Origin of the sequence: Viridibacillus arvi (assembly GCF_001274945.1) — a bacterium.
GTDB classification, from domain to species: Bacteria; Bacillota; Bacilli; order Bacillales_A; family Planococcaceae; genus Viridibacillus; species Viridibacillus arvi.
Map to the genome: position 1 here is coordinate 1,410,633 of NZ_LILB01000001.1, position 57,671 is coordinate 1,468,303.

Consider the following 57,671-nt stretch of genomic DNA (forward strand, 5'->3'; position numbering starts at 1 on the left):
TTCAACTCGTACTTTTGCCATAAAAAAACCCCCGTAAAAGTTAGAATGGTGTCTAACTTTTACGGGGCAGTTCAGATCAGATCAGTTCCCTGAATGCTTTTTTGTGCTTTTCTACTAAAGCCACCTCTAATTGTCAATTGTTATCAAACTACTAATTTTTTCAATTCTAAGGAAATTACATTGATAGGCTAGTTTTTGTCTGATTTGGGCACTCTCACAAGCAAAAAGTATCACCGTCACATATACAACCGCCAATAATTTTCCGCTAGTCCAAAAAACATTCTATTATTGATCATTTTCTAATTAACGTCTTTGTTAGCATTAAAACATTGTATTAGTATTTTTAAGGAAAGGCTCTCATGAGAAATTTTCTTTTGCTATTGAAATCCACTACAAAAAAATAGTGCCAATTTCTCTTTAAAAGAAATTGGCACTTCGTTTATTCGCTATTCGTTATCGTGCCTCTTTTGGCGGTTGGCACACGTCACATTTACGTTGGTTATTATTTTTAAATTTCTTAAATGTTTTTTCAAAGTTGCTATCACATGCACATTTAAATAGTAACTTTTGAGAAAAACCATGATATTCTGTAGTTAATAACTTACTATCTGAATTTTTCTCAACAAATTCTTTAATTTTACCAATTGTCCATTGTTTATTCATTCTCTTACACCTCCATATTTTATCGCTATGCGGAGGCTATTTTTGGCATCCGTTCAATTATAAGTAACATTAGTAATTACCCTAAGCTACTCATTATAACACGAGCTGGCACCCAATTACAGATGGAACGTATCTTATTAAACTAAAAAAGAAAATTAGCCTAAAAAAACAAAAAAACTAATTTTCTTTTCTATAAAATCGTTCACCTGTTTCTGCATTATAATATACTCTTATTTTTTCACCTGTTACAGGGTCAAGATTCACCTCATTCGTTACTTCAAAACCTTTAGGAACTTTATTTCCATGATTGCGTTTATATCGTTTATCATATATAAAGTAACCAAGTAAGATACAAACGAAAACAATACTAAATTGAAATATCAAATATATACCTATTCCAAAAAACGTCGTCATTATAGCTTTTCCACAACAACTGCCGTACCGTATGCAACAATTTCACTCATGTTTTTACCCATTTCACCAGAATCATATCGCATCATAATAATAGCATTCGCTCCCATTTGGTTGGCATTTATTATCATACGGTCTATAGCTTCTTTTCTAGAATCTTCAAGCATGGCAGTATATTGCTTGATTTCTCCTCCTACTAATCCTTTTAAGCCCGCCATAATATCGCCGCCAAGCCCCCTACTTCTTACAATTAGACCAAATACTGAACCTTTTACTTCGACAACTTTATACCCTTCAATGTGTTCTGTTGTTACTACTAGCACATTCATCATCTCCTATGTTTTATTCAATTTCCTTATTCACCTAAACTGCCCTTAGCTGAATAAAAAATAAGAGCTGTCTAATCAGCTCATTCATCTTCAAGTAAAATGCTCGATTGCTAAAGAATTTCTAGAATTTTAACATGAAACTACTTTTTGGATCTGGTCATGAATATTTACCTTACTTAACCCACCGTGGTAACAAACCACTGATTCAATTTCGAGATCTAAGTATTTCTTCAAAGAGAGTCGTGCTTCTTTTATATCCAGAACAGTCGGGACATGAATTCCCTTAATTATTCCGTTTTCACTGTACATCGAGTCTCCGGCAATCAGTGTTTTACTTTGTTTCAAATATAGGCTGATGTGGCCAGGAGTATGCCCTGGAGTATGGATGATACGAATTCCACCACAATACGGCAATTCTTGACCGTCTTTCAAGGTTTCGTCCACTTTGCCCTTAGGGGGGGTTTCTAGGTGCCCGTCTTTCAAAAGAGATAATTCCCCTTGAATATAAGGCTTATCCAAATCGTGAGCATAAACTTTAATTTTACTTCCACACTCCTGTAATATCTCAGGAATACTACCTATATGATCTATATCCTGATGCGTCAATATTATGACTTTTAGTTTTTCGAACGACACTCCTACCTTTTCCATTGCCACGCGTATATCTTCAATTTGTCCGGGGAAATCCAGTATCTATTAAAACAGCCATTTCTTCATCCCATAAAAGAATTGGATGAATAATAATCCCATTAAATTCAAGATGAAGCATTTCTACCCCTTTATAAATCCCCATAGTTTAGTCCCCTCTATAATTAGATTTCGTTTATGTATAAAAAGATTTGGTTACACAAGAAATTTGAAATAATAAAGCTAATTTTGTACGTATAACACTATTATTACTTAGTATCAATAATTATTCATTATCACAATAGCCTACAAGTTAGTTGAATTAAGCGAACATAATATTAATTTCAACTTCCTTCTCAAAAATCCCTGCTGATCTTCAACTATATAGAGAAGAATGTATTTATTATTTTTCCCTATACCAAATCACTGGTATAAAACACTCAGTACTAAAATTTTCTTTTTTATTTCATCTCTTAATTCAATAGGTTGAACTACTTTTGCATTCTTTCCCATTTGTATAAAATAATCTGCCAAAAAGTCAATTTCTGTCTTACTTATTGAACCCCTAATAACTCCATGACCTTTACTGTCTATTGATATTCGATGATATGGTGAAACATTAGATTTATATTTCCCTACTCCTTCTGGCGTTAATTCGACAATAAGCTCATACTCTTTTTTTGTTGATAAAATGCTAATAATATCATTTAAGTTGGTTTCATTTAGATTCATCTTTTCACTTCTGGCACTAAGTCTGATCTCTGATATTCGATCACTTCGAAAAAGTCTAAATTCCTTCCTAAGATAACAATACGAAGGGCAATACCATCTTCCATATTGAGAAAACAATCCAATTGGTTGAATTTCTCTATTAACCCCCAAGTAAGAAATCCAAAGCGGCTCATTTCCTATTGCTGCCATAAATAGCTCTTTTAGAAGGGGGCTTTCTTTAGTCTGATTATCTATTTTGAAATCTATCTTATCTTTGATTAAATCAATTTCATCTTTCATCTTCCCGTTTAAGTTTAAGTAGAATTTTTTTATGATTGAATTATATTCCGATTCAAAAGGGAGGCTTATAAAATGTTTTAAAGATAATAGAGCAAAAAAGATAGAGAACGTTTCATCTTTTGTAAAAGATACAGCAAGTAGATTTTTTTCTTCCAAAACTTGATATCCACCATTAGGTCCTACCTCTGAAATTAATGGAACCCCTAAAATACTTAGTTCTTCTAAATCTCTAAGAATCGTTCTTCTTGAAACATTAAATTCTTTTGCTAAATCATCTACCTTAAACTTTTTAACTCGATTAATATACAACCTTAATTCATTTAATCTAGTCGCTTTACTCAAAATTTTCCCCTTTTACTAATTGTGTCATCATTTGTCACTATTACATTATATACTGAGGATAGTTTCAAATTGATAAAACTTTCATTATTTAATTAGGAGGGATTTAGAATGAATCAATCTGAGAAAAAAGAAATTTTATTTGTAGTGTTGGAGGAATTTGCTGATTGGGAAATGTCTTATGTAGCAGCTTTTTTAAATAATACAGACAAGTACATCACTAAAATAGTTAGTGTAAGTGAAGGTGTTATAAAGTCAATTGGTGGAATACGTGTACTTCCTGATTACACCTTTAGAAATATACCTGAAATCTTTTATGGTTTAATACTGATTGGGGGAAACTCCTGGCGTAAGCCTTTAAACAATAATGTCATTCCAATAATGGAGAAGGCACTTTCTATGGATATTCCAATAGGGGCAATATGTGATGCAACAGTATTTATGGGCGCCAATGGATGGTTAAATGACATAAAGCATACAAGTAATGATCTTAAAGATTTGAAAACTTATGCAAAAGATAACTACCGAAATGAAATAAATTATGTACTAGAGCAAGCAGTTTCTGATGGGAAAATTGTGACCGCAAATGGAACAGCTTCATTAGAATTTGCAAAAGAAATTCTTGAATTATTAGAAGCATATCCTAAGGAGTATATTAATCAGCTTTATAACTTTCATAAATTAGGTTATTATGAGGCGGCAAAGGCAAATTCTTAAATCCAGATATGCGTAATGCACATAATCCTTAAGATAGGAATTTATGTGCATTTTCCCTTTACAGGATATACTCTTAAGCACCTTTAGCTTTCTATTTCTTACTCCTTCGGCATCTTGCTCATATCCATATACAACACATTCCAGCGGTGACCATCTAAATCAGCAAAACCGCAGCCGTACATCCAACCTTGGTTCTCTGAGGGCTCACCAAAGATTGTACCTCCAGCCTTTACTGCCCTTCTTGCTATTTCATCTACTTCTTCTTTGCTCTCTGCATCAATGGAAAATAATACTTCAGTAGCTTGTTTTGCATCGACTATTTCATGTTTGGTAAAATTTTCGAAAGTGGAAACAGGGAAAAGCATTACGGTAGCATTATTATCTCCGATGACTAATTGAACTTGATCGCTGTTGCCAAGTGGTGTATTAGTCGAAAATCCAAGTTTGCTATAAAACTCTTTTGATTTATTTGTATCTTTAACTGGCAAGTTGATCCAAAATTGTTTTGTCATAGTTATTTCTCCATTTCTAATTTAATTTTACTCTCCCATATATTCTTCAGTAAGGTATAAAACACCTTCTTCCAAATTGAAGTAAACAACAGTCAATGTTTGTTTTTTAATTCAATTGAAATGATAGTAATTTCTCATTTTTGGAAAATGAATAATGACTCTTGTGTACATGCCTTCTTGAGATTGAACAGAAATATCATGACCTAATTTCAAGGCCATTTGTTTCGCCAAGTATAGGCCCATTCCAGTAGATTTCGTATGGGTTCTTCCGTTTGTACCTGAACGTATTATGAAAAATATACATCCATACAAGCATTCACAGGCATGAAAATGTTTATAGTCAGCTCATTAGCATTAGTCCTCTTAGCAGCTTCAGGAAGTATTATTTATTTCAAACAAATCTCAGAAGCACATGCGGATCAAAACCGTTATGAGATTTTACGTAAAATCGGAGTAAGTAAAAAAGAAGTACGATCAACAATAGCAAAACAAACGCTATTTGTATTTATCCTTCCTTTACTGATTGGCATACTTAATGCAGGTATGCTACTTCTATCAATAGTTGTAGCATATGACATGGACCTAATTGAAAATATTCTTTATTTCCTATATGCGGTCGCTGCCTATGGCGTAATCTACCTGATTTATTACGTATTAACTATCACGTCTTATAATCAAATTGTAAACAAATAAAACAAAAGGGTTATTACAGAATGTCAGTGAAAAATGACTTTCTGGATAACCCTTTTTTGATTAAAGCAAAATTGTAGGCAAACCGCGTCTTCTATTGAGTTTTATCCGCCTTCAGTAATTTCCCCCCAAATTGAAGTAGGAGTACCTTTCGGATTTGTAGTTATTGTTCCATAACCCACAAATCAATATACAAAATAGAACTAATAAAAGAGGAATACTTATATCCAATTTCATCACACCATAAATTATATTTAGGATTTAGTTTGTCTTGTTCAGTTACAATAATTCCTTATTAAACTATACTGCCCCTTTAGTTGAATAAAAAAAGAGCTGTCTGAACAGCTCAAAGATTTTCTACTAAAGTACCCCGTTAACTTAATAGCAAATGTTTACAACCCGCTATTTCTCCCAAAGCTCGATCAGTCGACCTTCAGGATCTTTAATCCAAATAAACTTTCCAAATTCACTAATCTCTTCTTTCTTCTCAAGAGGTACACCAATATTTTCAAGATGCTTAATAGTCTCGTTTAGATCATGTACTTGGAAATTTAACATCACTTGTTGTTCTGTTGGAAAATAACTGTCATTCTCGGTAAAGAAAGAAAAGATAGTCTCATTTCCTAATTGGGGTTTAATCACAGTCCCATTCCAATCTTCTATTTCAATCTTCAACACTTCACTGTACCATTTTTTTATAACATCGAGATTCTTAGTTCTCCAAAAAACTCCTCCGAAACCTTTTATCATCGTAACTAACTCCTGTCTGTCTTTAAGATTTTAGAATTTCAATTATTGTTAAGTTACTTCTTCAACTAAACTGCTGCTTTAGAAAAAACATCCCTTATGTCTATAATTCTATTATGTTGGCAATAATCCCTTTAATAATACTATTTTAGGGGGAATGGAATTGTTACTTTCAAAAGTATGGGCTTTGTTTGAAGCTGATAAACGAATAGAGGGCTTTTCTCCGTAAACGTTTAAGGCCTACCAGTTACAGTCTTTGCTACTAATTGCCGGGCAAGCATTTAAAACGAAAAGACCAAATATTATTACATATATTCAATTTCGAAATATGTGTTAAAATCATTCATAAATTTGTTATTTATAGTTTTCGAGGTAATTTCCTTTTTCAAAAAGTTCTTTAGAACTTAGGGCAGTCCATTCTTCTGGTGTTACATTAGGGTTCAAATCAAGATATGATTTGACCATTTTATACCCCTCACTGTAACCATAATATAAAGGAAGGCCATTTCCACCAAGAATAATTTCAAGTGACCGATTCAAGTCATTCTTTTGGAGATCTAATGCAATTTTTGACCAATAAATTTTGTTGTAAGTCAAATCAACTGGAATAGAAACAATTTCGGGATAAACTGATTTTTCAAACTTAACCGCCTTTCCTTCAAATATTAGATTATCCAATACAGAAAAAGGTACATCTTTACGTAAGTATTTCTCAGTCCAAACACTATGATGATATTCGTGAGCTACTCCAGCCCTTAAAACAGTATCATTAAAATATTTATTGTATAGGACTATTATTTTACCTGCCCCCACGGTTACCATGGATGCGTTTACATTAGTGGAAGGAAAAACACATACTGTTGTTTCATTTTCGGATGTAATAAGATCAGAAGATTTTAAAAGAGCTTCTTTTATAATTTTTTCTGTTTCTTCCCTATCAATTTTTTCGCTTAATTTTTGATTTTCTGATAAGCGATTCGGATCTACATTTATAACTGGATCAGCCATATAAGGATATTCACCATTCTCAAAACAATCACTATATACTGGTTTAATTACCTCTTCATTATAAATTTCCAATTGTGAATGTTTTGGGTTACTTTCAACTTTATCTATATAGTTTTGATAAAGTTTATAGGCATTGACTATTTTATACTTTTGATTTGTTTGAGGGTGTTCGAATGATAAAACTATACTATCAATATCTTGTTTTTCATTGGAATCAGAGAGTTCGCTTTTCGATTTTCCTGTTTGTGTACAGGAAGTAAGCGTTAGAAACGTAATTATTAAAACAAATACTGCAACTATTTTTAGATAATTCACCAATTAACCCCACTCTCCAGTTAAAATTTCTTAAGTAACTAAACTGCCCCTTTAGTTGAATAAGAAAAAAGAGCCGTCTGAATAGCTCAATAATCTTCCACTAAAGTACTCGATATTTATGAGAAATCTTCAATAACTTCTACTACTTCAATTATTCCGTTAATCAAAAGCTCTGGCAGTTCGTTTTTCACATTACCATTCCAATATTCTATAGCTTGTTCAATTTTCCGAGAAAAAGGGACCCCATCCACCTTTGGTAAAAGGTTTCCATCTCCCTCAAAAGAATTCCCAATCACTCGAAGTTTAACAATCTGCAAAACCTTCCGATTGTAAGAATCAAATAACGATTTCCATTTCAAGACGTCTTCATAGCTTTTCGCAGCATATAAGCAGGACAACCTTGAAGGATATTCAGGATGTTCTTGTAGTCTAACCATTTCTACTATAGCTTCTCTAATAGCTCTGGTTGTTTGATCAACATAATTTAAAGCTACTTGAGCATTTTCTTTATTCAAGTTCAAGCCTTCATTTGTATAATGATCCTGAAAAATTCGAATGAAGTCTTCACCTTTAGAATTCAATTGTTCTTTTTCAAAAAAGAAGTGAAATAAGGTATTCTTTTGGTTCTTGTTGAAGTTGATTATCTGTCCTTGACTCATTTTTTTCTAGTAACGATATGATAAACATAAAATTCTTTATTTTCCATATTTCACCTCACGCTAAACTTAATCATAATGTCTATACTTTGAATATTCGATTACACTTGTCGACAGAGAAAAATTTGTTTAATTCATTCATCAGTGAATTAGTCCCAAATGCTTTTTTGAATTAATTATTTTCAACTCCAAATACTCCTTAACGAAAAACTACTGCCCTTTGTTTAACTAATCGACTTTTGAAATATCCTTTCTTTTCTGTAATAGCCAAATTACAGTACTTTTTCTTCTACGAAACTGCATCATTAGTACATTAAGTTCAACAAAAAAGTGCGTAATCCTGCTTGGATTAACGCACTCGTTAGTTCAATAATATATTGTTGAGTCGAACAAACTGTCAGATAAAAAAGTTACCCTTTAGCAACTTAGGAGTAGAAATCCATTATTTATATTTAGTAAGCCAGTCAATTAATTGGTCATAGTTACTTGAGAACTTTGCGTTGTCTTTAGTATTAGACTGTTCAAGGTGAATTAAAATATCTCCTTCTTCTAATAGAAATGCAACTGCGATAGTGTTCTCTAATATATTCTTAGAGAAAAATTTGTCTTTCCACAATTTTTGTACAGAAAAATGTTCTGGAGTATAACCTTTACGATTAACTAACAACTTATACTTTTTTCCTTGTCTAATAAATGAATAGCACGTTTCTTCAAATGAATTAAACCATGTGTTTACATCAGCAAGGGTTATGTAACCTGTCAAATTTGTAATAATAATATCTTCAGAAATGGATGTACTTATATTTTTTACATTCAATAAAAAAACAGCTCCTTCCTGTCATTATAAATCAATAATGGTAGTAGGTGTAAATTTGTTATATAAAAAGTTAAAAGAGCCGTCCGAACAGCTCAACAACCTTCTACTAAGGTAATCAGTTAGTAAAAGAGCGTTCCTTCATCTCTCAGAAACGCACTCAGTTCAATCTAACCTAAATAAACAATTTCACCATTTTCTTTTTTTGCACGAATTGTAATTTTACCCGCACATTGCTCTGGGTTTTTGTATCCATTTTCGACTTCTTCAAATAGTGTAGATAATAGAGTTTCTAATTCACCTAGTGTTGTATCTTTAGAAAGTTTATGTACGCTCATTAGTTCTACACCTTTAAAAGCGTCTTTTGCACCTTGAACTTCAACTTTTCCAAATGCTTTTACTTCCATTTCAATTTTCATCTTTTCACCTCTTATCACATTACTTTTATACGGTCAATTTTTTAATACCCAGATTTTGAACTCTTCACTTTGTTCTTGTAAATTCCAACCTGATTTATAATAATATTCATTAAAATTGGACTCAGTCGGACATAGTGCAACTATAGGTAAATCATTTATCGTATTTAACATCTTTTTTAACAAACCTTGACCACGGTAAACCTCGCTTATCGCAAATTGATACAAAGAAATTTTGTCTTGTGTTTTTTTTCGGTAAAACCTAAATGCTCCTACTACTTGACCTTCTACTGTTGCCACTATCATTTGCTTTCTTCTTATGGCTGCTTTAATTCCAAGAGGACATAAAAACTCTTCAGAATAAACTGCACTGTTATTACGATCTAAATTTTCTTTGAAGAAATACACAACTTCAGATATATGAGTTGGATTCGCTAAAGCTATTTGCATTTTCCTCCCCCTTAAAAATAACGTTTTCTATGCCATAAGTGATTTATATATATCCCCTATAATTCCTTCCATTTGATGAACACCTAATTCTGCATTCGTCATGATAACTGCCCCTTTTTCGATGTGCGAAAATGCTACCATCATACATTGAAAGCCTACTCCCCAACCGAGTGATGTAATTTCTAATTCTCTTTCAGAGCCTTCAAGAAACACACCTAATCCAGTCCAACTCTTACCTTTTTGAGGTGTTATCATTTCTTTTGCTAATCTTTCTGAAATGCCAATTTTACTTTCCCCTTTTAGAGCATCCAGTAGCTCAAGAACTAATCGAGCTAAATCTAAAGAAGTTGTCCATAATCCAGAAGCTGCTTGGTAAGGATATATAGGATACTTTCCATCTACTAATTCACCGTTTTTATTATGACCACAAGAGAATTCTTTTTTATCCATCTCTAACATTGTTGTTGTATTTAAATGGCTATTTTTCATTCTTAAGGGCTTAAATATTAACTCATTCACCACTTGATAAAATGGCTTTTCAGTAACATCTTCAATTAGTTGTTGAACAACACAAAAACCTGCATCTGAATAGTGAAATTCACTCTCTGGTTCACATTGTACTTTAATTGGAGCTTTACAATAAGGAGTTTTCCCCTCTAATATATCAACCATCGAAGGAACCCCTATTTTTGAATTTAGTTCAGAAAAACTACCTTCAGGATCCTTAATTCCAGATTGATGACTAAGTAAGTTTCTCAAAGTAACGCTTCTATTTTTAGTGAATTCATTTTCTGGTACTTTCCACGATACAAGTCTTGTATTTATATCCTCATCTAAATCAAGTAGTCCTTCCTCAATTAGCTTTATAGCAATCATTCCTGTTAAGAACTTGCTAATAGAACACGAACTAAAAATAGAATTTTCATTTACTTTTCTATCGCAATCTACCTCTAGTAAACCGTAATTTTCTGTTCCGCTAATTTGACCGTTCTCAAGTAAGGTAATACTTATACCTGGAACATTATAATGTTTCATTTGTTCTTCGATATTGATATTCTTTAATTTCATTTTTATCCCCCTAAAAAAGTGTTACCAATAAAATTGTAACACGAATACACGTTCCATTGTATGTAATTGGAAAAATTTAATTAACATGCTGCTTTAGTTCAATAAGATCAATGTGCTTCCTAAGAAACCCTGTCCTTTTCGTTGAATAAAAAAAAGCTGTCTGAACAGCTTAAAGATCTTCTACTGGTGCACCCAATAGTTTAAGTACATTATTTCACAAACTCAGTCGATATTGCATACATAACTCCGTTCATTCATTACAAGAATACTGCTATGTTTAATCCATAGCAAAATAAGCTGTCTAAATAACAGCTTATCTTCTGCTATTGCACCAGTTACTCAATTTATTCAGAAGTTATTTATTGGGTATATTATCAATCGCTTGAATAGCTAGTTCCAACGCTTTAATTCTTCTTTCTAAAAGCGTTCTTTGGGAACTACCAGCCTTTGACTTACCATAACTATTCTCAATTGTTGGTAATAAACCAGTAAGAACATTTTGAGCTTCTGCTAAATCTTCCTGGATGTAAGAATGGGGTCTTTGATTCCAAACGTTTTCTAGCATTGCTAAGCCGATGGAAACAGCTTTGAGTCGTTTCTTGACTAAGGTAGTATTTACGCCTTTCTGAGTCATCTGGGACAAGGCATTTTCGAGTTTACTGATAGTAGATTGTAAAGATTTTATTGATTCTAATTTAACTACATTTGATACGTTTTCCATAAAAGTACTACCCTTTCTTCGTTTCTGAAATATTTGGCTGGATATTTGATAAAATCGTTAAGAACTTGATTTCACTCGCAATATTTTAACATAAATAACTAACTCTCTTTGAGAGAAATTCTCAACAATCTGGCTCGTTGTTGAACTCAAGTTAAATAACACTCTTCAACTGTCCTGCTCCGTTAGTTCAATAAGAAAAAGGCTCTACTCCTTATTGAAGTAAAGCGCCCCGTTATTTTAAGTGCCTTATCTCACAAACTCTATATATCCTTTCAGATATTATAGGAATGCTGCCCCGTTATTTTAAATGCATTCATTCGCAACTTTCATAAATATCAAAAAAATCACCTCAAAGAATAACTAAAGAGGTGATTTCTATCAAACTTTATTATTAACTATTAATCTTTTTTACAATGCTACAGCTGTTACGACAAAAAAACAGAGTTAATCTACGAAATGTGTAGATTCTACTCTGTTTTTTGTTTTGATATTTATAAATCGAATATTTAACTAAAGTACACAATAGTTGAAGAATGAAATTAAAACCTTTCCCCAGATGATCCGTTCTCAAATTCAAATATAGCTGTTGATGCAAAATTTAGACTCTTAGCGAGCCACGGAAGCCCCTTGCAGCATAGTAGGATTCTGCTCCATTATGGTACACAAAGACAGTGTCGTAGCGATGATCACAAAAGATTGCCCCGCCGAGTTTTCTAATATTAGCAGGTGTTTGCACCCAGCTCGACGTTTTCAAATCAAAATTTTCAAGTTTCTGCAGTTCTCGGTATTTCTCTTCCGTTAAAAGTTCAATGCCCATGGCAGTTGCCATATCAATAGCGTTATTTTCTGGTTTGTGGTTTTTCCTTGACTCCAGTGCTTCACGGTCGTAACAAACACTTCTGCGACCTTTAGGACTTTCTGCTGAACAATCATAAAAAATGTATTCGCCCGTCTTGTTATCATGGCTTACAACATCTGGTTCACCGCCAGTAACTTCCATTTCATTGAGCGACCATAGTTTTTCAGTAGTAGCTTCGAGCTTAGCTTGTACTTTAGCCCATTCAAGACCTTTATGGCGGTTCATGTTTTTCTCAAAACGGGCTTTCAAAGTTCTAAGTAGTTCCTCACTGTGTTCTAGTGACAACTCCTTATTTCTCTTTGTCATATTAGTTCCCCCTTATTGTTTTTATTCATTATGGTTTAAGTACTAAACTATTGCATTAAAAAAAGCGTCGCCTATACAGTTCATTAATCTTAATCGTTTTATTAAAGAATCAATTTAATAATATAATTTCTTTTTTACTATAAATTGAGGACTGGTAATTAATTTTGCTTTTGCAATTCCTTTTTTAAATCTTACATTGTTTAACCAATCAATAATTGCATTAGCATCATAATTTGGATGAATTCTCTCTCCATTTTCTAATGCCCAATATTCTGTATTCTTTTCCTCGTCAAAAATCCAATTTAGAAAGTCCTCCTGAATACTGTTCATCTTCCTACCTACTTTTGTTGAACAAGAAATGTATTGAATAAACTCTTCACTAAAGTCAATTTTTATAATCATAAGAGTTTAACTCCTTAAAATCGTTTTGAAATTAAGGCTATTATAGCATTTTATTGAACTAAACTGCCCCGTTAGTTCAATAAAGAAAAAAGAACTCCGTAGGCAACTCTACAATTTTTAATTAACGCGCCCCGTTAGTTTATCCAAATTAAAAATAATTTGTAACTTGTTAATATTAGATATGAATGTCTAATAGGTTATTTTTATGTCTGATAGAAGAATATTTGAAGTTGAAAAATGGGTTATAACAACAAATTTTTTACTAACAGTTTGAATGCTTTTGGCATTGTCAGAAGCATTCCAGGTCAGTCCAAGGAGGGTTAAGTACGATTCTATACAAACATTGCTGCTATATCATTACTGGAATGCTACTCTATTAGTACGTACTTAAACAGGCTTAAAAATACCTTTTATAGACTCAAACTTCACCAAATAAGTCTTACGAACGGTGATAGTTTACCTTCATTTTCTTCGGAAATTAATTTTGATAAATCTTCTTTGAGCATTTGCATCCGTTCATTACCTATATTTTCACTCCAGCGTCCCTCAATCTCCGATAGTATCTTTTCTTTTGCCTTCACTACTAACCAACCTCGTTCAGTCAAAACAATAATTTTCCCTCTTTTATCAGTGGGATGACTTTGACGCATAACATAACCATTTTTCTCTAGATAATCCACCATTTTACTTACAGCCTGCTTGGTAATTCCTAAATACTCAGATAGTTCTACACCTGTAGCTCCATTAGGAATGATACATTTAAACATAAAACCATGTACTGGTCTGAAATCTCCAAATCCTGATTCACTTAATCTTTCATGTAGTTCATTAATCGATGCACTAAAGGATAATGACAAAAGTGTTGTAAGATCGAATTTATTAAATAATTGATGATTCATACATGAAAACTCCTTAAATATAGTAAATTTAGTTGACTTTATTTAAATACCATTGTACTATGCACTATATAGTCAATCAAGTTGACTACATTATTTTTGCAAAAAAAATAACTAGTAATCCACAAAAAACAAATTCTCTAAGGAGGTTCTATATGATTAATATTGTTAAAATTCGAGCGAGTGTATTTATTCCAATGTCTTGGACTGAACCTAAGAAGGATATTCAGACAGGAAAAGTAATCCAGTTCGAAGGTGACTCACGTGAATTTACACCATATGCAGTAAACACTATGCGTTCCAGAATCGAACAAGAAGTAGTTGTAGATTTTTATAAGAAGGAAATTTTCTCTTATGCGAACACTGGTATAACAACAGAAAAAGTTATAAATCCAGATAATTCTATTAATCAAAGAACAGGGAAAGCTAGTACAGAAAGTATTGTGTGCACTAATGTTGTATGGGGTTCTGATGATGTTGAATTTCAAATGAGTGCAAGTGCTAGCAATCCATTGAATATATATGCTCCTCCTGTCGACTACCTATTGACTGTACAAGTCAAAAAAGATGGTAGGATCGAAATTCAAGGAGAACATGATGGATTCCCTTGTTATGAATTTTATAAGCAAGTCAATTTTGGTCCATTTGAAGAAATTTATACGCATGATTTTAGAAAAACTGGTGATACTCCTGAAGCTATGGCTGGAGAAATGGAGTATAGTTTTAAAAAGATATTATAAAATAGGAAAACATACGTTAAGAACTTTAAACACGTAGCATTCCACTACGGATGAGCAACGTAAGAGGAAGCAACAGGAGGAAAAAAGAATGACAACCGTTTTATTCGTAAAAGCAAACAATCGTCCAGCAAATCAAGCTGTTAGTGTGAAATTATATGAGGCTTTTTTAGCGAGCTATAAAGAATCTCATCCAAATGAGACAGTGGTAGAACTTGATTTATACAATGAAGAATTGCCATATGTAGGAGTAGATATGATTAACGGCACATTTAAGGCTGGAAGAGGACTGGAATTAACTGAAAAGGAAGCAACAGCAGTAGCTGTTGCTGATAAATATTTAGACCAATTCCTTGCAGCTGATAAAGTTGTATTTGGTTTCCCTTTATGGAACTTAACAATTCCTGCTGTACTACACACATATATTGATTACTTAAATCGCGCAGGCAAAACATTTAAATATACGCCAGAAGGACCCGTAGGACTTCTTAGTGATAAGAAAATTGCATTATTAAATGCAAGTGGCGGCGTGTATTCTAATGGAGCAGCTGCTGAACTAGAAATGGCTGTTAAATATGTAGCAAGTATGATGGGCTTTTTCGGTGTAAGAGATATAGAGAAAGTAGTGATTGAAGGTCACAACCAATTCCCAGATAAAGCAGAAGAAATTATTGCCGCAGGTCTTGAAAAAGCTGCTAAAGTAGCAAGTACGTTCTAAATAACTAGTCACATAACGTTAAATATAGCAGTACCACCACTTTTATAGCGGTGGTACTGTTTTTTTATTTGCTTATCTCGCTATTTTCGGGAAGTAACAGCCCTATTATGAGATACTGATTTCCAATGAAAAGAACACTTGGTCTATCCATTTGACTCCAACAGAGTAATTTAATATAGCTTAAATAAAGAAATAAGGCTGCCCTTAAAAGTCGATTTTCTTCGACTTTTAGGACAGCCCCTTTTCACAATGTTAAATTACAAAATAGTCACAATAGACAAGATGAATTATCATCGTTATTTTCTAGTGAAATTTCTCAACTGAAAATGTTATACCTAATTATTATCAATAACATAGATTAAGTATACAAAATTGTCTTCTACTTTATATGCTAATGTCATCATGTAGATTCCTTTATCCTCTTTTGAAATATCTATCATTAGCTTATCGGGATTTTGCTCCCACTCACTGACATCAATCTCTGTTTCTTTAAAGGTTTTAGTGTTTCTAACCCCAACTAAATGCGGTTTGACTTTCTTTCCATCTATTCCTGAAACAAGATTATCTAGTTCAATTACCGATCCTTTTACTTCTCCTACTTCAACATATTGCGGATCAGCTATTAAGTCTTCTAATTTAGTTAAACCTTTTAATGGAGAGAAATCTGTTATTTCATTTCCTTCAATATTTAGCGTTACTAAGTTTTTAGCATGTTCTAAACCTTCAAGAGATCTTGCTCTTCTTGATTCACTTGTTAATGTTGTCAGTTTATACATATCACCAAGTGTAATATCTCCAGTTAATCCTAATGTTTTCTTGATAGAATCACTTAAATGTTTATCTTTTATAGTAATCACTTGAGTTAAGTCTATTTCAACTAATCCTTTTTTAGCAGCTTTTAATGAAGCTATTGCTTCATCTACTTCTTGTTGAGTTGATTTTTTATTTGCTAAAACCTCTTCTGCTTTAGTTAGCGTAGAATTTAGAAGTTCCATACTTTCAGAGGTATAATCCTCTTTATTAATTTCTTTTGCTTCTTCAATTGCTTTTTCTAGATTTTTCGTGAATAGTCTTTCTGCATTTGCGAAATGTAATTTAGCATCTCCCCAAGTAGCATGGTCAGATCCGTTTCCATTTCCACCGTCATTAACTACTAATTTTAATTCTTTAGCGCTGCTAACATTCAATTCAATGAACTTTTGAGGATCTCTAGAATTCATCAAGCCACTGTCGAATTGTTTTTCACCATCTACAAATACTTGGAACACAACAGAACCGACAGAACCAAACATTTTACGGTCTACACCTACAAATGAAGTGAAGTAATCCGCATCTTTGTCTGTTAAATCATAGACGATTGTTGAATTAGAATGTGCGCCAATACCTTTCTCGTACGCTTTCACACTGCCATCTTCTCCAGTTAATCGTAACGTATTGTTACTGATCGAAATATCTTTCCTTGGAGCTGTGTAGCTGTTTTGAGTAGATTTCCAATCGAAATTTGAAAGGTAATGATAATCTTCCATATTCACTACAGAGATTGTTCTTTTCTTTGTGATTTCATAGCCGTCACTATCAGTTACAGTATAAGTTAGCTCATACTTACCTGCTCGATCAAAGTTAACAAGATCTGTTCCTGTAACCTTTACTTTATTTGTTAAATCTCCATCCTCAGGATCAATTGCTGAATATGATGAGTTAATGTCAATAGATTCTCCAACTTTAGTTGCCGTGGATTTAGGAATCGTCAGTGTCGGTTTACTAGAATTTTGCGTGAACTTAGCATTCGCCCATACTGTATGGTCAGAACTATTACCATTATTTTTGGCATCTGTTGTCACTAGTTTTATCTCTTTTGCACCAGTAATAGGGACCTTTACAAATTCATGTTCCGTATCTGCTTTGAAAATATCACTATCAAATTTCTTCTCGCCATCAACCCATACTTCAAAAGTTGCTGATGAAGGTTTCCCTTTCATCGCTTGGTCAATTCCGATATAGCTTTCGAAGAAATCAAAGCCTTTGCCCTCGATGTCATAAACCACTTCTGAATTAGCATGTGCGCCGATTCCTTTAGAATAGGTAGCATCTAAACCTTGTCTAACTAGAGTAATTGCTCCACCAGCAGGCGCTAAATCTTTCTTTAGTCCTCCCCATGCAATGTTAGCTGATTTAGCAACCATATCAGAGATGAATGTGAAATCACTTGCCACAGTAATTTTTGTTGTTTTTGTTTCTGTAGCCCCAGCATTTTTTACTTCATAAACAATTTCATATTTCCCTTTTTTTGTTACATCGACATTATTAGATTTTACAACTACATCTTTTGTTATATCATCACCTTGATATGTAGCCGCTTTTACATAATCCATTGGATCAAATTCTTGTCGTAACTTTAGAGTTACATGTTCCTCAGCTGACAGAGTTGGCTGATACGCCTTCACCTCTACTGGTTTTAAACTATTTAGTTTCTTATCATAGCCAATAATTTTGTAAGAATAGTTTTTATCCATGTCTAATTTCTGGTCTACAAATTGATCAGTACTAGTAAATCCAACTAATTCGCCGTCTCTATAAATTTCATAACCCAAGAAATCGTTCTTATATTTCTTATCCATTTTTAAACTTAACGTTTTTGATTTAGCAGAAGCATTAGAAGTAATACTAATCTTAACAGAAGCATTTTTGTCTTCTATCCCTTTTCCTTCATACCCTACTACAGAGTCATTTAAATACCATGATTTTTTTGGTTTCTTATACTTGGCAGTTTTCTCTCTTGTTTCTTCATTAACGACAAATCCATGTCTAGCAAAATGTTCACTTAAATCCAACTTCAATACTTCAGAAGAAAATTCAACCAAATATTGTTGTTTAGAGATTTCTCCATCTGTAAGCTTTACATCTCTTTCTCGATATAGTCTATTTAATTTACCCCAATATCCAGGACTATACATTTCTAATTGCCAATACACACCTAACTTCTCGAAAAGTCCTTGGTCATTATAATCTTTTAAGTTTTCTTTTATTACGTTTTTATAAATGTTAGCTTCATATGGTATTCTATTGTCTAACTTACCGTAATAGCCAGACATGTATTGTGGTAACATATTGTTCGTTGTTTCCCCATATAATCTAGCATTTACATCCATTCTATGACCTATTTCATGTGTTAACCCCCATGATGGACCTCTCACTTCGAACGGAATTAAGTGGTTAGCCATAACGTCATCTTGCACACCGATGTGGTCAGTATATGCATACATATAACCAAAAGGTTGTGCAAGTCGTACATTATCTCTAATTAACTTAGGGTCATGACTTTCATCGCTTGCATCCAATCCGTAATATCTAAATATTTCTTCCATATGAGTATTATAAGATTCAATAGTTTCTAATGGGCTATAACCTTGTTCAATATACGTTTTGTAAGCGCCTGTTGCTGTTCCTGTCCAAACAATATGATCACTCACAAATTCGAAAACATCTAGAACTTCTCTGTCTTCAACTTTCGGATGTTTCACAATATCTTCATCCATTTTCTTCTTATATTCTTTTAAGAATGATTTGAATTCTTCTACGTTCGTATTTTTCGTTGCGAAAGGAATTTTTTCCGCGCCTTCAAATCGAATTTTTGGAGCATTCGCTTGTTGTTCTTTTGTATAGGGATTATTAATGTAAATACTTCCACCAGGTGTTACATCATTTTTATACCAGCTATCTTTATTAACTTGAGGTACGGTTATCTCATTTTTACCAGGTACTAGAACGACATCTCTTCTCCAATTCGCAAAAGAACCTTCTTGTTGAGCAATCGATAGTTTAGGCAATGGTGCACTTGCATCTGCATCAACATATACAGTAATTTTATCTCCCGGTTGAGCAGCGAAGCCCGTAGGCTGTAGATTGTTACCAAAACCAAATTTCAGGTTTTGATTTGCATGTTTTACCATATCCCCACGTTGTTCTGCTTCAACGATAGTTCCTTTAACTTGTACTTCACCTTTTACAATAGATTTAGCTAAATCTAATCGTTCTTTTAGAATAGAATATAACGGGTGAGCTTTCGCTTCATTTTCTAATGCATTGACTTTATCTACACTATTGAATTCTGGCACTACCTTACTCATTGTTCCATCAGTGAAGATGCTATTTACCTTATCTTCAATGGCATCTTCTGTATAGAAAGCTAATTCTGATAAAGTTGCCCAGTTTTGATTTGATTTCTTGAACTTAAATTTTACTCTTTTAAATTTAGTAGCGTCGAATTTAGCTTCAACTAAACCTTCTACCATATTATGTTTACCTGTTGTTACTAGTTGATATGTATCTCCTTTAGACGTTTGAGAAGCATAAATTTCAAATTCTTCCGCGAATCCCTTGCGGTCAGATTTTCTTGCTCCATACATGATTCTATTTAATTCCACTGATTTTTTAAATTCTACTTCTACTTCATTTGTGAAGTCATTTGAATTACTTTTATTCGTTTCCCAATAAGTATCTAGGTTGCCATCGGCGGCATTCCCGATTACTTGACTAAGATACTGACCAGCATTATTTCGGATACTCTTAATATTTTCAATATCCATTCTAAATAACTTAGAATATTCCTCATTAGAATAATACTCAAAAGGTTTTGTTTTAGCTTTAGTTGCTTCTATGTTTGATTCATTTATTATTATTAATGCATCCTCTATATCTTCTTTAAATTCATCATATAAAGGGTGTGATTGAATATTTTTTTCTAGTGCTTCTAACTTGTCTACTGTATTAAACTCATCAGATACTTTATTGTGGTTTTCATCAGTAAATAGTTTTTTCATATTATCTTTTACTTGGTCTTCTTGATAAAAACTAAATTCTGCTGCACTTGCCCAATCTTGATTGGCCTTTTTGAACACAAATTTGATTCTTTTGAATTCAGTTGGTTTAAATTGAATTTCAACAACATCTCCGGTTGAACCTTTATATTGTCCAGGTGATACTAAAGTATAATCATCGCCTTCATCTGAAATAGAGCTATAAATTTCAAACTCTTCAGCGAATCCTTTACCCTTTGCGCTGGATTGTCTAGCGGCATACACGATTCTATTTAATTCAGTCGATTCGTCTAAATTGAATACTACCTCGTTAGTAAACTGCGTAGTATTCGGTCTACCAGTTTCCCAATGTGTATTCATATCTCCATCTATTGCTTTATTAATAGGAGAGCCTGAATAATTCCCACCGTTGTTTGTTATCGATTTAATGTTTGTATTATCCATTTTAAAGACTTCGTTATATTCACTTAAATTACTATTTCCATATAAATCGAATTTACTAACTGTAGCATTTTTCGCCTCATTGATCTTGCTTTCTATTGCCGTTTTATTAGCGTTCGTAATAGGCGCTGCAAAAACATTCATGGCACTCCCAGAATAACTTGCTAACAACGCAGTTGATGTTGCAATCGCAATTAATTTGGACATTTTCTTCGACATATGCTTTCTCCTCCAGATGAATAAAACCCTAAGAAGTTCATTAAAAAAAGCTACTCTTTAGAGAGTAGCTAACTTTTGATACCGTCTAGATAAAAATGATTAAGACATTTTTATTAAACCCAACATAACAAAAAGTATAATGCACTCCTTGGCAACTGGCTGGCATAGTTATTTTCAACCTTAGCCCCTCTAGCTTTGCGTCCCTAAATTTCTATAGGTTTGCCTATTCAGTTTTTATATACCTAAAGTACCATGATAGATTATCTAACATCATGAATCATATGTATTGTTTTGCATTAAATAAGTTCCATTTTATTTTTCTTATAATAGTTATTAAAACCTAAAACTTATCACCTATTTATTGGATTGATAATTAAAATATCATTTTTCATTTCGTAAAAGTCTCATGACTAGAACTTAACTGAAACAGTCTTTTTTCTTATTTAGTAAAAATGTATTACGCTAAATATTTTAACTTTAAATTTACTAACTATTCTACTATACATTCGTTACCGTATAAGAAGAAGCTCCTAAACGATTCATTATCATCTAGTAGTTATGAGTATGAAGCTTAAACCGTTTAAATTGCTAGTTTTCTTATAAATTCTTTAAATATCAATTGAGGTAGATCCTTAATAAATAAAAATCGCTCAATTATTTTTCACCAAAATCAAAAACACCACTTCTAATGAAGTGGTGTTTTTGACATTATTCAGTTTTTGCATCGTTCACTTGATCAAATTGAATGCCGGTAATATGTACATTTACCTCTTGCGTTGCAAGTGATGTCATATTAAAGATAGCTTCACGAATCTGGGTTTGAACTTGCTGCGCTACTTTCGCAACAGATGCACCATATTGCACGAAGCAATATACATCTACGATTAAGCCCGCTTCAGTCCATTCGGTTTTAATACCTTTCCCATGAACCTTTTTACCGAATTTTTCTACTACGCCTGTAGCGAAGTTTCCTCTTGTACCAGAAACACCTTCCACTTCTGTAGTAGCAATTCCTGCAATAACTTCAATAACTTCAGGCGCTACTTCAATCTTACCTAGCTCTTCCTTACCAGCAGGAGTGCTTTGAGGTAATGATTGTATAACTTTTTCAGCCATAGAATTCGCCCCTTTCTTATGAATTCATGACGTCATTTTCTTCAAGGAATTTCGTATTGAAATCACCTTTTTTGAATACCTCATGATCCATTAATTTAGCGTGGAAAGGAATTGTTGTTTGAATGCCTGGTCCTTCAACAATGAATTCACCTAATGCGCGTTTCATCTTAGCAATTGCTTCTTCACGTGTATCTGCATGTACAATCAATTTTGCAACCATTGAATCGTAGAACGGAGGAATACTATATCCTGGATACATAGCCGAGTCGATACGGACACCGTAACCACCTGGAGCTATATAATCTTCTACTTTACCCGGTGAAGGCATAAAGTTTTTAGATGGATTTTCAGCATTGATACGACATTCCATCGCCCAACCATTCACTTTCACATCTTCTTGTTTATACACTAATTTCTCGCCAGAAGCAATCTTAAGCTGTTGTTGAACAAGATCAATACCTGTAACCATTTCAGTTATTGTGTGCTCTACTTGAATACGTGTATTCATTTCCATGAAATAAAACTTGTCTTCATGGTGGTCATAGATGAATTCTACCGTACCAGCACCGCGGTATCCACAAGCTAACGCAGCTTTAACTGCAGCTTCACCCATCTCAGCACGACGTTCCTCAGAAAGTGCAGGAGACGGAGCTTCTTCAACAAGTTTTTGCATACGACGTTGAACTGTACAATCACGTTCACCTAGGTGAATTGTATTGCCATAGTTGTCCGCTAGTATTTGGATTTCACAGTGACGGAAATCCTCGATGAATTTTTCTAAATAAACGCCAGGGTTACCGAATGCTGCAGCCGCTTCTTTTTGAGTGATTTGAACACCTTTAATCAATTCTTCCTCAGTGCGTGCTACACGGATTCCTTTACCACCACCACCGGCAGTTGCTTTAATGATTACTGGATAACCAATACCTTTCGCAACTTCTGCTGCTTCAGCTGCATCTGCAACTATACCAACTGAACCTGGAACTGTAGGTACTCCCGCTTTAATCATTGAATTTTTTGCTATATCTTTAATACCCATCATTTTGATGGCATCTGAAGTTGGTCCAATGAAAGTTATACCAGCATCTTCACATGCTTCTGCAAAGCTAGCATTCTCTGCTAAGAAGCCATATCCTGGGTGTATTCCATCACAGCCAGTTTTTTGAGCAACACTTAGTATACTACTAATTTTCAAGTAACTATCACTAGATAGTTTTGGTCCGATGCAATATGCTTCGTCAGCTAATTGAACGTGAAGTGCATCACGATCTGCTTCTGAATACACCGCTACAGACTGAATATCTAATTCTTTACAAGCGCGAATAATACGTACCGCGATTTCTCCACGGTTTGCTATTAATACTTTTTTCATTTAAATAGGCCTCCCTTAGTTCTCTTTTACTAGGAACAGAGGTTGACCGTATTCAACTAAATCGCCATCTTTAACAAGAATTTCAACGATTTCGCCACTAACTTCTGCTTCGATTTCATTAAATAATTTCATTGCTTCAACGATACATACTACTGCTTCTTCGCCTACTTTATCTCCAACTTTTACGAAAGCTGGTGATTCAGGGTTTGGAGCTTGATAGAAAGTTCCTACCATTGGAGAAGTGATTTTATATAATGATGCATCAACTGCTGGCGCTGCTTGTACTGCTTCAGCTACTGCAGGTGCTGCTACTGGTGCTGCTGGAGCCGCAACTGGTGCTGGCGCTGCAACTGGAGCTACTTTAACTACTGGCGCTTCAGTTACAACTGCCACACCACTATGTTTTTTAAGTTTAACTTTTGTATCTGCTACCTCATAAACGAACTCGTCGATTGAAGATGAGTCTACTAATTTAATAATTTCTCGAATTTCCTGAATTTTCAACATAAATTACTCCCCTTTTGTGAAATATAATACACTACTTATTCTATCGTGTTTTGGGGTTTTTTTAAATAGATAATTGAAAATAGGAATTATTCAAGACAATATCGTTATTTTTTCGTTAAAAAGACTCAGATTTAAAATCCACTACTATTTTACCAGCTGTAGGTACCTCTTTTTTAACCGTGTATACGATTTCATCAGCTTTTGATTTTGATAATTCAGCTGACTGTACTGTTACACGAATTTGATCATTTTCAGCTCGTACAAATGCATCTGAATAACCTAAAGTTTTAATGAGCAATTCTAACATCGCTTCATTAGATTCCTTCTTTACAATAACATCCATGTCGTTAAATGCTTCATTCTTTTCTTCAGCAGTATACTTTTCCGAAGCTATTTTTTGCGTAAGAGTTGCTTTCAATTGACTACGTTCATTTAGTAGCTCCATACGCATTTCTTCAAATAAGTCACTTTGTGCTGTAACAGGTGTTTTATCATTGCCTGTTAGTTTAGCAATATCATCAACTGCTGTACCTTTTAAAGTATCATCTGAGAAGATTTTAAGACCATTAAATGGTTGTGCTGGGTTCATAAGATAGTACACTGAAATAACTGCTGCTAAACTCAATAATGTTAAAAACCAAACTGCTCTCTTTTTTACTCTCATTTTATTTCCCCTCTCTTTTCCATAGGCATTACAACAATTCTGTGTGCCGGAATTTCCAGCACTTTTGTCAGCGTAGTTACTAATTCATTCTTTACCGCGATGTCATTCGCTCCTTCCGCAACTACTAATACTCCAGTTACTTGCCCACTTTCTTGTCCAGTTGTATTAGACCAGCTGAAATAATTCTCTAAGGATGAAGATTCTTTTTTTACATCTTGTGCCGTTTGTCCACCTGAATAAAAATAGAGCTCAACTTTCCCAACTTTATCAATCCTAGATAAAATGACTGCTAGTTGTTCCGCTTCATTAGTAGATACATTTTCTCCTTTAGACGATGTTTTCATAGGATTTTCATTATTGTATGAAAACATGGCCACAATAATGATGACAATTGCCATCAATATTCCTACATAGTAAATTGACGTTTTTTTCATATTCTGCACCGCCCGAGCTAGTCATCCCCCTCTTCACGTCTTTCCTGTTATCTACATCATTGTATGAAGCATAACTCTAATCTATGAGATACTAATGCCAAAAATTAAAAACAAACTTTAAAATCCATATTGCAACGATTATTTTCAATAGAATAACCCACTCTTCTGGGTCTTCCAGTAGTAAACTTACAATTTTTCCAACGAATATAATGACGACTAAACCAAGTAAAAATGCTTCCACAACCCCAATCCTATCCTTCTTGTATTTGTAGTTTCAGAAGTATAACAGCTAATATCGCTGTGAAAAAGAAAGCAAATGCGATAATAAAAGATACTGCACATAAAACAAATAGTGTTTTGCCTATATCATCTAAAAAACTCGCAATATCTTTATCAGAAAAAGGTTCCATCAATGCGGCCAGGAAACGAAAACTTAATCCTGTCATTAAAATTTTTAATGTCGGGATAATAGCAGCAGTAAATATACCTATCATTAAGCCTGTACTTGTTACCGTTGCAGTAGTTGATGAATATTTTCTAAATGTACTTAAACTCTCAGTTATAAAAGAACCTATAAACGGAATGTTTTGCTGGATCATCTTTTTCAATGGTCCGAGTGCAGCTCCGGTAAAAGATACTGACACAACACTATTCATTACTAGAAACATCGAATAGCACATTACTGTAGCAGAAACGACACTTAATACAAGTACGCGTATAAAGTCAGCCATTCGTGCAAAAGATATTTCTGGCATGAAACGGGATAGAAAGTCAAAAATCAAAGATGCCGTCAACAGAGGGATTAGCCACCTCCCCGTTAAAAACACAGCAAATTGAATGAGTAGTAATAGCATAGGATGCCACGCCATTAATGACATAGCGCCTGCTGAAATAGCCATTGCAGACATTAATATTGGATAAAGGGCACTAAAGAATGCAATCATATTCTCAGATAATGCCTGCATCATAGTAAATGATTGATAAACTGGCTTTAATGTCGTAGTAAGTATAGCGATAAAAAAGAAAACCCTTGTCCACTCTTTAAATTGAGGCATTATAAAGTTTAATATTAAAAAGAGTAGTGCATAAAAAAGTAATGAAACGAGTGTAAATAATGTGTCCTTGAAGGGGGCGACCAATATATCCTGTAACCAGTCCAATCTTGCCCTCCTATCTTTTTTTGACGTTTATCCAAAAATTTCTTCTTCTATTAAATTGAGTTTGTCCATAAAAATGACAACCATCATCTACTATGGTTCTATCAAACGTTGCCAAATTGAAAATAATTCAATCATCTCTTTTAGCCAAAGAGATAAAATAACAAGCTTTACCGCTGTATGTGATAAAAAGGCAAGTGCTTCATAATCCTGATCGTTTAAATGTTGTGACATGGCTGTTGAAACGAAATATATAAATGCACTGCCTAGAATGAGCGATAAATAAGGGATTTCAATTGGAAATGCATGCAATAACCTTTGAAGAAACGGGATGAATAAACGCATTATTAAAAAGCTCATTAATAAGAAAAAAAACACCGTATAAAAGACACGATGCAGAGCAGGAATTGCCATTTGAATAAACATTAAAAGAATAAGCATAATCACAGCGTAAAATAATATCGTCATAAGTTCAGGTAGCCGTTAACCATTGGAAGAAGGTGAGAATTTCATCAAAGAACAAACGTAAAAAATGAAGCAATTCCGCTGCGATATACATATAGGCTAGAAAATAAAGAAAAAAAGAAAATTCCTTCTTACCGGTTTGTTCAAAGAAGATATGTAAAAGCGCAATCACAAGTCCAATACCGGCGATGCGTAGAATGTCTTGAAGTTCCGTAGCTGCCCCTCCTCTTGTATAATCTAATCTATGCAAAGTTAGAGTGAGTTATGATTTCCAATCATACAAACATCGGATTGAACAAAAAAATCGACCCCTATAGCATAAGCTATAGGGGTCGATTATAAAGAATGAATTAATTATCCACGAGAAACGTAAGTGCCTTCTTCAGTGTTAATAACTAATTTGTCACCAACATTAACAAAGAATGGTACTTGTACAACTAATCCAGTTTGAACTGTTGCTGGTTTAGAGCCACCTGAAGCAGTATCACCTTTAATACCTGGTTCAGTATCAATTACTTCTAGAAGAACTGTATTTGGAAGATCAACACCAAGGATTTCTCCTTCGTAAGACATAATTGAAACTTCCATATTCTCTAATAAGAATTTCAATTCGTCTTTAAGTTGGCTTTCATTTATTTCAATTTGGTCATAAGTTTCAGTGTTCATGAACACATGATTATCACCTGAAGCATATAGATATTGCATTTTGTTATTGTCAATTTGAGCTTTTTCTACTTTTTCACCTGCACGGAAAGTTTTTTCCATTACTGAACCGTTACGTAGGTTACGAAGTTTTGATCGTACAAAAGCTGCCCCTTTACCTGGTTTTACGTGTTGGAAATCAAGTACACGGAAAAGTCCACCGTCTACTACGATTGTTAGGCCTGTACGAAAATCGTTTACTGAAATCATGAATGTTCCTCCAATATTACTTTATAAAATGATTAGTTCTTTTGTGGAATGAGTTAGTTTTTCATTACCTGTCTCTGTGATTAATGTATCGTCCTCAATACGGACACCACCGATACCTGGTAGATAAATACCAGGTTCACATGTCACGACCATACCTGGTTCTAATACAATAGGTGAACGGAACGATAATCCAGGACCTTCATGTACTTCTAAACCAATTCCATGACCTGTTGAATGGCCAAATGCCTCACCATATCCATGTGCTTTAATATAATCACGTGTTACTGCATCAGCTTCAATACCTGTCATACCTGGTTTAAACTGCTCTAATCCAAGTAATTCAGCATTTAATACAATGTTGTAAATTTCCTTCAATTGATCTGAAGGCTCACCAACTGCAACTGTACGTGTTGTATCAGAGATATAGCCATTATAGAGCGCACCAAAATCTAAAGTGACAAAATCACCATTTTCTATTATTTTATCAGTTGCAACGCCATGTGGCAATGCCGAGCGTACACCTGATGCAACAATTATATCAAAAGAAGATGAAGTTGCTCCTTGTTTTCGCATGAAGAATTCCAATTCATTTGATACTTCTAATTCTGTTTTGCCAGCTTTAATAAATGTTAGTATATGCTCGAATGCCGCATCCGCTATTTCACAAGCGACCTTAATAATATTAATCTCTTGTTCCGTCTTAATCAAGCGGATTTTTTCTACTAAACCTGAAACTCCTACTAAATCGGTTTTTAAATGTTTCGAATATACTTCAAAGGTGCTATAACTAACGTCTTCTTTCTCAAATGCTAATGTTTTGATACCCATCTGTTGTACTTGAGTAGCAATTTCTTCAATGATTGTAGCTTGGTGTTGTACAATTCGATAATCTTGTACTTGTTTCGCAGCTTGTTCAGTGTATCGGAAATCTGTAATAAAAACTGCATCATTTTGTGAAACAATAGCTACCCCTGATGTTCCAGTAAAATCAGTCATATAACGACGATTATAATCATTTGTAATAAGTATCGCATCAAGCCCTTGTTCTTGTAATGCTGCTCTTAATTTTTTTAGTTTTTCCATTATAGTCAATTCCCCCTGTTATTGTTCTAAAAACATGCGTAATGCAAGTTGGTATCCCTTTGTCCCCAATCCAGAAATTTGTCCCAAACACTCTGGTGCTAAATAAGAATGGTGACGGAATTCTTCACGTTTATGTATATTCGAGATATGCACCTCAATGACAGGTACATTTACAGAAGCGATAGCATCACGTATCGCAACACTTGTATGTGTATATGCACCTGGATTAAAGACAATGCCAGCAATTTCATCGTCTTCAGCGTCATGAATCCAGTCGATCAACTGGCCTTCATGATTGGACTGCTTTAACTCAATTGTGGCACCAAACTCACCCGCTAGCTTTTGAAGGGCTTTATCTATATCTAGAAGAGTTTCCGAGCCATATATTCCTGGCTCTCTCTTACCTAATCGATTTAAATTAGGCCCATTTAAACATAAGTACTTCATATCTCTCCCCCTCCCATTTTGATGAATTTATTTTACCACATCAGTATTATAAGGTATTTTACTTCGGGTGTCTAAACTTTCTGCTTTTTTATGGAACATTGCGGTTTCTACTATAAAACGTAAATGCATAGCAATTATGACGAAGATAGGAATCGATACTTTTTTTAACTCTACCGTACCAAACATCCACCACTGTAATCCGAACAGCAGAATAATACTCAATCCCATCGCGGCTATATCCGCACGAATAGCAATACAAAGTTCACTTAAATAAAAAATCACTATGGCAAAAACAAACAACACAATTGCTAATGTCGTCCATTTAAATAATGGTGTATGTCCACTAAACAAATGCCAATGCTTAGACCAACCGATTGGACTCCAATGAATGATTGAAAATAGTTGTAGTAATCGTAGACAAACAGTAAATGACACTGCACTTACAATAGATGTCCAAAACAAGACATGAATTTTCAAAACACAACACTCCTTTTTTACAAGCATTGCCTCATTTTCAAAAGCTATTCTTTTCCTAGAGCTTTTTTATAATTTTTAGTACAATAAGAACAGTTGAATATACAAAAAGAGAGCGGTGTGGCAAGTGAAGGATCAACCTCAGACTCCTGTTTACGGGGGACAAGCATTAATTGAGGGCGTAATGATGGGCGGTAAAGAACATACTGTATCCGCAATTCGCCGTAATGATGACTCAATAGAGTATTTCTATGTTAAAAAAGAAAAAAAGCCAGCGCTTCAAAGGTTGAAAAAGATTCCATTTATTAGAGGAATAGTTGCTATTATTGAATCAGCTGCAAACGGCTCCAAGCATTTGCAATTTGCAGGTGATCGCTATGATGTCAATCCAGGCGAAGAAGTTGAAGAATCTGCTGAAGAGGGTTCGAAGCTCCAAATGATTTTAGGAGTAGCCGCAATTGGCGTACTTTCATTCCTTTTCGGTAAATTTATTTTCACATTGATTCCTGTATTCTTGGCACAACTTTTCCATACATGGTTTCCTGGAAAAGTCGCACAAATTTTGTTAGAGAGTGGTTTCAAACTAGTATTACTACTCAGTTATATTTATTTTGTATCACTGACTCCACTTATTAAACGTGTTTTCCAGTACCACGGCTCTGAACATAAGGTCATAAACTGTTATGAAAACGGTCTCCCTTTAACAGTAGAAAATGTACAAGATCAATCACGTTTACACTACAGATGTGGTAGTAGTTTTATGTTATTTACAGTTATCGTAGGTATGTTCATCTACTTCCTAGTACCAACAGATCCGTTCTGGCTACGTATTGTGGATCGAATCTTATTAATCCCAGTTGTACTTGGAGTGGCTTTTGAAGTATTACAATGGACTAATGCTTGTCGGAATATACCAGTACTGCGCTATTTAGGTTATCCTGGTTTATGGCTTCAATTACTTACAACAAAAGAACCCAAAGACGATCAAGTAGAAGTTGCTATTGCTTCATTTAATAAATTATTAGAAATCGAGAAAGACCCTAAAAATATCAAATTAAACTAACAGAAACGTAGAAGGGCTCAGTGAGCACTCCTACGTTTTTCTTATTGTTGATAAATTGACATTTTACACAAATATGTTTAATTGGTATATTTTAATAAAGGAGGTTCTTTCTATTGAAGAAAAGACTTTTTGTTATTTCTGCTGTTTTTATATTTATTAGTAGTCTATCTTCTTTGTTAATTTATATTATCAAAAACGGCAATCCTTATACGATGCTTTTAGTTCAATATCATATGAAAAAACATATGGAAGGAAACGACATTACTGAAGATATGTTAGTTCCCGATAAATCTGGTTACATAGAACCTAAACAAGTAGTACACAAAGATTATTATCGTGGGCTATTTCAATTACGATTTAAAGATGAACCACAAATTACTTATTATTACGGACTACATAAAGAAAATAAAGCGATCATTCAATTTTGCAAAGAGAATCCGTTAGTTGTACGCTCCTTTAAAAAGGCGAAACATAGTGAAGAAGTTTGTACAAATGCCTATAATAAATAAAATAAAAAATCTGTGCATAATTTGCACAGATTTATTTGTTTTTACTAGCGCGAAGCTTTTGAATTCCTTTTGCTCCAAAGTAACCAATTACCCAAAACACAAGAAAATATAAACCATATCCCCATGCAGAGCTGTTTAATACCGTAAAGAGGATAATGATAAAAGCAATATAAGAAACTGCTAATGCAATCCAAGGATTAATATTATTTAAAGCACATGAAATTCCCTGCACTAAAAAAGTTAAAGGAAAAATAAGGACTAAGCTAAGTAGGAAATAGAATTTGTTTGCTTCATCATTTCCAAAAGCTCCTGTTAAAGTCATTGCGATAACACCTAACATCGCAAACGCCGGGAAGAAAATACCCGAAATTTTATTACCCACATGATCACTCCTAACAAATTGTCTTCATTTTATCATGAATGTTCACATAGGTGGGGAATTAAAAAAATACGTTTAATTGTTTAATTTTACTACTTTAAAAAAATCATTATAATCATTTATTTGAAAGTCTGCCGCTTCACAATTCCCCCCATACATACAACTCATCATCCCTATTTTCTTCGCAGGGATTAAATCGAGTTCCCTATCTCCGATCGCTAGATCTAAATCATATTTATCATGTAAATATTGATAAGAAGTCGGATCAGGCTTGCGTGGATAACCATTATCAACAGTGACAATTTCAATGAAATATTTTTCAAAACCGTAGTATTGGAGAATATCCAAAACAGGCTTTCGCTCCTTATGTGTCATAATTACATTTTTGTTTGCAAATCGTAAAATTTTCTCAACGTTAGGAAACGGCTTTATACTACTTGGCGGTATCTCTAAATTAAGCTTTTTAACTTCTTTTATTTGTTCATCTGATAATTTAAAATATTTAAATGCATGTGTTGCAGAGATCTTCAATTCTCGATAAATATCTTCTCGTACGACTGTACCATTCAGTACTTTATATAAATTTTCTGTATACGCTGGATATGTATCAAATAAAGTACCATCAAAATCCCATAATATATTCATAATACCCCTCCTGATTTTTACAAACAAAGTATTTATTTTAATCACTTAATTAATATGACCTCATAAAAGTTGTTGTAATTTTACATAGTATATCGCCTTTATTTTACCTTGGAAACATTCACGCTTAAATTCCCTGGATATAATATAGCAATATTGCTTACTAAGCCTAACCAAAGGTCTATAAAATTTCTCATCTTTTAATCTTCCAATCAATAGAATTTAATATATTCATATTATAATCAATTCCGCTTCCTTGACCATAACCCTCTTTAAATTTCCCTTCATATAATTTCGAACGCTTTTTTTAGCCTTCTAATCTCTTCTGATTAACTTTCTTTAATTGTAATAAAATAATAACAATCTCTTATGGATATGATATCCACAGAAGTTGTTTTATCAAACTTTGTTATAAATGATCAGTCTTTTTTATAAAACTACACATCAACTAAGCTGTTTAATTTAAAAACCAGTAAAAACACTCAAATATCATTCGAGTGTTTTTGTATAATCTTTTACTTCTTTGAAAAAATCATTTTTGCCACTTTTCATGAATACTCACCTAGAAAAAAAATAACCTCTTACGGACATCATACCCGAAGAGGTTATTTCTTATCTAACTTTATTACGTGTTATCAAACTTTATTATAAATGATCAATCTTTATTTAAAGACGTGTTGGTTTGGAATAAAGTTTGATTAAAAGTTTGTTGCAATCGTTGATTTTATAATAGAAGAAACGAACGCATTTTGAAAAAAGTTTGATCAAAATGCGTGGGTTTTATTTAAATGCGAAGTTATTTTTATCAAACTATATTACAAATAATCGAACTTTATTATAAATGATCAATCTTTTTTACAAACTACAACTCTTTTTTCTTCCATCATTAGGATATTAATTTATTTAAGAAACATTTTTTATCTCTTTACGAACAAATTCACATGTCAAATAACCTAAAAATGAATTTAAACTTCTGTATATTGTCCAATCTTTCTGAATTTCTCATAGCGATCTTCAATTAATTGTTCGCCATTTAGAGAATTCAATGCTTTTAGTGTGACGCTTATACATTCTTTTATATAAGATGCTTGCTTCGCAACATTGCGGTGTGCTCCACCAGTTATTTCAGGGATTATTCCATCAATAACGTCGAGCTCTTTTAAGTCAGGTGCTGTTATACGCATTGCTTCTGCAGCTTGCTTCCCTAGGCTACCATCTCGCCATAAGATCGATGCAGCCCCTTCAGGCGAGATAACCGAATACGTTGAGTTCTCTAACATAAAGACGCGATTAGCTACCCCTAATGCAATGGCACCCCCACTTCCGCCTTCCCCAATAACAATACTAATAACTGGTACTGTTAGAATCGCCATTTCAGAGAGAGTTCTAGCAATGGCTTCACTTGGGCCGCGTTCCTCGGCTGCCTTACCCGGATAGGCTCCTTTTGTATCAATAAAACAAATAATTGGGCGCTTAAATTTCTCAGCTTGCTTCATTAAGCGTAATGCCTTACGATATCCTTCAGGGTGTGGCATACCAAAATTTCGTCGAATATTTTCTTTAGTTGATTTTCCGCGTTGATGTCCAACAATTGTTACGGGCTGTTCTTCAAAGAGAGCAATTCCTCCAAGAATAGCTGCATCATCACCAAATGTACGATCTCCATGTAACTCAATAAAGTTTTCACACATAGCTTCTATATATTGTAAAGTAGTTGGTCGTTCTGGATGTCTAGCAACCTGTACACGATCCCATGGCTTCATATTGGCATAAATAGATTGTTCTAGCTGTGATAGACGTGTTTCAAGCTTTTCGATTTCGCTTGTCATATCTACATCTGCCTCTGTAGCAATCGTTTTTAATTCATCAATTTTTTCTCGTAATTGTACTACTGGTTCTTCAAAAGCTAAATTTTTAGACATGTTGCACACCGCCTTTTGTATGCATTTTTACAAGCATTGCTACTTGGTTTCGTAAATCTTTTCGATGGAAGATTGCATCAAGCTGACCATGCGCTAGTAAAAACTCTGACTTTTGGAAATCATTTGGTAATTTTTCTCTTAATGTTTGTTCGATTACACGGCGACCAGCAAAGCCAATCAATGCTTGTGGTTCTGCAATATTAATATCTCCAACAGAAGCAAAGCTTGCTGAAACGCCACCGTATGTAGGGTGCGTCATGATCGAAATAAATAATAGTCCTTCTTCACTATGACGTTTTAATTCCACACTCGTTTTTACCATTTGCATTAATGATAGAATACCTTCTTGCATGCGCGCTCCACCACTAGCAGAAAAGATAATAACAGGTACACGTAATTCAATAGCTTTTTCAACGGCACGTGTGATTTTTTCTCCTACAACGGAGCCCATTGAGCCCATACGGAAATGAGAATCCATAATTGCTACAACAATTTCTTCTCCATCAAGAGTACCTAACCCAGTCAGTACAGCTTCGCTTAATCCCGTTTGTTGTTTAGCCACTGAAATTTTTTCTACATAATCAGGGAAATTTAGTGGATTACTTGTTTGTAAATGATCATCCATTGAAACAAATGAACCTTCATCTAAGAAATATGTTACGCGCTCCTGTGCAGTCATTTTGAAATGATGGTCGCATTTTGTACACACTTTATGATTTTTTTCTAATTCCTTTGTTAACTGAATGTGACGGCATTCTGGACATTTTGTTATAAGTCCTTCTGGAAATCCCTTTTCCTGTCCGTCCTCTTTCTTTTTACTAAATAAGCTACGTATTGCCATGTTTTACTCCCCCTATGTTTGTCTAAATGCCTTGTTCAGCATTTGGTTCGTAAGAGCTTTTAATGCTTCTTTTTCATAGCCAAGCTGCATCGATTTCAACATAGTTTGAATGATTAATTTTTCTTCTTCTGTTGAGTTTCGATTTAAACGGTCACCGGCATAAACTGCTAATTGAAACCAGACTTTTAGTGAAAAACGATTTCTGACGTGATGATTATTTCTCGTAAAACATCCAGACAATTAATCGTACCTCTAACTCTAGCTTTACAAAAAAACTGTCCCACACAGGTAGTGTTCGCAGAGTCACTGTACAACTTATAACGCGAATGGCTTCCTTTTCATGAATTTGTCGCGTTAATTCGACATCCTTTTTTTGATTTTTTTAATCTTCTAATATAAACATCGACAAAATTTCTACGAGCTGATGCTATTGTGTAGAAGCTAGAAACGTACCTCACCTATGTCTCGTTTTAATAAGACCTAACAACTCTAAACTTCACAATGCCTCTCTCACAGAGGATCGCCCGACACCCAGACGTTCTGAAAGGGCTCATTCGGAAGGTACTTTTCACCAGCCTGTATTTTTTCCATTTTTATAAGTTGTCGTAATTGTTGGACGATATCTAAAAACACTTTCTTTTGTTCGGTTTTTTTATCCATACGATCAACTCCTCGGTCAATCTATTCGCCTTGGAATAATTATTGCTGTCGCTTTCCTTTCGCGCAGATAAACAATGCATCCAAAGGCTTTATCTTCATTCAGTAGGTATTTCGATACCTACTATAAAGAAACAAAATCCACCACCTTCAGATGATGGCGTCTCTTACTGAATGAATCCAAAAGTGGTCTGGCCACTTTTGAAGTTGGCTTTATCTTACAAAATTTCTACGAGCTGATGCTTTTGTGTAGAAGCTAGAAACGTACCTCACCTATGTCTCGTTTTAATAAGACCTAACAACTCTAAACTTCGCAATGCCTCTCTCTCAGAGGATCGCCCGACACCCAGACGTTCTGAAAGGGCTCGTTCGGAAGGTACTTTTCACCAGCCTGTATTTTTTCTATTTTAATAAGTTGTCGTAATTGTTGGACGATATCTAAAAACACTTTCTTTTGTTCGGTTTTTTTATCCATACGATCAACTCCTCGGTCAATCTATTCGCCTTGGAATAATTATTGCTGTCGCTTTCCTTTCGCGCAGATAAACAATGCATCCAAAGGCTTTATCTTCATTCAGTAGGTGTTTGGATACCTACTAAAAAGAAACAAAATCCACCACCTTCAGATGATGGCGTCTCTTACTGAATGAATTCAAAAGTGGTCTGGCCACTTTTGAAGTTGGATTTATCTTACAAAATAATTATTTGAAAGTAAAGAAAAAACTGCATAAAAATTTATGCAGTTTCTAAAATTCCCTTCAATTTCATATTCTTTTCGTCGTTTGTGCATATTTTATTTTCACTTGAGGTCTACCAAAGCGCTTTTCAAGCGTTCTCTCAATGTAAAGCAATTCATCTTCTAGTAAAAGCTCTTGAACAAGATGAAAAACTTGCGGGAATAAGGTTACAGAAACCGTTCCAAACTCATCCTGAAGCATGTAAACGGCGACCTACAAGGAAAGCACGTACCTGGCATCGTCCGGACGTGGCCCACTGAGCCAATACCCAGGGTTATTAATCGAAACTTTTTTATAATCGTCGCGACTTTATTTTAAACATCGTATCCTTTTTATAAACATCGCAACTTTATTTCAATTCTACAAGACGACAAGTAGCTCAAGCCTTAAAGACCACATTTAAGTTGTGCACCACAGTTAGTGCATGTGTTACAACCGCCTAGTTCTTCGACTGTTCCTTTGCGACATACTGGGCATGTGTTACCGACTTCAGAGCCGATTGTTACGTTTGTTGAACGTAAGTCTTGAATTGTATCGATTAAGACAACTGGACGTTTTTCAGTCACTTGTTCTTCTTGTAGAGTGTCCTCATCCATAACATTTTCTTCTGCTTTTAGAGTTAGTACTTGTGAATCACGGCTACCATCAACATAAACCGTACCGCCTTTAGCGCCACCGTTGTATAAGCGTTCGTACACTTTTTGTACTTGATCTACAGTGTAACCACGTGGTGCGTTTACTGTTTTAGAGATTGAGCTATCAATCCAGCGTTGGATAATACATTGTACATCTGCGTGTGCTTCTGGAGCTAATTCCATAGCAGTTACAAACCATTCAGGAAGGTTTGCTTCATCTGCATCTGGATTAGCAGCTAAATATTCTTGTACTATATCAGCTTTTACTTCAATAAATTTACCAAGACGACCACTACGGTAGTAAGTAAATGAGAAGTATGGTTCTAATCCAGTAGAAACGCCAACCATTGTTCCTGTCGAGCCTGTAGGAGCTACAGTTAGTAGGTGCGAGTTACGAATACCACCTTCAAGTACTGCTTCACGGATATGCTCAGGCATTTTTTGCATGAATCCAGTTTCTGTAAAGCGTTTGCGAAGTGCTAATGTTTCAGCTTCTGTTTCTCCTGTTAAGAATGGGAAACTACCTCGTTCTTTTGCAAGTTCAGTAGAAGCTTCGTAAGCTGTCGTCGCAATCGTCTTGAAGATTTCATCAACAAGGATGTTACCTTCTTCAGAGCCATATTCTTTTTCGCAGTAGATAAGTAAATCAGCCATTCCCATAACACCTAGTCCAACACGGCGTTCGCCTAATGCTTGTACTTTATTGTCTTCAAGGAAGTATGGTGTAGCATCGATTACATTATCTTGCATACGTACTCCGACACGAACAGTTTCTTTCAATGCTTCAAAGTCCACTGTTTTCGTATCTTTTTGAGCAAATTGCGCTAAGTTTACAGCTGCCAAGTTACAAACTGAATATGGTGCAAGTGGTTGCTCGCCACATGGGTTTGTTGCTACAACTTTCTGACCATATGCTTTTGCATTTGTCATGTCGTTTGCGTTATCGATGAAGAAAATACCTGGTTCTGCTGAGTAAGTTGCACAGATATTGATCAAGTTCCAAAGTTCACGTGCTTTTACTTTACGGTACGTGTGTACTGCATGTCCCATTTCAGCCCATTCACGAACATCGCCAACTTCATGCCATGTCTCGTTATAAATTTTCATTTCTTCAGCATTATATGATTCAACCGCTGGGAATCGTAAGTCAAATTCAGCATCAGCTTCTACAGCTTCCATGAATTCATTTGTGATTGTAACAGAAATATTCGCACCTGTTAGGAATTCAGCATTATGCACGCTGTATGTTCCACCATCACGTAATTTCGTCTCAGCATCACGAATAATTGCTTCATTAAACCCACCGACACCAGGGATAGTTTTATAGTTAGTAATACCTTGATACATCGCTTCTTCTTGCTGCGTTAAAGGTTTGAATTTTAGTTTTTCTTTTGCTAAACGTTGAATTGTTTCATCCGTTGTATTTTCGATTAAGAAACGTAAAATACGAGGATTTTGCATTTTTGAAATAATAAATTCAATAATATCTGGGTGCCAATCTGCTAACATAATCATTTGTGCACCACGACGTGATCCACCTTGTTCTACAAGATGAGTCAACTTAGCAATATCATCAAGCCATGAAACAGATCCTGATGATTTACCGTTTACACCACGAGCAAGCGTGTTTCGTGGACGTAATGTAGAACCATTAGTACCTACACCGCCACCGCGACTCATAATTTCCATTACTTGTTTACGATGATCACTAATGCCTTCACGAGAGTCTGCTACAAATGGCATTACGTAACAGTTAAAATAAGTAACATCTGTTCCTGCGCCTGCTCCGTATATAACACGTCCCGCTGGAATAAAGTTTAACTTCACTAATTGCTCGTAGAATTTTTCATACCATTCTTGGCGTTTTTCTTCTGTTTTTTCAACCGCTGCTAGGCCAGTTGCATTACGTTTTGCAATTTGTTCGTAAAAGACTTCAAGAGGCTTCTCAATAACGTCTAAAGAACGTGTGACAATTCCTGATTGTTGTTCAGAATCATCATCAATAGCACTTCTATAATCTGCTTCAATCAGCACTTCTGCTGTATTCTTTTCTGGATTAATTGAAACGATATAACCAAGACCACGTGCTGGGAATTTAGGGTCAGCTTTGACCGTTAAAACAACAAAATCCCCTGCTTTTAGCGTTTTCTTTTCTGTATCTTTAAAAGAATAACGGTCGATCATGACTAATCGAGACACACCTTTATGTGTTATATGCATGTCCTCTGTGATGGCATGAACTTGTGGAAATTGTTGAATATCATTATTTAATTGTTGTACATTAATCGTCTGATTATGATGCTGTGAAGCAAGTACCATTATCATTCGCCTCCCTATTTAGATCGCGCTTTAAATACTATATATAGTGTTTATCCAAGACATTACGATACTATATATTGATAAGAAAAGCAAATAAGGTGATTTTGAGCAAAATGTTGATTTAACAACATTGAAAGCGATTTTTCAATTTTAGCGAAACTAAAATAAGCCAAAAAGACTACTATTTTCTAAAATTCCATTCATCACTTTCATAGCGAGTTTTCGCTAAATTATTAACAAAATCCATTTGTTCCTTCGTTAACGTGTAAGGTACAAGTTCTATGTCTAATCCGTCCTCAAATCCTTTACGGAAAGCAGATATACATGTTTCAACATCGACAGGTTTTTGGGCTAACTGATTAATAGCTACCGCTTTTTGTGGTAAATGTTTGCGCATTCGCTCTTTTGAAGCTTCCGATGGAAATTTAAAAAGAGAAATCAATTTTTCATCATCGAGATCGATTAATATCGCTCCATGTTGTAAAATGACACCTTCTTGTCGCGTTTGTGCACTACCTGCTACCTTCTTACCTTCTACTACTAATTCATACCAACTTGGTGCATCAAAACAAACTGCGCTCTTCGGAGTTTTTAAATCTGCTCGCTTTTCTTCGGAATCAGGGATAGAAAAATACGCATCTAACCCTAAGTTTCGGAATCCTAGTAATAAGCCTTCACTTAATACTCTATAAGCTTCCGTCACCGTTTTAGGCATGTCTGGGTAGTCTTCATTAACAATGATGCTATATGTTAGTTCATGTTCATGTAAGACTGCACGACCGCCAGTCGGACGGCGTACAAATCCCACATTTAATTTATGTAATTGTTCAAAATCAATATCTTTTTCTGCACGTTGAAAATAACCAATAGAAAGTGTTGCTGGATTCCATTCGTAAAATCGTATTACTGGTGGAATTAAACCTTTACTATGCCAATGTAGGAGTGCTTCATCTAATGCCATATTGAATGCAGGGCTACAAGGACCCGAATTAATAAAATACCATGTTGTTTTCATTTGGTCTCCTCCTTATAATCAACTTATCTATTTTAACAAACTCATTGGACTATCGCTACATGTTCTTTTATAATATTACTGTAGATAGAAAGGGGTAAGACGATTTGAGTTGGTTATATACATTAGCAATTGTTTTATTTGTAGTGATTGTATATGCTTTAGTGAACGCTCTTCGTTTCAAAAAAGCAGTTACAACATTAACACAAGAAGAATTTATTGAAGGTTATCGTAAAGCGCAATTAATAGATGTGCGTGAGCCAAAAGAATTTGACGGTGGTCATATTCTAGGTGCTCGTAACGTTCCAACCTCACAACTTCGTCAACGCTATAAAGAAATTCGCCCAGACAAACCTGTTTACTTGTATTGCCAAAATGCAGGACGCAGTGCACGTGCTGCTATGTTATTAAAGAAAAAAGGCTATGATCAAGTATTCCAATTACAAGGTGGATACAAAAATTGGACAGGCAAAATCAAAGTGAAATAATTTGATTGCGTTGCAAATAAAAAAGAGTCATTTCTATTTTCAACAGAAATGGCTCTCTTTTTTCTTATTTAAATATAAATAAACAACGTCCATAAAGGAGAATATAATGCTAAAATTCTTATATACTTTTCACGAAGATTTGCGACAAGACATTCCTAACTACGCAGATGTATCAGCGGTCTTTGAACGCATCTCAAAAAAACTAAATGAATATCACCCTTCTAATTTTCGTGGCGTGACTGTCGAACTAAATAATTCACAATTTCATCATCATTTGTTAGAAATGATGGAAAAGGAATTAATCCACTATGAAAATTTGAGTCATATATATGCCGCGTTACCTAGTATTGTCTTAAATTCTGTATCGGAAGATCAATTAGATAATCAATTAAAATCGATCAAGACATTTAGTAATTCTTTAATCTACTTCCCTGATTATGAAGTAGCTATTACACAGATTCCTGTATTCCGCTCCGATTCAGAGTGGCCAGAGTTTTTCTATTTTACAACAAGTGCGGATAAAATGATGAATTTTATCGAAGCTGTTCAAGAACAGTTACGTCAAATGCTAATGGAAACCGTTACATACTTAGTTGATGTTCATGATGGTATTAAACGGCGAAGTTACGGTGAAGGAAAGCAAATTACTCGAGATGATGTATTCTTAGAACCTTCACTTAAGCAAGAGATTTTCCGTTCAATTGATGAATTTTTTAAGGAAGGTGGCAATTTCTTTAAACATTATGGCCTTCCTTATAAAAGAGGGATCTTATTATATGGCTCACCAGGAAACGGCAAGACTACGCTTGTAAAGTCCATTACAGGCTCTGTAACAGCTCCTGTTGTCTATTGGCAAATTACTGAGCATACATCAAGTGAATCCATTGAAGAGGTCTTCCGTATGGTAACAAGTTTAGCTCCTGCAATACTTGTTATTGAAGATATTGACTCTATGCCCGAATACACACGTTCTTTATTTTTAAATACACTCGACGGCGCACAATCACGTGAAGGTATTTTTTTAATTGGTACGACCAATTATCCTGACCGCATCGATCCAGCATTAATCAACCGTGCAGGAAGATTTGATCGAGCTTATGAGATTATGAATCCTACAACTGAAATACGTGCTACATATTTACGCAAATTGGATATTCAGCATATTTTCACAGAAGACGAGCTAATGGATGCTGCTAAACTTTCAAAAGAACTTTCAATGTCACAACTCAATGAATTATATATGTCCGTCGCTCTAAATTGGCATTATGATAAAAAACTCGATTACGAGAAATGTATCAAAGATTTACAAAAACAACGTAAAAAGGCATTCCGTAATGAATGGGAAAGAAATGAAGTAAATATAGGATTCTAAGAAAACACCCCCTAGAGAAAGATTTAATCAATCTCTAGGGGGTGTTTTTTCGAATAGGGTTAAATAACGGGTTTGATCACTGAACTTACTGTTTTAATCTATAACAGTTTTTTGCTTATTGATTTCTTGTAAAATTTGTAGATTTGTTAAACCATGTTTATGTAGCAAATCATAAATGATTTTCTTTTCATATTCCATTAGTGCCTTTGTATGCGCATCTGGAGTGAAATAGATTAACGTACTTTGTTCTTTTTGTTGCTTTATGTACAATTCAGAAATTAATTCGTCAACCGTATATTCTTGATAATCCTCTTTTAAGGATTTTAGTAAGTCATTTTGATCATTAGTTGTATCATTGATACTTTTAAAGTAAGCCATGAAAACTCCCCTTTTTTCACACATTGATTCATATTGCATTTATGTTAGCATAGCAATTTTAAAGTCATCTGTCTATGTCCAAGCGATTTTTTCCATAACTAACATGATCTTTTCATTAAGCTATTTATATACAAATCATGAGAAAACCCCTAGCAAGGTGCTAGAGGTTTTCAATATACGAATATATTATACTTCTACTGTTTCTCTTTCGTATCGTAACACCGGGTTACGAGCTGCTCTTGTTTCATCAAGACGGCCAATAACTGTTGTATGTGGTGCATTTTGTACTACTTCTGGTGTTTCTTCTACTTCTTTAGCAATTTGAATCATTGCGTCACAGAAAGCGTCTAATGTTTCTTTTGATTCTGTTTCAGTTGGTTCAATCATTAAACCTTCTTCCACATTTAATGGGAAGTAAGTTGTTGGTGGATGGTAGCCAAAGTCTAACAGTCGTTTTGCCATATCAAGTGTACGGGCGCCAAGTTTTTTCTGGCGGCTTCCACTTAATACAAACTCATGCTTACAGTGACGGTTATATGGTAGATCAAAGTATGGCTCTAATCTTCTCATCATATAGTTTGCATTGATTACTGCATTTTCAGTTACTGCTTTAAGACCATCTGGACCCATTGAACGGATATAAGTATATGCACGAACATTAATACCAAAGTTACCGTAGAATGGCTTCACGCGACCAATTGATTGTGGACGGTCGTAATCGAAGTGATAACCTTCTTCTGTTTTCACTAACACTGGTTTTGGAAGGTATGGAATTAAGTCTGCTTTTACGCCAACTGGACCTGAACCAGGACCGCCACCACCGTGAGGACCAGTGAAAGTTTTGTGTAAGTTTAAGTGAACGCAGTCAAAGCCCATATCACCGGGACGCGCTTTAGACATAACTGCATTTAAGTTTGCACCATCATAATATACTTTACCGCCAACCGAGTGCACGATTTCAGCGATATCTAGAATATGTTCTTCAAAAAGACCTAATGTATTTGGGTTAGTCAACATAAGTGCTGCTGTATCATCCCCAACTAAGCGACGTAAGTCTTCTAAATCTACAAGACCGTTTTCATCAGACTTCACAGTTACTGTATCAAAACCTGCAACTGTTGCTGATGCTGGGTTTGTACCGTGTGCAGAGTCTGGCACAAGTACTTTCGTCCGTTGGAAGTCACCGTTTGCTTCATGGAATGCACGAATCATCATTAATGCAGTCCATTCACCATGTGCACCAGCAGCTGGTTGAAGTGTTACTTCATCCATACCAGTGATCTCGATTAAGTGCTCTTGTAAATCATACATTAACTCAAGTGCACCTTGCACAGTAGACTCATCTTGTAATGGGTGAATATTAGCAAATCCTGCAAAACGTGCAACTGATTCATTAATTTTCGGGTTATATTTCATTGTACATGAACCAAGTGGGTAGAAACCTGAATCTACACCGTGGTTACGGCGAGATAGCGCAGTATAATGACGCATAATATCAAGTTCTGATACTTCAGGAAGTTCCGCTTCTTCTGTACGAATAAATTCGCTTGGTAAGATAGCAGCTAAATCTACTGCTGGTACATCAAGCTCTGATAAACTATAGCCTACGCGACCTTCTGTTGAAAGTTCAAAAATAAGTGGTTGATTGTCGTTATGCATGGAGAGCCCCCATTTCTTGCACAAGTGCATCGATTTCTTCTTTTGTACGTTGTTCAGTAACAGCGATTAGTGCATGATTTTCAAGTGCTGCATCTACTTTACCTAAATCAAAGCCACCAATAATGCCTTTTTCAAAAAGTCCCTTATTAATAGTAGAAACAGATGTATTACACTTCACAACGATCTCGTTGAAATGTGCACCTTTATAAGCTACAGTGAAACCAGCTTTTTCAAAAGTTTCTTTAGCATAGTGTGTTTTTAAAATATTTTGAGTAGCAATTTCTTGCACACCTTTTTTACCTAGAGCTGTCATTGCAACTGAAGCTGCAAGTGCATTTAACGCTTGGTTTGAACAAATATTAGAAGTCGCTTTTTCACGACGAATATGTTGCTCACGTGCTTGTAAAGTTAATACATAACCGCGACGACCTTCATCATCAATTGTTTCACCAATTAAACGGCCAGGTACTTTACGCATTAATTTTTTTGTAACAGCGAAGTAACCACAGTGTGGTCCGCCAAAGCTTTCTGGAATACCGAATGGTTGAGCATCCCCGACAGTAATATCCGCACCCATTTTACCTGGAGGTGTTAGAATACCAAGTGCTAATGGGTTAGAAGATACGATACATAAGCCTTTTGCGTCGTGGATTAAGTCCGCAATTGCTTGTACGTTCTCTACTTGACCGTAGAAGTTTGGATATTGAACCATCACAGCAGCTGTATCTGCATCGATTAATTCTTTTAACGCATCAAGATCAGTGACACCATCTTTTAAAGGAACATTTACTACTTCAATCGATTGACCAAGAGCATATGTTTTAACTACATCATGTGAAACTGGATGAACCGCACCAGAAACTAATAGCTTTTTACGACGAGTATGTGCTGCTGCAAGCATACCAGCTTCAGCAAGAGCTGTCCCACCATCATACATAGATGAGTTCGCTAAATCCATGCCTGTTAATTCTGCAATCATTGTTTGGAATTCGAAAATAGCTTGTAATTCACCTTGTGAAATTTCAGGTTGGTAAGGTGTATAAGCTGTATAGAATTCTGAACGTGAAATAACGTGGTCTACAATAACTGGTTTATAGTGATCATAAACTCCTGCACCTAAGAATGATGCATATTCATCGCTATTTGCATTTTGCTTAGAAAGTTGTGTTAACTCTTTTAATAATGCTGATTCAGATTTTGCAGGTTTAATGTTGTAGTTTCCTTTAAAACGAACTTTTTCTGGGATGTCTGAAAATAATTCATCAACATTAGAAACGCCAATTACATTTAGCATTTCTTTTTGATCTTGCTCAGTCATAGGTAGGTACCGATGCTTCATTCGAAAAAAACCTCTCTTCATGAAAATTATTTTTGGCGTTTATAAAATGGTGTTGCAGTAGTAACCACTTTTAAGCGACGGTTACGGATTTCAATCTCAAGCTCTTGCCCAAGCTCCGCATACTCACTATCGATTAATGCTAAACCGATATTACGTTTCGTTAATGGTGATTGTGTACCAGTTGTTACTTCACCGATTTGAGTATCCCCTTTAAACACTGGGTAACCGTGACGCGGAATACCTTTATCAATCATTTCGATACCAATACTCTTACGTGGTACGCCATTTTCTTTTTGAGCTTGTAATGCCGATTTCCCTACAAAATCTACTTCTTTATTTAATTTCACAACGAAATTAATACCCGCTTCAAGTGGTGAAATATCTTTTGATAATTCTTGACCGTATAGCGGTAAGCAAGACTCAAAACGTAATGTATCACGTGAACCTAAACCACATGGTATTACACCATCAGCTTCTCCTGCTGTTAAGATTTTGCCCCACAAAGCAATGATTGCTTCTGGTGCTGCATAAATTTCAAAGCCGTCTTCACCTGTGTAACCAGTACGAGATGTAATCGTGTCATAACCCGCAATTGATACATTTTGTTCTAAACGGAAAGGTCTAATGTCTTGTAAAGGAGTTTCAGTTAATGTTTGTAATACTTTTTCTGCAAGTGGACCTTGTAATGCTAATTGACCGTATTCATCAGATGCATCTGTTAACTTCACATCACCTGAAACTAATGTCTTCATCCACTCAAAGTCTTTTTCAATATTCGACGCATTAACGATTAATAGATATCGATCTTCTGCTAATTTATAAATGAGTAAGTCATCTACAACGCCACCATTTTCATAGCACATCGCAGTATACTGTGTTTGGTTAATGGCAATTTTCGATACATCATTAGTAACAAGCTTTTGCAAGTAAGCTAAACTTTCTGAACCTTCAACGAAGATTTCACCCATATGAGATACATCAAATAGTCCAGCTTTTGTGCGAACTGCTTCATGCTCGGCTTTAATAGAAGAAAATTGAACAGGCAACTCCCAACCACCAAAATCAATTGTTTTCCCACCATACTTCGAATACTCTTCGAATAAAGGCGTTCTTTTTAATTCATTTGCCACTAATCTTCCTCCTCATTTGTTTAGGACATAAAAAAATGGACAGAGAAATCCTATAAGTAGGATTCTCTGTCCATGCACCTGAAAGTTTTACCATTACGGCTGTCCTCTTTGGTGGCTGTAATCAATACAGCTCTCTCCAGAGTTGCGTCCCGTACGAGTCTTTTTGCCTGAGAGATTCATAACTTTTGTTATTTGCTCCTTCGGCGACGTCTCCAGACGTTCTCTCCCCGTACAATCATCCGCCCAAGATGGAATCTTGGTAGTATTTCCATGTCATTGTTCTATAACAATACGTCTCGTCTATATCCTAACATTGAATAGGGGTATCATGCAATAACTTTTGTAAAATACTTTATAAACGAACATTAACTAGATTTATTCCGTATTTCATTCGCCTTTTAGACGTTTTATTTGAAAAGCTGTATATTCAACAATCTGTTTTAGTGAACGGTTTTCTGTCCGAACCGTGATATGTGTAGCTTCTCTATAAAATTTTCGGCGTTTATAAAATAAATCTTCTAATTCTTGCTTTGTTGAACGTTGGACTATTGGACGGTTCTTATCTTTATGGATTCTCTTCCAAATATCTGAAAATGTCGCATCTAAAAAAAGGACTAGTCCCGTTTGACGCATTATTCTACGATTTTGAGGATTCATCGCTACACCACCACCTGTTGAAATGATGCAAAACTCATCTCGGAAATTCCGTAAAAAATCCGTCTCCAGTTGACGAAAGTGCTCTTCTCCGTATTTTTCAAATATTTCAGGAATCGTCATTTTCTCTCTTCTAACAATTTCCTGGTCCATATCATAGTAGGGCATTTTTAGATAGTAGCTTAAACGTCTACCAATTGCGCTTTTACCACAACCCATAAACCCTACTAAATATACTTTTCTCATTTTTTCACCTTCTCATCAACGACGACTGTTACTCTGTGCTATTTTCAATTTCTTGTATTTTATTTATAGTAGCACGAACATACGCTGATTCCAATGAATTATACGTTCGAAAATGAGATTCATAAGACATCACAGTGCTCAAAAGGTAACTGGTACAAAAAAATAATAGAATCATCGCTACTGGAAGAAGCATTCCTTTTTCACTCTTTAACATACGTAATAACAAAATCTTTCTCCTTCCTCAAGCCATTTGTAAACAATACTTTTGTTGTTAAAGTTGTACGATTTGCATCAATAAAAAACTGTATTTCATAAACATTCATCAGCATCGGCTCATTTCCTTGCCCTTCTTTTTGCAGACGTACTACAGCACTAGACCTATTGATAGAGAAACTTCTATTATCTCTTCCAATGTGTAAGTTAGCATTTGCACCTAAGCCAATTGTTTTTATATCCAACAAATACGATTGCAAATCATACGTAAATAGCTCCCATTCAATTTCTTGTCGTTGATGAAAAGTTTTATTTGACTCTTCATACCAAGGATAAAAAAACATAAATAACTGTGAAAACAGCATAAGGACCAACAGTTGCAAAAGAGCATCCGCTAATGTATAACCAGAGTGATTTTTTATAAGACGTTTTATGGCCGAATACATTTCTGCTGTTGTCCTTTTAAATTTTCATAAAATACGCATACTTCATTATTCATGAAATACCATTGATAGATAACACTTTCTATTGTTCGACTACCTTGAAGTTGCTCCCCCTGCTCGACACGTTGAGCAGCTTGGTAAGCTGTTTCAGCGGCATACATTGCCATTTTCTTATCACTTAAAATTCCTTTCATCATTTGTAATGCTGGTAAAAGGGTTCCGAATATCGTCAAAGTAATAACTAGAGTTAGTAATGTTTCTGGTAATGCGTTCCCTTTGTCATTCCACAATTTTCATCCTTCCTTTAACAATGTTAATAATAAGTGATTTATTCCCAGTTGGCGTTATAAAGATTAATGTACCAAAACTCGAGAATGTACCTTGAGGATCAATTTTAATCTGACGTAATGGACTGCTGTAACTATACGTAACTCCCTCTGGTAGTTCGCGTGTAAAAAAATTACGTCTTGTATTAATTGAAGAATCACCTTCCCCGTCCCACGTATATGCTTTGTATTTCTTTCCGCCGTCGATAAATTCTAGATATGAAAAAACCCCGCTACCAATTGATTCACTTTGCACCTGCTCTATATCAAGCATTAATTGATATAGAAACTGATTAACCATTCGCTCATCCAACTTTGCTTTGCCTAATGCCAAGCTTATAGAACAAATTATCATCGTAACCGTTAGTACTAATAACAATTCAACGAACGTAAAGCCTGCTTCTTTATTACTCATCTATTGTAGAAACTTCTCCATCCGAAATTTGAATCTTTTTTCCTGCACATGCATTTGTATCTTGCTTTAAATACTTTGTATCCTCTAACATTTCAATCGATGTTGGATATTTTTTTTCGTCAATACGATAAGCTTCAACTTGTCCTTGTACCATAGTGACATATGCTTTACACCCTTTATCATCTACAGTACTAAAATGCTTTGTTACATTTGGTATTGCAATCAAAATCAACACTGTAATAATAAACAAAACAATTAGCATTTCAATTAAAGTAAAACCTTTCTGTTGTTTTAATAATTGCATGTTGGTTCTCCTCTCTTAAACCATTTCCATCATTTCGTACATTGGTAATAAAATAGCTAGATAAGCTCCAAGGATACAAACTGCTATAATACAAAAAAGTAATGGTTGAATAATAGCTAGCACTCTAGTCATATTTGCTTCGGTTTTATCCGTCAAAAAATCACTATAGATTTGAAGTTCTCTACCTAGATTGCCGCCTTCCTCGCCATGAAGTATATGTGTATTAAATCCTTTTTGAAAAACCTTCATATGATTTACCGCAGTAGAAAGCGAATCACCAAAAATAACTCGTTCACGTATTTCACCTGCTATTTTCGCCATAAATGGTTGTAACTCTTGTTGCCGTAAAATAATTAAACTTTCTTGCATTGAAAGACCACTTTCTAAAAGCCCACCCAACTCATAAGCAAATTGGCGTGTCAATTGCAGACGAAACCATCGACAGAGAACTGGAATTTTCAAATACACTTTCATTTGGTGACCAATCTCTTTCTTGCTTATTTTCTTCCAAGCTACAAAAGTAAATAAGATACTCCCACAGGATGCAATGATCAAGGCATCTGGAATATGCAAGAAAAAAGAGGATAGTGTTAACTTAGATACACTTGCATCACCTTCTCTAGAAAGCATCATTGAAGACATATTGGGTAAAAAGTAGGTCCGAAATCCAAAAAAGAGCAGAACTAAAAAGACAAACAAAATCGCAGGATAGGCCATTAGCTTTTGTAGTCTTTTTTGCGTTTCTTCTTTCGTTATCATTTGACTTGCTATAGATTCAAGGGCTCTTACAACTCTTCCTTGTTGCTCCGCCACATGAATTGTCATTAAATAGCTTTTCTGATAGCCAAGCAATTGTAAGATTTCACTCATATTAGAACCACTTCGAAATTTTTCTTCTACCAAAAATTCCATTTCTGATAATTCTTCAACATGATGAGGTAGTAACATTGATAATGAATCTCGAAATGTATAGCCTTCCGCTAGCAATACACTCATCTTTTTCAAAAAGCTCGCCCTATCTTTCACCTTGGGTAAAGTTTTACTAAATCCGTGAAGGTTGTGCGGTAATTGCACCCGAACTCACCCCTTTTTTCATCTGTCCTTCTAAAGAGAGTTCTAGTGGCAATATGAATTTTTCATCACTCTTCACGTGTTCTATGGCTTCTGCTAGATTTCTCTCTGCTAATATCTCATAAATGGCCGATAATCTTTCTTCATCTTGAGAATTTGCTTTCTTTACTAATCGCTGTGCTACGACTCCAATTACTGTTTGCCTTAACTCTTCTAAAGAGACGCCCAAATCTAGTAAACGGAATAAACAGCCGATTGTATCCATTGAATGTATCGTAGTTAATACAAGATGCCCTGTTAATGCAGCTTCTATTGCAATCTTAGCCGTTTCTTGATCACGTATTTCGCCAATCATAATAATATCTGGGGAATGTCTTAAAATTGCTTTTAGTCCGGCTGCGTATGAAACACCGGCTCTTTCATTTACTTGAATTTGCAATAAATTGGATTGACTATTTTACACTGGATCCTCTAAGGATATGACGTGCTTTTTTAGTTCATTAGAGCAATAATGTATAAGGGAATATAATGATGTAGATTTTCCGCATCCAGTTGGGCCGGTAAAAAATAGGATGCCTTGTCTCTTTTTCACTAATTGTAATAAATGCTTAGCCGATTCAGTGAATAAACATAGGGAAGAAATTGGAATAGCATGATCCTGCAACATTATGCGAATGACCAAGCTTTCCTTCATGAAAATGGAAGGTAAGGTGGATACACGAAAAGCAATTGGCTGTTCGTTTAAAACTTGCTGAAAAGAACCACTTTGAGGTCTACGCTTATCACTAATATCTAAGGAGGAGAGGAATTTAAAGTAGGAAATCATCCGATCACCCAACTCTAGGGGAAGTTGTCCAGCAGACACGAGCTGCCCATATTTTCGAAAGTATAGTAAATAGTCGTTTTCACTAGGCATTAAATGTAAGTCAGATGCGCCAAAATGTATTGCCTTCAACAATAGATGCTCACTTTTTTGCTCCACAACTGTCTCAGTAAATGACATATTGCCCCCTTTCTACCACGACGAATAACGACCGCTCCTTATCCGTTAGCGAAATTATACACCGCAAAAACAAGAAAATATATACAATTGTGTAAATTAATATTATGAGTTGCCGAAAACGCATATAATATTATTTCGAAGCTTTTTTACTATCAAAAAATAGATTTTCAATGAAAAAAGACTAGTAATCTTTCACTTTTTTACATTATTCTACTTATTTTTTTGAATATATCAGTTTTTATACTGATAGATATTTTATATTGTTTTATAATATAGATAAATATACAGGAGGTGGAACCTTTTCATGTTACATCCATTAAAAATTACAAGTACACTAGCAGATGAAACAAGATTTTCAATTTATCAATATATGTTACAAGAAAAAGATTCTTTCTCAGTCCAAAACATCGCTGATCAATTCCAAATTCACCCAAACGTAGCACGTCTTCATTTAACTAAATTAAACGAAATTGATGTAATTACGTCTGAATATGAAAAGACAGGAAAAGGCGGCCGACCTGGAAGAAAATATAAAGCGGTTACTAATGGCATCGCTCTAACCTTCCCTCAACGAAATTATGAAGAATTATTAAGTTGGGTTCTAGAAATCATTATAGAACTTGGTGAAGATGCCAATACTATTGGTAAAAAGATTTGCTACAAAAAAGGTGTCGAACAAATTCAATCAATCTTATCTAAACGACAAAGAGATAAAGCGCTTATTTCATTTGATGAACGTGTAGAAATCATTACAGAAGCATCCTCATTAATTGGTTATGTACCTGTAATTCTCGATAAGCCAGAAGGAAAAACAATCCGCTTTGCTGTTTATAATTGTCCTTTCCATAGTCAGATTGAAAAACACGCATCACTCGTTTGTGACTTGCATGAATCATTCTTAAAAGGCCAATTTGAATACCTATTTGATGTACAAGAATTTGCTCAAATTGATAGCATGATTGAAAGCTGTAAATACTGTACTTATCGAATTGATATTTAATTTTTTACACTGCTTTGTCACAAAGTTAACCTAAGTAGCGGTTTACATGTTGGTTTCAAATCATTTATAATGGATAAGAGATTATTGTGTCGTCGCAAAAGGAGGGAATCATATATGGATAATATGTATAAAGTAATGGGCTTCTGGACAGGGATTTTCGCAGTTATGTTTTATTTAGGTGATATGACAGAAGTTTCGCTATTATTCTTAGCTAATACAGGGTTTTTCCTTCTATTAGGATACTTAAACCTAACGGAACGTATGTATATGTACATCTTCGGTGCTTACTTAACAGTTTTCTTCGCAGGCTTCACGTACTATACTACATTCATTCACGTTGCAGGCGCAGGACATTAATAGTAAATAAAAAAGACAGTCCAAAGCTGTCTTTTTTATTTTGTGTATTTTCCACTATTGACACCTTATTAATGATTGTTATAATTGTAACTGTAGCTTAACTTTAACCCTCTCCATTCTATATGGTGAGAAACATCCCCTAGATGAAGAAGATTTATATCTTCTATTTAAGAGGCCTCCATAGCCTCTTTTTTTGTGTTTAAATTTGTTTGTTGTGCTAACTTTGAGGTTTGTTGTGCTATTGCGGCTGTTTGTTGCACTAACTTTGTTGTTTGTTGCACTAACTCCTTTGTTTGTTGCGCTAACTCTGTTGTTTGTTGCACTAACTCGACTGTTTGTTGCGCTAACTCCGCTGTTTGTTGCGCTAACTTCGTTGTTTGTTGCGCTAACTTCGTTGTTTGTTGCGCTAACCCTCTCCTTTGTTGCGCTAACCCTCTCCTTTGTTGCACTTACTCTCTCCTTTGTTATTTAGCAGAATATTCACGTCTTTTCTGGATAATTAACTCATGTATTATTCACGCTATCCTCTCCTTATCTCCCTACATTTATCCATTCCCCACTCGTCTATCTATTTCCAATAATTTAAATCCACATGATCTATCACTGCAAATCCTTAAATTAAATGGTTGTATTTACCATTTCGTTTATCTATAATTAAACATATATTACTTTTGTTTGTAATATTAATAACTTATTACGATATCAAAAACATCAAAAATCCCTCTTATCAAAGATGAGTCAAAAAACCGAACGGAGGAATAGTTTGTGCTAGAAATTGAATGCACGAGATATCGAGTTCAACAAGGAAAATCAGAAAAAGTTACGGAATGGTTAAAGTTTTTAAATGATAACATGAAGGATGTTCTTGTTACATTGGAAGGAGAAAAAATGTACGTTGAAACTATCTTCCGTGAAGTTTGGAATAATGAGGAGTATTTATATTGGTATGCTGTACAAGGAAAAGGTGGCAATGCTGTAGAGGAATCTACACATTGGATTGATAAAAAGCATTTAGACTATTGGGATGAATGCATTGACCCAACCTTTATACCAGTTAATCTATCAACCGAAGTTGTTATGATTCCAGAAAAAATAAAAAGAAACATGATCTAAGTTATTTTGTTCTCTTTCAAAATACATAAAAAAAACCGACTAGTAAGATTTCACTCACTACTCGGTTTTTTCTTCATTTTTAACTTTAAATTTTACAAAAACCCATTCAAAAACGGATTTTGCTCCATTTCAGTTCCAACAGTAGTCGCGTCTCCATGACCTGGGTAAATGATTAGATTCTCATCTAGCGATAAGAGCTTATCATGGATGGATTTTAATAATAGTTTTTCATTACCACCTACTAAATCTGTGCGCCCAACACTACCTTGGAAGAGAGTATCTCCAACTATCGCAAATCCTTCATCTTTGAATATAAATGAAACACTACCAGGGGAATGACCTGGAGTGTGTACAATCTCAAATTCAAAAGGTCCTATAGTTAATTCTTGTGGTTGATCAATCACATGATCTGCGGGACGTGTTGTTATATTTGGTAATTCCGCATATCTCCCAGAGCCATTTTTCATTGGATCAATTAGCCAATCTGTTTCCGCCTTATGTAAATAAACAGGTACTTTAAAAGCATCTCTTACTGCTTCTACTGCTCCAATATGATCAAAATGAGCATGTGTTAACAAAATAGCTAATGGACGCAAATTTAATGCTCTTAATTGCTGTACAAGTCTCTCGCCTTCACTACCCGGATCAATTACAAGACATTCTTTCTTTTTATTTGAAATAATATAGCAATTTGTTTGAACTGGTCCTAATGTATATGTTCGAATATTTAACATTCTATTCACCTCCACTATATTATACAGATTCCGTCATGAAATGGTACATATATGATAACATCCTTCGTTCAAATATCCGTCACTTTTTAATCTCGACAAAAGTACTAATTAGCTTTACAATAGAAGAGGAATATTGTTTGCGGCATTCATTTTCGGATGTCGAAAGGAGTGTCTATATTGAACTTATTAATGGTTATTTTTGGCTTAGTCGCAATTCTAGGTCTAGTTGGCACTGTACAGTCTCTTAAAGAAAAAAGCGTTCTAGGAATTGCTTTTAACTTTGCTACATTTGCAGTGTTCGGATGGTTCGTATTTATGACTATCTTAAATCAAGGGTTCCCACCATCTCTTCACTAATACAAAGTGGGACAACAAAAGCTGTGGTTTTTATACCACAGCTTTTTTTTGTCTTCTATTTAAGGGTTAACCATTTTTTCTTTTTGTAAGGTTCAAACGACATAACTTGCTCTAAATCATTGCCATATAAACAAAGTGATCCTTTTGGAGAGCAACTAATCATTGTATACTCATCTAGCGTTATTAATTCTTCTACTTTTTCTTCTGAAATTTTCATCAACTTAAATTTACCTGAATAATTATCCAACAAACCACCTTCAGTTGGTATGATCGCAATCACTGATTGATCCTCTAACCAAACTAAATCCGGAACAAACCATTGGGAATAATTACTTAATGCAGGTGCTTGCCAAGTGATTTCCTTATTTTTGTTTTTTAATAAATAAGAAAACTGTTCTGTTTCGAAATCAATTTGAACTGTTAATCTAGCATCCTTCTCTGCATCCAAATAGACAACCTTTTTTAAATCAGTTTGTTGTTCCTGACCAGTCTTCCAATTCAATTCTACTATTTTACCACCATTAAGCTGACGAGCTGTCCAACGGTTATATAGTAAAATATCTTCTGATTGCCAAACTAAAAATGGATTACTAGGATTAATCTTATGCAACTTTTCTTGTTCACCATCAAATACATAGCATTGGTACGAAAAATCTCCCTGGAATGCTGTGAAGGCGACTAATTGAGGGTTGTTAGGATTCCACATAATTGATAGCTCCGATGATGGAATCTCGACACTATGAAGAATTTTCCCTTTTAACGAAATCATCTTAACCGTTGCAGATGAGGAGTGTTCGGAAGATTGAACGATAATTTGCTTTTTAGAAGGATGGATCATCACTTGAATAATTTGGTCCTTTTCTGAATAAATCTTCTCTTTTTCACCTGTAATTAAATTATAAGTTACTAGGTGGAAACTGTCTGATTCATAAGCAACATATAAAATTGTTGTTTCAGATAGAAACCCAACAATACTATGTAAATCTTCTGTCTTCATAGAATAATCAAGAACTTCTGTTGCAACCCTTTTTTGTTCAACCGCTTTAGGGTTATTTGAATCCGCATCTAAATTTGGTAGTGAAGCTTCTTTATTACACCCAACTAGGAAAATGGCACAAGCGAGGACTAGATACATTATAAACTTTTTCATATTGTGCCTCCTCTTCACCCACATCTATTATACGATTATAAACTAAAAAGGTTTCGTTATAAGTAGAAAATTATGGATTTTCATAAAAAAACCTACATGAATAGATTCATGTAGGTTTTCAAAAAGGATTTATTTAGTTTCTTCTGAATTTGATTTTAGAGCTCCGGTTTTTTCATCATAAAAGCGGAGTAAATCACCGTTAATAATTTGGTCAGATAATTCTAGCTTTTTATTTGCTCTTTCAATAAACGGTTCACATTTTGCTTGATCCGTTTTCTCACCTGTTTTGTTATCGTAACAAACTTCTCCAGCATAAACTAGTTTATCAGTAACGAAACGACCATCACGGAATGTAACGAAGTCTTCATGGTCTTTAGAGAATAAGTCTGCACCTAATTGTAAGTCATTAGATGTATCAACACCTAATAAGTGTAATAGTGTTGGACGAATATCCATTTGACCTGATACTTCATGCATTACTTTACCTACACCTGAGTTAGGAATATGCACGAAGAATGGTACTTGTTGAAGCTTCGCTGTTTCAAATGGTGTGATTTCTTTACCTAAATATTGTTCCATTGCTTTGTTATGGTTTTCTGAAATACCATAATGGTCACCATACATTACAATGATTGAATTATCATATAAACCTTTTTCTTTTAAATCAGCAAACAGCTTTTTAATAGCTTCGTCTGTATAACGGACTGTTTGGAAATAACGGTTCACTGTACCATCTCCAGATGTATAAGGTTCAATAAATTGATCCTCTTCATCAGAAGTAAAAGGATAGTGGTTTGTTAAAGATAACATACGTGTGTAGAAAGGTTGTGGCATTGTTTTCATAATATCCACTGATTGTTCCATAAACGGAATATCTTTTAATCCCCAGTTAACTGAGTTTTCATCATTTACATCAAATGAATCAATATCATAGAATTTCTTGATATCAAATGCGTGATACATCATATCACGGTTCCAGAAACTCTTATTATTTGAGTGTAGTACTGATGTATAGTAACCTTCACCATTTAAACGTTCAGCCATCGAATTATATGTGTTCCCACTGTTCGTGAAGAAGACAGCTCCTCGACCTGTTCCGAATAATGAGTTTTCAACAATAAATTCAGCATCTGATGTTTTTCCAAGACCAGTTTGGTGATAGAAATTATCGAAGTAGAATGTGTCTTTATCTTTTGTTAAAGAGTTTAAGAACGGTGTAATTTCTTGACCATTCATTTCATTATTAATGACAAAGTCTTGAGTTGATTCAAGTGAGATTACAATAACGTTACGGTCTTTTGCAATACCGAACATTTTATCGTCAGCTTTAGCTGGATTAGATTTTACGTAGTTCGTAACTTCTGTTAATTCACTACCATCAGCTAATGCACGTTGAGCATGTGATTTTGATTGAATGTAAATATCATATAGATGGTAATTGTAAGTACCAATATTCTTCACTAAAATTTCACGGTCAAAGCTACGTGTTAATAACTGTGGACGTTCTGTTTCAGCTAAACCAAGGTTTAAGAATAACATTGCACAAGATAATACAAAATACGTACGACGCATTTTCGGTTTAACTACGAAAATTTCTTTTGCAGCAGGTAAAAATTTAACTGCTAGTATTAACAAAATAACGTCTGTAAAGTAGAAAACATCTGTAAAGTACATAGAAGATAA

Annotated in this window: 62 protein-coding genes, 6 pseudogenes and 3 riboswitches (1 of these 71 only partly in view); of the genes and pseudogenes, 12 read left to right on the forward strand and 56 right to left on the reverse strand. The window is 34.7% G+C overall.

Annotated features, from left to right (window positions below; genetic code table 11):
• Window positions 1-453 precede the first annotated feature (453 nt).
• The 5 genes and pseudogenes from AMD00_RS06665 to AMD00_RS06685 all read right to left on the reverse strand — a co-directional run bounded on the left by AMD00_RS06665 (window position 454) and on the right by AMD00_RS06685 (window position 3,383).
• Window positions 454-663, reverse strand: a complete 210-nt coding sequence (locus tag AMD00_RS06665; RefSeq protein ID WP_053416262.1) for a hypothetical protein — start codon at window positions 661-663, stop codon at window positions 454-456.
• Window positions 664-840: 177 nt separating this feature from the next.
• Window positions 841-1,077 carry a hypothetical protein gene (locus AMD00_RS06670; protein ID WP_053416263.1) on the reverse strand — a complete coding sequence of 79 codons (237 nt, stop codon included), beginning with the start codon at window positions 1,075-1,077 and terminating at the stop codon, window positions 841-843.
• Complete coding sequence (locus AMD00_RS06675) at window positions 1,077-1,397, reverse strand: YbjQ family protein (protein WP_053416264.1); 321 nt, start codon at window positions 1,395-1,397, stop codon at window positions 1,077-1,079. The genes AMD00_RS06670 and AMD00_RS06675 overlap by 1 nt, the downstream gene beginning before the upstream one ends.
• 135 nt (window positions 1,398-1,532) lie before the next feature.
• Window positions 1,533-2,196, reverse strand: a pseudogene (locus AMD00_RS06680) (MBL fold metallo-hydrolase).
• 257 nt (window positions 2,197-2,453) lie between these two features.
• Window positions 2,454-3,383, reverse strand: coding sequence for a helix-turn-helix transcriptional regulator (locus AMD00_RS06685; protein WP_053416265.1), 930 nt, complete (start codon window positions 3,381-3,383; stop codon window positions 2,454-2,456).
• A gap of 108 nt (window positions 3,384-3,491) precedes the next feature.
• Between AMD00_RS06685 and AMD00_RS06690 the strand changes: the two genes are divergently transcribed.
• Entirely contained in the window at window positions 3,492-4,097 is a 606-nt protein-coding gene (locus AMD00_RS06690) for a DJ-1/PfpI family protein (protein ID WP_053416266.1), read from the forward strand.
• Window positions 4,098-4,195: 98 nt separating this feature from the next.
• Here AMD00_RS06690 and AMD00_RS06695 read toward each other — a convergent pair whose 3' ends face one another.
• Window positions 4,196-4,609, reverse strand: a complete 414-nt coding sequence (locus AMD00_RS06695; RefSeq protein WP_053416267.1) for a VOC family protein — start codon at window positions 4,607-4,609, stop codon at window positions 4,196-4,198.
• 111 nt (window positions 4,610-4,720) lie between these two features.
• Window positions 4,721-4,891: pseudogene (locus AMD00_RS23940) on the reverse strand (ATP-binding protein); the annotation flags it as partial.
• Between AMD00_RS23940 and AMD00_RS06700 the strand changes: the two are divergent.
• A pseudogene (locus AMD00_RS06700) lies at window positions 4,892-5,302 on the forward strand (FtsX-like permease family protein); the annotation flags it as partial. It abuts the pseudogene before it with no gap.
• Window positions 5,303-5,701: 399 nt separating this feature from the next.
• Here the strand turns inward: AMD00_RS06700 and AMD00_RS06705 are convergent.
• From AMD00_RS06705 to AMD00_RS06755, 11 genes and pseudogenes are all read right to left on the reverse strand, one after another.
• A complete protein-coding gene (locus AMD00_RS06705; RefSeq protein WP_053416269.1) occupies window positions 5,702-6,049 on the reverse strand; it encodes a VOC family protein in 348 nt (115 codons plus the stop codon).
• A 351-nt stretch (window positions 6,050-6,400) separates the two neighbouring features.
• Window positions 6,401-7,372: a DUF2268 domain-containing putative Zn-dependent protease gene (locus AMD00_RS06710; RefSeq protein ID WP_157059192.1), complete on the reverse strand. Its 972-nt coding sequence runs from the start codon at window positions 7,370-7,372 to the stop codon at window positions 6,401-6,403.
• Between the two features lie 113 nt (window positions 7,373-7,485).
• A pseudogene (locus AMD00_RS06715) lies at window positions 7,486-8,075 on the reverse strand (DUF2441 domain-containing protein).
• Between the two features lie 392 nt (window positions 8,076-8,467).
• A complete protein-coding gene (locus AMD00_RS06720; RefSeq protein ID WP_053416270.1) occupies window positions 8,468-8,842 on the reverse strand; it encodes a hypothetical protein in 375 nt (124 codons plus the stop codon).
• Window positions 8,843-9,009: 167 nt separating this feature from the next.
• Window positions 9,010-9,258 carry a hypothetical protein gene (locus tag AMD00_RS06725; RefSeq protein WP_053416271.1) on the reverse strand — a complete coding sequence of 83 codons (249 nt, stop codon included), beginning with the start codon at window positions 9,256-9,258 and terminating at the stop codon, window positions 9,010-9,012.
• Between the two features lie 33 nt (window positions 9,259-9,291).
• Complete coding sequence (locus AMD00_RS06730) at window positions 9,292-9,705, reverse strand: GNAT family N-acetyltransferase (protein WP_053416272.1); 414 nt, start codon at window positions 9,703-9,705, stop codon at window positions 9,292-9,294.
• Between the two features lie 27 nt (window positions 9,706-9,732).
• Window positions 9,733-10,773, reverse strand: coding sequence for a serine hydrolase domain-containing protein (locus AMD00_RS06735; protein ID WP_053416273.1), 1,041 nt, complete (start codon window positions 10,771-10,773; stop codon window positions 9,733-9,735).
• Between the two features lie 355 nt (window positions 10,774-11,128).
• On the reverse strand, window positions 11,129-11,494 hold the full coding sequence (locus AMD00_RS06740; protein WP_053416274.1) for a hypothetical protein: 366 nt from the start codon (window positions 11,492-11,494) through the stop codon (window positions 11,129-11,131).
• A gap of 598 nt (window positions 11,495-12,092) precedes the next feature.
• Entirely contained in the window at window positions 12,093-12,659 is a 567-nt protein-coding gene (locus AMD00_RS06745; protein WP_053416275.1) for a DUF4256 domain-containing protein, read from the reverse strand.
• Window positions 12,660-12,773: 114 nt separating this feature from the next.
• Window positions 12,774-13,061, reverse strand: a complete 288-nt coding sequence (locus AMD00_RS06750; RefSeq protein ID WP_053416276.1) for a hypothetical protein — start codon at window positions 13,059-13,061, stop codon at window positions 12,774-12,776.
• 425 nt (window positions 13,062-13,486) lie between these two features.
• On the reverse strand, window positions 13,487-13,960 hold the full coding sequence (locus tag AMD00_RS06755) for a MarR family winged helix-turn-helix transcriptional regulator (protein WP_053416277.1): 474 nt from the start codon (window positions 13,958-13,960) through the stop codon (window positions 13,487-13,489).
• Between the two features lie 152 nt (window positions 13,961-14,112).
• On the opposite strand from AMD00_RS06755, the gene AMD00_RS06760 reads away from it, so the two are divergent.
• Together AMD00_RS06760 and AMD00_RS06765 are read left to right on the forward strand one after the other, a co-directional pair.
• Window positions 14,113-14,697, forward strand: a complete 585-nt coding sequence (locus AMD00_RS06760; protein WP_053416278.1) for a DUF3238 domain-containing protein — start codon at window positions 14,113-14,115, stop codon at window positions 14,695-14,697.
• A gap of 88 nt (window positions 14,698-14,785) precedes the next feature.
• Window positions 14,786-15,412 carry an FMN-dependent NADH-azoreductase gene (locus AMD00_RS06765; RefSeq protein ID WP_053416279.1) on the forward strand — a complete coding sequence of 209 codons (627 nt, stop codon included), beginning with the start codon at window positions 14,786-14,788 and terminating at the stop codon, window positions 15,410-15,412.
• A 335-nt stretch (window positions 15,413-15,747) separates the two neighbouring features.
• On the opposite strand, the gene AMD00_RS06770 is transcribed toward AMD00_RS06765, so the two are convergent.
• The 13 genes from AMD00_RS06770 to AMD00_RS06825 all read right to left on the reverse strand — a co-directional run bounded on the left by AMD00_RS06770 (window position 15,748) and on the right by AMD00_RS06825 (window position 29,523).
• Window positions 15,748-20,889 (reverse strand): NPCBM/NEW2 domain-containing protein, encoded by a 5,142-nt coding sequence (locus tag AMD00_RS06770; RefSeq protein ID WP_053416280.1) that lies wholly within the window; start codon window positions 20,887-20,889, stop codon window positions 15,748-15,750.
• A 147-nt stretch (window positions 20,890-21,036) separates the two neighbouring features.
• A riboswitch (cyclic di-GMP riboswitch) is annotated at window positions 21,037-21,123 on the reverse strand.
• A 474-nt stretch (window positions 21,124-21,597) separates the two neighbouring features.
• A complete protein-coding gene (locus tag AMD00_RS06775) occupies window positions 21,598-22,005 on the reverse strand; it encodes an Asp23/Gls24 family envelope stress response protein (protein ID WP_053416281.1) in 408 nt (135 codons plus the stop codon).
• A 16-nt stretch (window positions 22,006-22,021) separates the two neighbouring features.
• Entirely contained in the window at window positions 22,022-23,377 is a 1,356-nt protein-coding gene (gene accC / locus AMD00_RS06780; protein WP_053416282.1) for an acetyl-CoA carboxylase biotin carboxylase subunit, read from the reverse strand.
• Between the two features lie 15 nt (window positions 23,378-23,392).
• The gene (gene accB, locus AMD00_RS06785) at window positions 23,393-23,884 is read right to left on the reverse strand and encodes an acetyl-CoA carboxylase biotin carboxyl carrier protein (protein WP_053416283.1); all 492 of its coding nucleotides are present in this window, start codon (window positions 23,882-23,884) and stop codon (window positions 23,393-23,395) included.
• A gap of 115 nt (window positions 23,885-23,999) precedes the next feature.
• Entirely contained in the window at window positions 24,000-24,548 is a 549-nt protein-coding gene (locus tag AMD00_RS06790; RefSeq protein WP_053416284.1) for a SpoIIIAH-like family protein, read from the reverse strand.
• On the reverse strand, window positions 24,545-24,982 hold the full coding sequence (locus AMD00_RS06795; protein ID WP_053416285.1) for a hypothetical protein: 438 nt from the start codon (window positions 24,980-24,982) through the stop codon (window positions 24,545-24,547). Before AMD00_RS06795 ends, AMD00_RS06790 begins: the two co-directional genes overlap by 4 nt.
• 251 nt (window positions 24,983-25,233) lie before the next feature.
• Window positions 25,234-26,142, reverse strand: coding sequence for a stage III sporulation protein AE (locus AMD00_RS06800; protein ID WP_053416286.1), 909 nt, complete (start codon window positions 26,140-26,142; stop codon window positions 25,234-25,236).
• Window positions 26,143-26,232: 90 nt separating this feature from the next.
• Complete coding sequence (locus AMD00_RS06805; protein WP_211258620.1) at window positions 26,233-26,499, reverse strand: hypothetical protein; 267 nt, start codon at window positions 26,497-26,499, stop codon at window positions 26,233-26,235.
• A 112-nt stretch (window positions 26,500-26,611) separates the two neighbouring features.
• Window positions 26,612-26,854, reverse strand: a complete 243-nt coding sequence (locus AMD00_RS22830; protein WP_051448760.1) for a SpoIIIAC/SpoIIIAD family protein — start codon at window positions 26,852-26,854, stop codon at window positions 26,612-26,614.
• 104 nt (window positions 26,855-26,958) lie between these two features.
• Window positions 26,959-27,516: an elongation factor P gene (gene efp / locus AMD00_RS06810; protein WP_053416288.1), complete on the reverse strand. Its 558-nt coding sequence runs from the start codon at window positions 27,514-27,516 to the stop codon at window positions 26,959-26,961.
• Window positions 27,517-27,537: 21 nt separating this feature from the next.
• Complete coding sequence (locus tag AMD00_RS06815) at window positions 27,538-28,599, reverse strand: M24 family metallopeptidase (RefSeq protein WP_053416289.1); 1,062 nt, start codon at window positions 28,597-28,599, stop codon at window positions 27,538-27,540.
• Window positions 28,600-28,617: 18 nt separating this feature from the next.
• Window positions 28,618-29,046, reverse strand: coding sequence for a type II 3-dehydroquinate dehydratase (aroQ, locus tag AMD00_RS06820; RefSeq protein WP_053416290.1), 429 nt, complete (start codon window positions 29,044-29,046; stop codon window positions 28,618-28,620).
• Between the two features lie 27 nt (window positions 29,047-29,073).
• Window positions 29,074-29,523 (reverse strand): hypothetical protein, encoded by a 450-nt coding sequence (locus tag AMD00_RS06825; RefSeq protein WP_053416291.1) that lies wholly within the window; start codon window positions 29,521-29,523, stop codon window positions 29,074-29,076.
• Between the two features lie 181 nt (window positions 29,524-29,704).
• Here AMD00_RS06825 and AMD00_RS06830 point away from each other — a divergent pair, with 181 nt between their 5' ends.
• Window positions 29,705-30,583 (forward strand): DUF1385 domain-containing protein, encoded by an 879-nt coding sequence (locus AMD00_RS06830; RefSeq protein WP_053416807.1) that lies wholly within the window; start codon window positions 29,705-29,707, stop codon window positions 30,581-30,583.
• A gap of 113 nt (window positions 30,584-30,696) precedes the next feature.
• Window positions 30,697-31,092, forward strand: a complete 396-nt coding sequence (locus tag AMD00_RS06835; protein ID WP_053416292.1) for a DUF3139 domain-containing protein — start codon at window positions 30,697-30,699, stop codon at window positions 31,090-31,092.
• A gap of 31 nt (window positions 31,093-31,123) precedes the next feature.
• Here AMD00_RS06835 and AMD00_RS06840 read toward each other — a convergent pair whose 3' ends face one another.
• The 10 genes and pseudogenes from AMD00_RS06840 to AMD00_RS06875 all read right to left on the reverse strand — a co-directional run bounded on the left by AMD00_RS06840 (window position 31,124) and on the right by AMD00_RS06875 (window position 40,239).
• Window positions 31,124-31,474 carry a hypothetical protein gene (locus tag AMD00_RS06840; protein ID WP_053416293.1) on the reverse strand — a complete coding sequence of 117 codons (351 nt, stop codon included), beginning with the start codon at window positions 31,472-31,474 and terminating at the stop codon, window positions 31,124-31,126.
• A gap of 72 nt (window positions 31,475-31,546) precedes the next feature.
• Complete coding sequence (locus AMD00_RS06845) at window positions 31,547-32,116, reverse strand: HAD-IA family hydrolase (RefSeq protein WP_053416294.1); 570 nt, start codon at window positions 32,114-32,116, stop codon at window positions 31,547-31,549.
• Between the two features lie 962 nt (window positions 32,117-33,078).
• Window positions 33,079-34,035: an acetyl-CoA carboxylase carboxyltransferase subunit alpha gene (locus AMD00_RS06850; protein ID WP_053416295.1), complete on the reverse strand. Its 957-nt coding sequence runs from the start codon at window positions 34,033-34,035 to the stop codon at window positions 33,079-33,081.
• Window positions 34,028-34,876, reverse strand: coding sequence for an acetyl-CoA carboxylase, carboxyltransferase subunit beta (gene accD / locus AMD00_RS06855; protein ID WP_053416296.1), 849 nt, complete (start codon window positions 34,874-34,876; stop codon window positions 34,028-34,030). The genes AMD00_RS06850 and accD overlap by 8 nt, the downstream gene beginning before the upstream one ends.
• Window positions 34,877-34,888: 12 nt before the next feature.
• On the reverse strand, window positions 34,889-35,116 hold the full coding sequence (locus AMD00_RS23945; protein ID WP_245639453.1) for a hypothetical protein: 228 nt from the start codon (window positions 35,114-35,116) through the stop codon (window positions 34,889-34,891).
• A 270-nt stretch (window positions 35,117-35,386) separates the two neighbouring features.
• Window positions 35,387-35,536: a hypothetical protein gene (locus AMD00_RS23950; RefSeq protein ID WP_245639454.1), complete on the reverse strand. Its 150-nt coding sequence runs from the start codon at window positions 35,534-35,536 to the stop codon at window positions 35,387-35,389.
• Between the two features lie 269 nt (window positions 35,537-35,805).
• A pseudogene (locus tag AMD00_RS06865) lies at window positions 35,806-36,008 on the reverse strand (FadR/GntR family transcriptional regulator); the annotation flags it as partial.
• A 289-nt stretch (window positions 36,009-36,297) separates the two neighbouring features.
• Window positions 36,298-36,471: a hypothetical protein gene (locus AMD00_RS23180; protein WP_157059193.1), complete on the reverse strand. Its 174-nt coding sequence runs from the start codon at window positions 36,469-36,471 to the stop codon at window positions 36,298-36,300.
• 185 nt (window positions 36,472-36,656) lie between these two features.
• Window positions 36,657-39,230 (reverse strand): vitamin B12-dependent ribonucleotide reductase, encoded by a 2,574-nt coding sequence (locus AMD00_RS06870; protein ID WP_157059194.1) that lies wholly within the window; start codon window positions 39,228-39,230, stop codon window positions 36,657-36,659.
• Window positions 39,231-39,405: 175 nt separating this feature from the next.
• Window positions 39,406-40,239, reverse strand: coding sequence for a lipoate--protein ligase family protein (locus AMD00_RS06875; RefSeq protein ID WP_053416298.1), 834 nt, complete (start codon window positions 40,237-40,239; stop codon window positions 39,406-39,408).
• A gap of 104 nt (window positions 40,240-40,343) precedes the next feature.
• Here AMD00_RS06875 and AMD00_RS06880 point away from each other — a divergent pair, with 104 nt between their 5' ends.
• Window positions 40,344-40,724 (forward strand): rhodanese-like domain-containing protein, encoded by a 381-nt coding sequence (locus tag AMD00_RS06880; RefSeq protein ID WP_053416299.1) that lies wholly within the window; start codon window positions 40,344-40,346, stop codon window positions 40,722-40,724.
• Window positions 40,725-40,830: 106 nt separating this feature from the next.
• A complete protein-coding gene (locus AMD00_RS06885; protein WP_157059195.1) occupies window positions 40,831-42,096 on the forward strand; it encodes an ATP-binding protein in 1,266 nt (421 codons plus the stop codon).
• A gap of 93 nt (window positions 42,097-42,189) precedes the next feature.
• Here AMD00_RS06885 and AMD00_RS06890 read toward each other — a convergent pair whose 3' ends face one another.
• The 11 genes and pseudogenes from AMD00_RS06890 to comGA form a co-directional block, all read right to left on the reverse strand.
• On the reverse strand, window positions 42,190-42,474 hold the full coding sequence (locus AMD00_RS06890; protein WP_038186737.1) for a hypothetical protein: 285 nt from the start codon (window positions 42,472-42,474) through the stop codon (window positions 42,190-42,192).
• A gap of 186 nt (window positions 42,475-42,660) precedes the next feature.
• Window positions 42,661-44,133, reverse strand: coding sequence for an aminomethyl-transferring glycine dehydrogenase subunit GcvPB (gene gcvPB / locus AMD00_RS06895; protein WP_053416301.1), 1,473 nt, complete (start codon window positions 44,131-44,133; stop codon window positions 42,661-42,663).
• Window positions 44,126-45,472: an aminomethyl-transferring glycine dehydrogenase subunit GcvPA gene (gene gcvPA / locus AMD00_RS06900; protein ID WP_053416302.1), complete on the reverse strand. Its 1,347-nt coding sequence runs from the start codon at window positions 45,470-45,472 to the stop codon at window positions 44,126-44,128. The genes gcvPB and gcvPA overlap by 8 nt, the downstream gene beginning before the upstream one ends.
• Before the next feature lie 26 nt (window positions 45,473-45,498).
• Window positions 45,499-46,602 (reverse strand): glycine cleavage system aminomethyltransferase GcvT, encoded by a 1,104-nt coding sequence (gcvT, locus tag AMD00_RS06905; RefSeq protein WP_053416303.1) that lies wholly within the window; start codon window positions 46,600-46,602, stop codon window positions 45,499-45,501.
• A gap of 64 nt (window positions 46,603-46,666) precedes the next feature.
• Window positions 46,667-46,744, reverse strand: a riboswitch (glycine riboswitch).
• 3 nt (window positions 46,745-46,747) lie between these two features.
• Window positions 46,748-46,841: riboswitch (glycine riboswitch) on the reverse strand.
• A gap of 148 nt (window positions 46,842-46,989) precedes the next feature.
• Window positions 46,990-47,502: a shikimate kinase gene (locus AMD00_RS06910; protein ID WP_053416304.1), complete on the reverse strand. Its 513-nt coding sequence runs from the start codon at window positions 47,500-47,502 to the stop codon at window positions 46,990-46,992.
• A gap of 200 nt (window positions 47,503-47,702) precedes the next feature.
• On the reverse strand, window positions 47,703-48,161 hold the full coding sequence (comGF, locus tag AMD00_RS06920; RefSeq protein WP_053416306.1) for a competence type IV pilus minor pilin ComGF: 459 nt from the start codon (window positions 48,159-48,161) through the stop codon (window positions 47,703-47,705).
• Window positions 48,146-48,448, reverse strand: coding sequence for a hypothetical protein (locus tag AMD00_RS06925; RefSeq protein ID WP_053416307.1), 303 nt, complete (start codon window positions 48,446-48,448; stop codon window positions 48,146-48,148). Before AMD00_RS06925 ends, comGF begins: the two co-directional genes overlap by 16 nt.
• Window positions 48,438-48,899 carry a prepilin-type N-terminal cleavage/methylation domain-containing protein gene (locus AMD00_RS06930; protein WP_053416308.1) on the reverse strand — a complete coding sequence of 154 codons (462 nt, stop codon included), beginning with the start codon at window positions 48,897-48,899 and terminating at the stop codon, window positions 48,438-48,440. Before AMD00_RS06930 ends, AMD00_RS06925 begins: the two co-directional genes overlap by 11 nt.
• Entirely contained in the window at window positions 48,892-49,203 is a 312-nt protein-coding gene (comGC, locus tag AMD00_RS06935) for a competence type IV pilus major pilin ComGC (protein WP_053416309.1), read from the reverse strand. The genes AMD00_RS06930 and comGC overlap by 8 nt, the downstream gene beginning before the upstream one ends.
• 15 nt (window positions 49,204-49,218) lie before the next feature.
• Entirely contained in the window at window positions 49,219-50,277 is a 1,059-nt protein-coding gene (comGB, locus tag AMD00_RS06940; protein ID WP_053416310.1) for a competence type IV pilus assembly protein ComGB, read from the reverse strand.
• Window positions 50,246-51,277: pseudogene (comGA, locus tag AMD00_RS06945) on the reverse strand (competence type IV pilus ATPase ComGA). The gene comGB and the pseudogene comGA overlap by 32 nt, the downstream one beginning before the upstream one ends.
• Window positions 51,278-51,581: 304 nt before the next feature.
• Here comGA and AMD00_RS06950 point away from each other — a divergent pair.
• Both AMD00_RS06950 and AMD00_RS06955 read left to right on the forward strand, forming a co-directional pair.
• Window positions 51,582-52,277 carry a helix-turn-helix transcriptional regulator gene (locus AMD00_RS06950; protein ID WP_053416311.1) on the forward strand — a complete coding sequence of 232 codons (696 nt, stop codon included), beginning with the start codon at window positions 51,582-51,584 and terminating at the stop codon, window positions 52,275-52,277.
• Window positions 52,278-52,391: 114 nt separating this feature from the next.
• Window positions 52,392-52,634, forward strand: a complete 243-nt coding sequence (locus AMD00_RS06955) for a DUF2626 domain-containing protein (protein ID WP_038186806.1) — start codon at window positions 52,392-52,394, stop codon at window positions 52,632-52,634.
• Between the two features lie 167 nt (window positions 52,635-52,801).
• Here the strand turns inward: AMD00_RS06955 and AMD00_RS06960 are convergent, their stop codons facing one another.
• Window positions 52,802-53,083 (reverse strand): hypothetical protein, encoded by a 282-nt coding sequence (locus AMD00_RS06960; protein ID WP_053416312.1) that lies wholly within the window; start codon window positions 53,081-53,083, stop codon window positions 52,802-52,804.
• A 316-nt stretch (window positions 53,084-53,399) separates the two neighbouring features.
• Here AMD00_RS06960 and AMD00_RS06965 point away from each other — a divergent pair, with 316 nt between their 5' ends.
• Entirely contained in the window at window positions 53,400-53,747 is a 348-nt protein-coding gene (locus tag AMD00_RS06965) for a DUF6176 family protein (protein WP_053416313.1), read from the forward strand.
• 92 nt (window positions 53,748-53,839) lie between these two features.
• Here the strand turns inward: AMD00_RS06965 and AMD00_RS06970 are convergent, their stop codons facing one another.
• Window positions 53,840-54,481, reverse strand: a complete 642-nt coding sequence (locus AMD00_RS06970; RefSeq protein ID WP_053416314.1) for an MBL fold metallo-hydrolase — start codon at window positions 54,479-54,481, stop codon at window positions 53,840-53,842.
• A gap of 177 nt (window positions 54,482-54,658) precedes the next feature.
• Here AMD00_RS06970 and AMD00_RS06975 point away from each other — a divergent pair, with 177 nt between their 5' ends.
• Window positions 54,659-54,838 carry a DUF2759 domain-containing protein gene (locus AMD00_RS06975; RefSeq protein ID WP_053416315.1) on the forward strand — a complete coding sequence of 60 codons (180 nt, stop codon included), beginning with the start codon at window positions 54,659-54,661 and terminating at the stop codon, window positions 54,836-54,838.
• Window positions 54,839-54,893: 55 nt separating this feature from the next.
• Here AMD00_RS06975 and AMD00_RS06980 read toward each other — a convergent pair whose 3' ends face one another.
• Together AMD00_RS06980 and AMD00_RS06985 are read right to left on the reverse strand one after the other, a co-directional pair.
• On the reverse strand, window positions 54,894-55,988 hold the full coding sequence (locus AMD00_RS06980) for a YqgU-like beta propeller domain-containing protein (RefSeq protein ID WP_053416316.1): 1,095 nt from the start codon (window positions 55,986-55,988) through the stop codon (window positions 54,894-54,896).
• A 129-nt stretch (window positions 55,989-56,117) separates the two neighbouring features.
• On the reverse strand, window positions 56,118-57,671 hold the 3' portion of the coding sequence (locus AMD00_RS06985; RefSeq protein ID WP_053416317.1) for an LTA synthase family protein. 345 nt of this gene lie beyond the right edge of the window; only the last 1,554 of its 1,899 coding nucleotides appear in the window; its start codon lies off the right edge, out of view — the gene reads right to left on this strand; its stop codon occupies window positions 56,118-56,120.

What these genes read in the sequence shown, in the direction of transcription:
- AMD00_RS23180 (WP_157059193.1), bottom strand. Translation starts at nt 36,471, where the DNA reads ATGCTTCAGGATGAGTTTGGAACGGTTTCTGTAACCTTATTCCCGCAA.
- AMD00_RS06725 (WP_053416271.1), bottom strand. Translation starts at nt 9,258, where the DNA reads ATGAAAATTGAAATGGAAGTAAAAGCATTTGGAAAAGTTGAAGTTCAA.
- AMD00_RS06845 (WP_053416294.1), bottom strand. Translation starts at nt 32,116, where the DNA reads ATGAATATATTATGGGATTTTGATGGTACTTTATTTGATACATATCCA.
- gcvPB (WP_053416301.1), bottom strand. Translation starts at nt 44,133, where the DNA reads ATGCATAACGACAATCAACCACTTATTTTTGAACTTTCAACAGAAGGT.
- AMD00_RS06770 (WP_053416280.1), bottom strand. Translation starts at nt 20,889, where the DNA reads ATGTCGAAGAAAATGTCCAAATTAATTGCGATTGCAACATCAACTGCG.
- AMD00_RS06850 (WP_053416295.1), bottom strand. Translation starts at nt 34,035, where the DNA reads ATGTCTAAAAATTTAGCTTTTGAAGAACCAGTAGTACAATTACGAGAA.
- AMD00_RS06730 (WP_053416272.1), bottom strand. Translation starts at nt 9,705, where the DNA reads ATGCAAATAGCTTTAGCGAATCCAACTCATATATCTGAAGTTGTGTAT.
- aroQ (WP_053416290.1), bottom strand. Translation starts at nt 29,046, where the DNA reads ATGAAGTACTTATGTTTAAATGGGCCTAATTTAAATCGATTAGGTAAG.
- AMD00_RS06775 (WP_053416281.1), bottom strand. Translation starts at nt 22,005, where the DNA reads ATGGCTGAAAAAGTTATACAATCATTACCTCAAAGCACTCCTGCTGGT.
- AMD00_RS06750 (WP_053416276.1), bottom strand. Translation starts at nt 13,061, where the DNA reads ATGATTATAAAAATTGACTTTAGTGAAGAGTTTATTCAATACATTTCT.
- efp (WP_053416288.1), bottom strand. Translation starts at nt 27,516, where the DNA reads ATGATTTCAGTAAACGATTTTCGTACAGGCCTAACAATCGTAGTAGAC.
- AMD00_RS06795 (WP_053416285.1), bottom strand. Translation starts at nt 24,982, where the DNA reads ATGAAAAAAACGTCAATTTACTATGTAGGAATATTGATGGCAATTGTC.
- AMD00_RS06830 (WP_053416807.1), top strand. Translation starts at nt 29,705, where the DNA reads ATGATGGGCGGTAAAGAACATACTGTATCCGCAATTCGCCGTAATGAT.
- AMD00_RS06755 (WP_053416277.1), bottom strand. Translation starts at nt 13,960, where the DNA reads ATGAATCATCAATTATTTAATAAATTCGATCTTACAACACTTTTGTCA.
- AMD00_RS06735 (WP_053416273.1), bottom strand. Translation starts at nt 10,773, where the DNA reads ATGAAATTAAAGAATATCAATATCGAAGAACAAATGAAACATTATAAT.
- AMD00_RS06890 (WP_038186737.1), bottom strand. Translation starts at nt 42,474, where the DNA reads ATGGCTTACTTTAAAAGTATCAATGATACAACTAATGATCAAAATGAC.
- AMD00_RS06805 (WP_211258620.1), bottom strand. Translation starts at nt 26,499, where the DNA reads ATGAGCTTTTTAATAATGCGTTTATTCATCCCGTTTCTTCAAAGGTTA.
- comGF (WP_053416306.1), bottom strand. Translation starts at nt 48,161, where the DNA reads ATGTATTCGGCCATAAAACGTCTTATAAAAAATCACTCTGGTTATACA.
- AMD00_RS23950 (WP_245639454.1), bottom strand. Translation starts at nt 35,536, where the DNA reads ATGGATAAAAAAACCGAACAAAAGAAAGTGTTTTTAGATATCGTCCAA.
- AMD00_RS06885 (WP_157059195.1), top strand. Translation starts at nt 40,831, where the DNA reads ATGCTAAAATTCTTATATACTTTTCACGAAGATTTGCGACAAGACATT.
- AMD00_RS06690 (WP_053416266.1), top strand. Translation starts at nt 3,492, where the DNA reads ATGAATCAATCTGAGAAAAAAGAAATTTTATTTGTAGTGTTGGAGGAA.
- comGC (WP_053416309.1), bottom strand. Translation starts at nt 49,203, where the DNA reads ATGCAATTATTAAAACAACAGAAAGGTTTTACTTTAATTGAAATGCTA.
- AMD00_RS06930 (WP_053416308.1), bottom strand. Translation starts at nt 48,899, where the DNA reads ATGAGTAATAAAGAAGCAGGCTTTACGTTCGTTGAATTGTTATTAGTA.
- AMD00_RS06705 (WP_053416269.1), bottom strand. Translation starts at nt 6,049, where the DNA reads ATGATAAAAGGTTTCGGAGGAGTTTTTTGGAGAACTAAGAATCTCGAT.
- accB (WP_053416283.1), bottom strand. Translation starts at nt 23,884, where the DNA reads ATGTTGAAAATTCAGGAAATTCGAGAAATTATTAAATTAGTAGACTCA.
- AMD00_RS06695 (WP_053416267.1), bottom strand. Translation starts at nt 4,609, where the DNA reads ATGACAAAACAATTTTGGATCAACTTGCCAGTTAAAGATACAAATAAA.
- AMD00_RS06875 (WP_053416298.1), bottom strand. Translation starts at nt 40,239, where the DNA reads ATGAAAACAACATGGTATTTTATTAATTCGGGTCCTTGTAGCCCTGCA.
- AMD00_RS06910 (WP_053416304.1), bottom strand. Translation starts at nt 47,502, where the DNA reads ATGAGAAAAGTATATTTAGTAGGGTTTATGGGTTGTGGTAAAAGCGCA.
- AMD00_RS06740 (WP_053416274.1), bottom strand. Translation starts at nt 11,494, where the DNA reads ATGGAAAACGTATCAAATGTAGTTAAATTAGAATCAATAAAATCTTTA.
- AMD00_RS06815 (WP_053416289.1), bottom strand. Translation starts at nt 28,599, where the DNA reads ATGGAAAAACTAAAAAAATTAAGAGCAGCATTACAAGAACAAGGGCTT.
- AMD00_RS06955 (WP_038186806.1), top strand. Translation starts at nt 52,392, where the DNA reads ATGGATAATATGTATAAAGTAATGGGCTTCTGGACAGGGATTTTCGCA.
- AMD00_RS06950 (WP_053416311.1), top strand. Translation starts at nt 51,582, where the DNA reads ATGTTACATCCATTAAAAATTACAAGTACACTAGCAGATGAAACAAGA.
- AMD00_RS06670 (WP_053416263.1), bottom strand. Translation starts at nt 1,077, where the DNA reads ATGACGACGTTTTTTGGAATAGGTATATATTTGATATTTCAATTTAGT.
- AMD00_RS06765 (WP_053416279.1), top strand. Translation starts at nt 14,786, where the DNA reads ATGACAACCGTTTTATTCGTAAAAGCAAACAATCGTCCAGCAAATCAA.
- AMD00_RS06980 (WP_053416316.1), bottom strand. Translation starts at nt 55,988, where the DNA reads ATGAAAAAGTTTATAATGTATCTAGTCCTCGCTTGTGCCATTTTCCTA.
- AMD00_RS06665 (WP_053416262.1), bottom strand. Translation starts at nt 663, where the DNA reads ATGAATAAACAATGGACAATTGGTAAAATTAAAGAATTTGTTGAGAAA.
- AMD00_RS06970 (WP_053416314.1), bottom strand. Translation starts at nt 54,481, where the DNA reads ATGTTAAATATTCGAACATATACATTAGGACCAGTTCAAACAAATTGC.
- AMD00_RS06745 (WP_053416275.1), bottom strand. Translation starts at nt 12,659, where the DNA reads ATGACAAAGAGAAATAAGGAGTTGTCACTAGAACACAGTGAGGAACTA.
- AMD00_RS06760 (WP_053416278.1), top strand. Translation starts at nt 14,113, where the DNA reads ATGATTAATATTGTTAAAATTCGAGCGAGTGTATTTATTCCAATGTCT.
- AMD00_RS06870 (WP_157059194.1), bottom strand. Translation starts at nt 39,230, where the DNA reads ATGATAATGGTACTTGCTTCACAGCATCATAATCAGACGATTAATGTA.
- accC (WP_053416282.1), bottom strand. Translation starts at nt 23,377, where the DNA reads ATGAAAAAAGTATTAATAGCAAACCGTGGAGAAATCGCGGTACGTATT.
- accD (WP_053416296.1), bottom strand. Translation starts at nt 34,876, where the DNA reads ATGGCAATACGTAGCTTATTTAGTAAAAAGAAAGAGGACGGACAGGAA.
- AMD00_RS06790 (WP_053416284.1), bottom strand. Translation starts at nt 24,548, where the DNA reads ATGAGAGTAAAAAAGAGAGCAGTTTGGTTTTTAACATTATTGAGTTTA.
- gcvPA (WP_053416302.1), bottom strand. Translation starts at nt 45,472, where the DNA reads ATGAAGCATCGGTACCTACCTATGACTGAGCAAGATCAAAAAGAAATG.